The following is a 57,469-nucleotide window of genomic DNA, read 5'->3' as shown; positions in this document are numbered from 1 at the left end:
GCAGAATGGAGGAATGGCGAACGAACGGGAAGGCGAATGGGCCAGGCACTGGCAGTACCCGGGCGTGCCCGGTCTCGACCTGCTCCGCGCCCGGTACGTGCGCCACTCCTTCGCCCGGCACAGCCACGAGGGCTTCGTCCTCGGCGCGGTACGGCGCGGCGTCGAGGACGTGGTCATGCCCGAGGGAACCATCCGCGCCCGCCCCGGCACCGTCGTCATGATCAATCCGGAGGTGCCGCACTCGGCGCACGCCGGGGTTCCCGAAGGCTGGTCCTACGCGACCCTCTACCCCTCGTCGGCACTCGTCGCCTCGATAGCGGAGGAGGAGACGACGCTGCGGGGCACCGCCGCCTTCGCCGAGACCATCGTCGAGGACGAGGACACCGCCCGGCTCATCCGCGCCGTGCACCGGGCGGCGGAGGAGGGCAACGCGCTGGCCGCCGACAGCGTCCTGCGGATCGCCGTCGCCCGGCTGCTGCGCCGCCACGGCCGGGCGCTGCCCCGGCGGGCACCGCTGGCCACCGGCGCCCGCGCGGCCGTCGCCGCCAGGGACCTCCTCCAGCAGCGCATGGCCGAGCCGCCCTCACTGGAGGAGCTGGCACGCGAGCTGGGCACCAGCCCCTTCGCGCTGCTGCGCGCGTTCAAGGCCGCCCACGGGATGCCCCCGCACACCTGGCTGACCAACGCGCGCGTGCGTACCGCCCGCCGCCTGCTGGAGGCCGGCACCCCACCGGCGGCCGTCGCGGTCGCGGTCGGCTTCACCGACCAGCCCCACCTGAACCGGCACTTCACCCGGATCGTCGGCGTGCCCCCGGGCGCCTACCAGCGCGAGCGCGCAAGAACGTACAAGACCGGCGAGCCGCCCGGTCCGTAACGTCGCCGGCGTGGCAGACCAGACAGCACCCGCACCCGCACCCGCATCCGCACCGCCCGCTCCGCCCACCGGCCCGGGGGCCGCCGCCCGGCCCGACCGCGCGGTCGTCCGCGACGCCCTGGGCGTCGGGGTGGCCGTCGGGCTCTCCGGCTTCGCCTTCGGCGTCACCTCGGCCGGGGCGGGACTCGGCCTGCTCCAGACCTGCGCGCTCAGCCTGCTGGTCTTCACCGGCGCCTCCCAGTTCGCCCTCGTCGGCGCGCTCGCGGCGGGCGGCAACCCGTTCACCGCGGCGGCGGGCGCCTTCTTCCTCGGCACCCGCAACGCCTTCTACGGGCTGCGGCTGTCGCAGCTTCTCGCCCTGCCCCGCCCCGTACGGCCGCTGGCGGCCCACTGGGTCATCGACGAGACGGCCGCCGTGTCGCTCGCCCAGCCGGACCGCAGGGCCGCCCGGATCGGCTTCACCGTCACCGGGCTCACCCTGTACGTGCTGTGGAACCTGACCACGCTCCTGGGGGCGCTGGGCGCCGAGGCCATCGGCGACACCGACGCCTGGGGACTGGACGCCGCCGGGCCGGCCGTCTTCCTCGCCCTCCTGGCACCGATGCTGCGGACGACCACCGAACGTGCGGTCGCCGGCCTCGCCGTCGTCCTCGGGCTCGGCTTCCTGCCGGTACTGCCCGCCGGGGTGCCGGTACTGATCGCCGCGCTCGCCGCGCCCGCCGTGCTGTGGCTCCAGGGACGCCGGACCGCCGGCGCGCACGAGAAGGAGACGGACCGTTGACCATCTGGATCGCCATCGGCCTGACCGCCGCCGGCTGCTACCTCGTCAAGCTCATCGGCCTCCTGGTGCCCGCCGGGGCACTGGAGCGGCCGCTCGTCCAGCGGCTGTCGGCGCTGCTGCCCGTCGCCCTGCTCGCGGCGCTGACCGCGCAGCAGACGTTCAGCTCCGGCAGCGCCCTCGTCCTGGACGCCCGGGGCGCCGGTCTCGCCGCGGCGGCGGTCGCGCTGGTGCTGCGCGCCCCGTTCCTGGTCGTGGTCGCCGCGGCCGTCGTCGTGACGGCGGGCGTCCGGGCCATCGGCGGCTGAGCGCGGACGCCCGGCGCGGGAAGCGGGGCCGCCGCCCCGGGACGCGGGCGGGCGGGGCTCAGCCGCCGATCGGGCGGCCGTGCGCCCGCAGGGTGCGCAGCGCCTCGATCGTCACGATCGGACGCCACTCCAGGGCCGTGCCCGGCGCCCACAGGCGCCACCCGATGGGCCAGCCCCCGTCGTCCTCCTGGCAGGCCGCCAAGTGGTCCAGGGAACGGGCCAGCTCCTCGTCGGTGAACCAGCCCCGGGCGAGGGAATCGGGCACGCGCGCGTAGTCGTGCGGGAAGTGGTGCTCGCCCGGGGCGTACCCGGGCGCCACCGGGTACGCGTCGATCCGCTCCGGGTCCAGGACCGCGAGGCCCTGGTCCCGCACCAGGCGGCCGAGCCGGTCGGCGGCGGCCTTGGCCCGGGTGCGGTCCGGAACGCCGTCCAGGAACGCGACGGCGGCCTGGATCTCGTACGGGTGCGACTTCTCCAGCGCGTCGACGGCGGCCCAGCAGAAGTCCGTGGCGCGGAACAGCCACGCGTGCCACACCTGATTGCGGTGCAGCAGCCCGACCACGGGGCCGGTGGCGAGCAGGTCGCTGGGGGGATCGTCCACGACCGGGAGGAACGGGGCCACCGGGTAGCCCCGGACGGAGGGGTGCAGGGCCGGCAGGGCCCCGTCATGGGTGGACACCCCGGTCAGGTAGCGGCAGACGCGCTCCACCCGCAGCCCTCCGCAGCGGCCGATGGAGTCCAGCACCCGCAGCGCGTGCGCGGTGTGCAACGGCTGGCTGACGGGGCCGCGCAGGTCCGGCTCCAGTGCGTGCCCGTACCCCCCGTCCTCATTGAGGTGGGCGTTGAGGGCGGTCTCCACGGGGTCGGCGGCACCGCCCAGGAAGTGGTAAGCGAACCGCCGCTGTTCGAGCACACGGGCCGTCAGCCAGATGAAGTGCCCGGCACGGGAGAGGGGAGTTCCAGCCATGTTCCGACCGTAGGGCGGAAAGGGCTTTCGGCAAGGGGCGCGGGCCGGGCTGCACTCTCAGGAGCTGGATACTCGAGGCATGCGGTTGACGATTTTCTGGGAGCGGATGGCGGACCACTTCGGTGAGGGGTACGCCGAGTCCTTCGCGCGGGACCATGTCATGTCCGAGCTGGGCGGGCGGACGGTGTACCAGGCGCTGGAGGCGGGCTGGGAGGCGAAGGACGTCTGGCGCGCGGTCTGCGCCGCCGTGGACGTCCCGCCGGACAAGCGGTGACGCCGGGCTGGTAGGCCGGTCGCCGTGGCGGTGCGCGAGACTTGCCCCGTGGCCCCGACTGACGAGAACGAGACGACGACCACCGAGCCGGTGACGCGAGGACCCGCGTCACCGGCCACGAACGCGGCCGCCGTGCCGCCCAGCAGGACCGCGGAGCCCGGGGCGGCCCCCACCGGAGGGACGCCCCCCGCGCGCATGCCCCGGTGGCTGCCCAGGGCCATGGTCCTGGCCCTCGCCCTGTACGCCTGCTTCCAGCTGGGCAGCTGGGCGTTCCACCAGCTCATCGGCCTGCTCGTCAACATCCTGATCGCGTTCTTCCTGGCCCTGGCCATGGAGCCGGCCGTGGGCCGGATGGCCGCCCGGGGGATGCGGCGGGGCCTCGCCACCTTCCTGGTCTTCTTCGCCGTGCTGGCGGCGGGCATCGGGTTCGTCGTGCTGCTCGGCTCCATGCTCGCCGGACAGATCATCGAGATGGTCGAGGACTTCCCCCGGTACCTCGACTCGCTCATCAACTGGAGCAACCACACCTTCCATACCGAGCTGTCCAGGGTCGAGGTCCAGGACAGCCTGCTGCGCTCCGACTGGCTGCGCAAGTACGTGCAGAACAGCGCGAGCGGAGTCCTGGACATCTCCGCGACCGTGCTCGGCGGGCTGTTCAGACTGCTGACGATCTTCCTGTTCTCCTTCTACTTCGCGGCCGACGGCCCGCGGCTGCGCCGCGCCCTGTGCTCGGTCCTGCCGCCCGCCAAGCAGGCCGAGGTGCTGCGCGCCTGGGAGATCGCGGTCGACAAGACCGGCGGCTACCTGTACTCGCGCGGGCTCATGGCGCTGGTCTCCGGCGTCGCCCACTACGTCCTGCTGGAGTTCCTGGCGGTGCCGTACGCGCCCGCGCTCGCCGTGTGGGTGGGGCTGGTCTCCCAGTTCCTCCCCACCATCGGCACCTACCTGGCCGGTGCGCTGCCGATGCTGATCGCCTTCACCGAGAACCCCTGGTACGCCCTGTGGGTGCTGGCCTTCGTCGTGGTGTACCAGCAGTTCGAGAACTATGTGCTCCAGCCCAAGCTGACCGCCAGGACCGTCGACATCCACCCGGCGGTCGCCTTCGGCTCGGTCATCGCGGGCACCGCGCTGCTCGGCGCGGTCGGCGCGCTCATCGCCATCCCGGCGGTCGCCACCCTCCAGGCGTTCCTCGGCGCGTACGTGAAGCGGTACGACGTGACCGAGGACCCGCGGATGCACGGCCACCGGCGGCAGGGCGAGGCCGTCCTCGCCCGGGTGCAGCGGGCGCTGCGCGCCAAGCGGGAGAAGGAGCAGGCCGCCTCCCCGGCCACGCCCGCCGACGGCTCCTGAGGCGCGCCGGGCCCGCGTACGAACGGGCCGCCGACCGGCAGCCGGCCCGGCGAACCCGGGCCGCCGGGCCCGCGTGGAACCGGCCCGGCGGGGTACCGGACGGGCGCCGCACGGCGGCGCCGGAACACGAGCCGCGGACCGGTGTGGCTCGCTTGACAGCAAAATCGAACATCCATTCTTATGGGGGTTCCGGCCCGCGGCGACGGGGGCGGCGAGGCGGTGGCCGCCGAGTTATCCACAGGTCGGAGGGACGTCGGGGCCCATTGTCAGTGGCAGGGGTTAGCGTCTTTGACGTGAAGCGATCGACTCAAGCAAATCGGGTGGAACCCATGGCAGGAACCGACCGCGAGAAGGCGCTCGACGCCGCGCTCGCACAGATTGAACGGCAATTCGGCAAGGGCGCAGTGATGCGCATGGGCGAGCGGTCCAGGGAGCCCATCGAGGTCATCCCGACCGGCTCGACCGCGCTCGACGTCGCGCTCGGCGTCGGTGGCCTGCCGCGTGGTCGTGTGGTGGAGATCTACGGGCCGGAGTCCTCCGGCAAGACGACCCTGACCCTGCACGCCGTGGCCAACGCGCAGAAGGCCGGCGGCCAGGTCGCGTTCATCGACGCGGAGCACGCCCTCGACCCGGAGTACGCGCAGAAGCTCGGCGTCGACATCGACAACCTGATCCTGTCCCAGCCCGACAACGGCGAGCAGGCCCTGGAGATCGTGGACATGCTGGTCCGCTCCGGCGCGCTCGACCTGATCGTCATCGACTCCGTGGCCGCGCTCGTCCCGCGTGCGGAGATCGAGGGCGAGATGGGCGACTCCCACGTGGGTCTCCAGGCGCGTCTGATGAGCCAGGCCCTCCGGAAGATCACCAGCGCGCTCAACCAGTCCAAGACCACCGCGATCTTCATCAACCAGCTCCGCGAGAAGATCGGCGTGATGTTCGGCTCCCCCGAGACCACGACCGGTGGCCGGGCGCTGAAGTTCTACGCCTCGGTGCGCATCGACATCCGCCGTATCGAGACGCTCAAGGACGGTACGGACGCGGTCGGCAACCGCACCCGCTGCAAGGTCGTCAAGAACAAGGTCGCGCCGCCGTTCAAGCAGGCCGAGTTCGACATCCTCTACGGCCAGGGCATCAGCCGCGAGGGCGGTCTGATCGACATGGGCGTCGAGCACGGCTTCGTGCGCAAGGCGGGCGCCTGGTACACGTACGAGGGCGACCAGCTGGGCCAGGGCAAGGAGAACGCCCGCAACTTCCTCAAGGACAACCCGGATCTCGCCAACGAGATCGAGAGGAAGATCAAGGAGAAGCTGGGCGTGGGCGTCCGGCCCGAGGCCCCGGCGGCCGAGCCCGCTGCGGACGCGGCGGCCACCCCGGCCGGTGACGAACCGGCCAAGTCGGTCCCGGCTCCGGCGGCCAAGGCCACCAAGGCGACCAAGACCGCGGCCGCCAAGGCCTGACCCCGTGGTCAGGCGCACCGAATGGCCGGGCGACAGCGCCGACTCGTCGAGGGCCGAGAAGGAGCTGTCGCCCCAGGATCCGGCTGAGCGGGCGCGGGCGATCTGCCTGCGCCTGCTCACCGGGACCCCACGCACCCGCAAGCAGCTGGCGGACGCGTTGCGCAAGCGTGAGGTCCCGGACGAGGTGGCCGACGAGGTCCTGTCCCGCTTCGAGGACGTCGGCCTGATCGACGACGCGGCCTTCGCGGGCGCGTGGGTGGAGTCCCGGCACCATGGCCGGGGCCTGGCCCGCCGCGCCCTCGCGAGGGAGCTGCGCACCAAGGGGGTGGACGCCGAGCTGATCGACGAAGCGGTGGGGCGGCTGGACTCCGAACAGGAGGAGGAGACGGCCCGCGAGCTGGTGGCGCGCAAGCTCCGGTCGACGCGCGGCCTCGACCGCGACCGCCGCCTCCGGCGCCTCGCGGGCATGCTCGCCCGCAAGGGCTATCCGGAAGGCATGGCCTTGCGGGTCGTACGGCAGGCGCTGGAGGACGAGGGGGAGGACACCGACGACCTGCACGAAGGCTTCTGAGGCTTCGGAGGCGCGGCGGGCCGCCGGAAGCCGCCCCCGCACCGGCACGGAGGGGTCCGGCGTACGGCCCCCCCCGGGGGCGGGCCGGGGCCGGCCCCACCCGCGAGCCCCCGGAGCCCGCGCCCGCCGTCCCGAACGGGACGACAGGCGCGACACGGCCGGCGCGGCACCGTACGACGGCCCGGGGCGGCGTTCCGCTCCCGGCGGGGGAGACAGGCCCGGATCAGACGGTGGTGACCGGCAGTCCCTCGGCCTTCCAGGCCTGGAAGCCCCCGACCAGGTCGGTCGCCCGGTGCAGCCCGAGCTGGTGCAGGGACGCGGCCGCGAGCGAGGACGCGTACCCCTCGTCGCACACCACCACGACCCGCAGCTCATGGCTCACCGCCTCCGGGGCGCGGTGGCTGCCCAGCGGGTCGAGGCGCCACTCCAGTTCGTTCCGCTCGACGACCAGCGCCCCCGGGATCAGCCCGTCCCGCTCGCGCAGCGCCGCGTACCGGATGTCCACCAGCAGCGCGTCCCCCGACTCGGCCGCCGCGAACGCCTCCCGGGCGGTCACCCGGTCGAGACCCGCCCGGACCCGCTCCAGCAATTCGTCGATGGTCACTGCCAGTCCTCCGGACGCTCGACCTGCTCCAGCCGCAACACCGGGCCGGTCCGGCTGAAGCGCCGGATCAGCGGCAGCGGCGGATAGTACGCGTGCACCGACACGGCGTGCTCGACCGCCGAGCCGTTCAGCACCTCGTGCACATGGTGCCGTCCGAACGCCCGCCCCTCGCCCGCGGCCAGCAGACGCTCGCGGTCGACGTCCTCGTGCAGTTCGAGCGACCGCCAGCCGCCCGACGGGAGCCGCACGGCGAGGGAGTTCTCCCTGAGCGTGCCGCGCGCGGTGGCGAAGGCGCCGAGCGACTCGGCGTGGTCGTGCCAGCCGGTGCCGGTACCGGGCGGCCAGCCGATGAGCCAGGCCTCACTGCCGCCCGGGCCGTCCAGCCGCACCCAGGTGCGGCCCTCCGGGTCGAGCGGAAGGGAGGCGATCAGTTCGGTGTCGGCCGCAGTGCGGCGGACGAAGGCGAGGAGCTGGGCAGCGGTCGGGGCCGCCGCCCCGGCCTCGGGTACGGAGGCGGAGACAGACTGGGACATGGGGAGAACCGTCCTGGGGTCCTGGACTCGACGTCGCGAAGGAGGCGCGCGCGGCACGGGCGCGGGGCCCGGACACCGATCCCGGACACCGGGAACGACGCCGGCGCGCGCCGGGGAAAGGGGGCGAGAGCTCAGCAGGACGGACGACACACGCAGCCCGCGTAGCGGACCAGGTCCATATGGACCCTCCGCCACAGGCGCACATCGGTGCCGTTCATGATCGGGAGTACAGCACGGACCCGCGCCCGCGTCAATCGCCTCGGGCCGGGCCCGCTCGGGGCCCGCCTCGGGCGGGCGGGTCAGATGACGTCGGCGGTCCGGTCGCTGTGCTCGTGCGACGGGGCACCGCCCCGAACGGCGTCGGCCGCCGCGAGCAGGTCCTCCGGTCGCACCCCGTTGAAGGCCGCGGCCAGATGCCCGTCGGGCCGCACCAGCAGGACGGTGTGCGCGGCCGCTCCCGGGTACGCCTCGGTGACCAGCACCTCGCCGTCGACCGGCAGCGCGGTCACCGCCTCCACCAGCCGGGGCATCACGCCCGCGGACATCCAGTGCCGCCGGTCCCACACCCCCGTACCCGGCGCGACCAGCACCGCCAGGAGCCTGCCCCGGTCCAGCCGGTCCCGCAGCCGCACCGTCGTGCCGTCCTCCGGCGCCGTGACCCGCACGTCCTCCACCGGCGCGCCCAGCGGCGTACCGACGCTCGTGTGCGCCTCGGCGTGCGGAGGTGCGAGGGGGGAGTGCGGGTACGCGGGCGGCGCGCCCAGCGGGCCGCGCCCCACGTGCCCGTCCATCAGCAGCGCGTCGTGCCCGCCGCCCCGTAGGTAGGTCCGCAGCCCACCCGCGCCGCGCAGCACCGGCAGCGACTGGTCGGCCGCGCGCAGCCGGGCCGCGACCGCCGTGCGCCGCTCGGCCTGGTAGCTGTCCAGCAGCACCTCCGAGGCGCCGTGGTGCCAGGCCAGCGCGAGCTTCCACGCCAGGTTCTCGACGTCCCGCAGTCCCTCGTCCAGCCCCTGCGTCCCGAGCGCGCCCAGCAGGTGGGCCGCGTCCCCGGCGAGGAAGGCCCGCTCCACGCGCCACCGCTTGGCGAGCCGGTGGTGCAGCGTGTAGACGCCCGTGTCGACCAGGTCGTACGCCGGGGTCGCCTCGCACCAGCCGGCCAGCGTCTCCCGGATCCGCGCCACCAGTGCGTCCGGCGTCACCAGGTCGCCGCGCGGCGGCAACAGCCAGTCCAGCCGCCAGCCCCCGTCCGGCAGCGGCCGGGCCGTGATCTCCTCGCCCACGCCGCGCCACGGCGGCTGACGGTGCAGCAGGGCCTCGTCGGGCCAGGGAAGTTCGACGTGCAGGGTGGCGACGGCGTGCCGTTCGACGGCCGTACGCCCGGGGAAGCGGACGCCCAGGAGCTTGCGCACCGTCGAGCGGGCCCCGTCGCAGCCGACCAGGTGGCTGCCGCGCCAGGAGCGCGCCCCGGGCCCGCGGGTGTGCGCGGTGACTCCGTGTGCGTCCTGCTCGATGCCGTCCACCCGGCTGTGCGTGACCACCCGCACCAGTTCGGGGTCCGGGAGCGCGGCGATGGCCTCCCGCAGCCCGCGCGACAGGGCGTGCTGCGGGATGTGCAGCGGGGACGGGGCCTGGAGCCCGAACGTGAAGTGCCGCATCTGCTGCCGGCGGCGCATCGACCGCCAGCCGGTCCAGCGCGCCCCCTCGTCCCGTACGGTGGCGCAGCCGATGCGCTCGACGAACGCCGCGGTGTCCGGGCGCAGTACGGCGGTGCGCGCGGCGCGCGGCTCGTCCTTCCCGGCGCCCTCGTCCAGGACGACGGAGGGCACGCCCTGCGCGGCGAGGGCGAGGGAGAGCGCCAGCCCGACCGGGCCGGCGCCGACCACGATCACCGGGTCCACGGCGTGACTCCAGGGACCCGCGCGGTCATGCGGTGAGCAGGGGAAACACGGGGAAGTGCGGCTGGAGTCCGACGCGACGCGATCACAGAACGTATGCAACCTACTGCGGGTGCTTGCGTCAAGTGACGGGGGCAGCGGCGCGACCGCCACTGCCCCCGTACAACCCGTAAGACACCCGGATGATGTCACATACCGTCAGTTACCGGCGCCGCCGTCGCCACCACCGGCTCCGCCCGCGGTGCCGTCGGTGCCGCCGAGCAGGATCGCGGTGGCGGCGGCGTTGCCGGCGTCGCCGCCGAGGACGGCCGTGCCGCCGGCGCCCGCCGCCGGGCCGATGCCGGTCTTGGCGCGCCGGCCGCGCTTCTCGATCCAGGTGGCGAGGCCGGACAGCGCCAGGCACATCGCGACGTAGATGGCGCCGACCACCACGATCGTCGACACGTACGGGTACATGCCGTTGACCTGCGTGTTGGAGGCGATCAGCCGGGCGGTCTGGAGCAGCTCGGGGTACAGGATGATGAAGCCGAGCGAGGTGTCCTTGAGGGTCACCACGAGCTGGCTGATGATCGTCGGCAGCATCGCCCGCACGGCCTGCGGGATCAGCACCGACGTCATGACCTGCGTCTTGCTCATGCCGAGCGCGTACGCGGCCTCCCGCTGGCCCTTCGGCACGGAGTTCACGCCCGCGCGCAGCACCTCGGCCTGGACGCAGCCGTTGTAGATCGACAGGCCGACCGCCAGCGCCCACATCGAGTAGTCGGTCAGGAAGCCGACCCACACGGCGTAGATGGTGATGAGCAGCGGGATGGAGCGGAACAGCTCGATGAATCCCGTCGCCAGCCACCGGACCGGCTTGTGGTCGGAGAGCCGGGCGACGGCCAGGAGCACACCGAGCACCAGGGAGCCGACGGCCGCGATCCCGAACGCCTTGAGGGTGGCGAGGACGGCGTCGGCGATGTTCTGCCGGATGCCCGCGTAGTTGAAGATGTCCCACATCTCGGGGGCGAGGTGCCCCTTGTCGCTCAGCCGGACGATCGTGACGGCGAGCAGCCCCAGGATGGCGAGCGTGCCGACGACGGCGTAGATGCGGTTGCGGACGACGGCCTTGGGGCCGGGGGCGTCGAAGAGAACGCTGGCGCTCATCGGGCGACCTCCAGGCGGCGCTCAAGGATGCGGAAGACGCCGCTGATGGAGAACGTGACCACCAGGTAGGCGAGGGACACCCAGACGAAGATCGGGATGATGTCGTAGCCCTCCTCGCTCATCAGCTTCTGCCAGCCGAAGAGTTCGGTGACGCTGAAGGCGCCCGCGATGGCCGAGTTCTTGGTGAGCGCGATGAGGATCGAGCTCAGCGGCGGCAGCACCGTACGGGTGGCCTGCGGCAGCACGATCAGCCGCAGCGTCTGCGAGAAGGTCATGCCGAGGGAGCGGGCGGCCTCGGCCTGGCCCAGCGGCACCGTGTTGATGCCGGAGCGGACCGCCTCGCAGATGAAGGAGGAGGTGTAGAAGCCGAGGGCGATCGAGCCGAGCACGAAGGCGCTCATGCCCGGGAAGAGGATCTCCGGCACCACGAACGTCGTCACCAGGAACAGCAGCGTCAGCGGCGTGTTGCGCAGCAGGGTGACCCACGCGGTGCCGAACCAGCGCAGCGGCGGCACGGGTGACACCCGGAAGCCGGCGATGGCGACGCCGAGGACCAGCGCGATGGCGGTGCTGACGGCGGTGATCGACACGGTTCCTATGAAGCCGTCGCGGAACTCTGAGAAGTGGTCGAGCAGTACGTTCATGGGGTCTCCGCGTCGGCGGTCAGCGGCTGGCGGTCGAAGTGCGTGCGGTCGGGATGCGGGTGGTCGAGGTGCGTGCGGCCGGGGTGCGGGGCGTTCGGGGCGCACTGCGGTCGGGTACGGGCGGGGCGAGCCACCCGGACCGGCCCGCGGCCCCGGCGCCGTACCCGGCCCCGGGGGGCCGGGTACGTGGTGGTACGGCCCGGGTACGACGGGACGGAGCGCCCCGTACCGGCCGGGTACGGGGCGCTTCGCCGTGGTGCGTGAAGCGGCGGTGCGTCAAGCGCGGTGGAGCGGGGAGGCGCGGTGGCCCGGCCGGGTCAGTAGCGCACGAGCGCCGGCGGAGCGGTGTAGGCGGAGCCGGACAGGCCCAGGGTGGCCTCGTAGATCTTCTTGTACGTGCCGTCCTTGATCCGCTTGTCCAGCGCGTTGTTGACCGCGTCGCGGAGGGCCTTGTCTTCCTTGTTCATGCCGATGCCGTACGGCTCCTGCGTGAACGGCTTGCCCACGACCTTCAGCTTGGTCGGGTTCTGCGCGGCGTAACCCTTGAGGATCGCGTCGTCCGTCGTCACCGCGTCGACCTGCTTGGTGAGCAGCTGCTGGACGCAGTCCGAGTACTTGCCGAGCTCGGTGGTCTGGGCGCCGTACTTCGGCTGCTTGATCTCCTGGAGCGGCGTGGAGCCCTTGATGGAGCAGACCTTCTTGCCCTTGACGGCCTCCGGGCCGGTGATCGAGGACTCGTCCTTGCGGACCAGCAGGTCGGCGCCGGCCTTGTAGTACGGACCCGCGAAGCCGACCTGCGCCTTGCGCTTGTCGTTGATCGTGTACGTACCGACGTAGTAGTCGACCTGGCCCTTGGAGATGGCGGTCTCACGGGTGCTGGAGTCCACCGTCTTCCACTCGATCTGGGACTCGGTGAAGCCCAGCTCGGCGGCGATCATCTTGGCGATCTCGACGTCGAAGCCGGAGCGCTTCTTGGTCGCCTGGTCCTCGAAGCCGAGGTACGGCTGGTCGGCCTTGGAGCCGATGATCAGCTTGCCGCGCTCCTTGGCCTTCTTGAAGGTCGCCGAGTCCTTCAGGTCGACGTCCGTCGCGACGACGTACTTCGGCAGCGCCGGAGCGTTCGAGGAGCCGGGCTGGACGCCGGCCGGCTTGTCGCCCGCCGACCCCTCCTTGCCACCACAGGCGGTCGCGGACAGCGCGAGCACAGCAACGGCCAGCGCGGCCGTCTTGCGGAGCTTCATGGTGAACATCCCTTATGTCGTGGTTCGTTGGTCGTCGTCACCGCTGGCGTCCAGCGGGATCCCTCAGTGGTGAAGGATCTTCGACAGGAAGTCCTTGGCCCGGTCGCTGCGCGGGTTGCTGAAGAACTGGTCCGGCGTCGCCTCTTCGACGATCCGGCCGTCCGCCATGAAGACGACGCGGTTGGCGGCGGACCGGGCGAAGCCCATCTCGTGGGTGACGACGATCATCGTCATCCCGTCCCGCGCCAGCTGCTGCATGACCTCGAGGACCTCGTTGATCATCTCGGGGTCGAGCGCCGAGGTGGGCTCGTCGAAGAGCATCACCTTCGGGTCCATCGCCAGGGCTCGGGCGATCGCGACGCGCTGCTGCTGTCCACCGGACAGCTGCGCCGGGTACTTGTCGGCCTGGGAGCCGACGCCCACCCGGTCGAGCAGCGTCCGGGCCTTCTGCTCCGCGGCCTTCTTGTCCGCCTTGCGGACCTTGACCTGGCCCAGCATGACGTTCTCCAGCACCGTCTTGTGCGCGAAGAGGTTGAACGACTGGAAGACCATGCCGACGTCGGCGCGCAGCCGGGCGAGCTCCTTGCCCTCCTGGGGCAGCGGCTTGCCGTCGATGGTGATGCTGCCCGAGTCGATCGTCTCCAGGCGGTTGATGGTGCGGCACAGCGTGGACTTGCCGGACCCGGACGGTCCGATGACGACCACGACCTCGCCACGGGCGATGGTCAGGTCGATGTCCTGGAGCACATGCAGCGCGCCGAAGTGCTTGTTGACGTTGCTCAGCACGACCAGGTCGCCCGCCGTCGGTACGGCGTCCTCCGCGCCCTTGGTCACTGACACTCCGCTCATCGGCTTCTTGCTCCGTCCTCCTCGGTTGAGGAGGACACTAAGCACGTGGTGCGACCAGCGTCATTACATCTGAGCGGAAATTGAGGATAACGATCCGGCTTCAACCGGACACTATGCGTGAACGGGACGGCCCCGCTACGGCCTTGTGGAGAACGGGTGCATAACGGAACCCCCGTCGCCGCCGGAACCCTCTTGACTGTCGGGGCACGCATCAGCGTTCATGCCGAAGTGGCCATAGGGTCACTCAAGCGATCGCACCTTTCGGAGGGGGGCCATGAGACTGCTGCTCGTCGAGGACGACGACCACGTCGCCGCGGCCCTGTCCGCGATCCTCAAGAAGCACGGGTTCGACGTCACCCACGCCCGCAACGGCGAAGAGGCCCTCCAGGCCGTGCTGCCCGCCGCCAACGCCGGACGGCCCCCCTTCGGGGTGGTCCTCCTGGACCTCGGCCTGCCCGACCAGGACGGCTACCAGGTCTGCGGCAAGATCCGGAAGCTCACCACCACCCCAGTGATCATGGTGACCGCGCGGGCCGACGTCCGCTCCCGGATCCACGGGCTCAACCTCGGGGCCGACGACTACGTCACCAAGCCGTACGACACCGGTGAGCTGCTCGCCCGCATCCACGCCGTCAGCCGGCGCTCCGGCGCCACCGACCCCGACGACACCGGCGGTGGCACCGGAGGGACGGGCGGTACGGACGAGGCGGGACCCCTGCGCCTCGGCCCCGTGACCATCGAGCTGCCCACCCGCAGGGTCAGCGTGGCGGGCGCGGAGGTCCAGCTCACCCGCAAGGAGTTCGACCTGCTGGCCCTGCTGGCGCAGCGGCCCGGCGTCGTGTTCCGGAGGGAGCAGATCATCAGCGAGGTATGGCGCACGAGCTGGGAGGGCACCGGCCGCACCCTGGAGGTGCATGTGGCCTCCCTGCGCGCCAAGCTCCGCATGCCCGCCCTCATCGAGACCGTGCGCGGCGTCGGCTACCGCCTGGTCGCGCCCGCCGCGTAACGCCCTGAAGCCCCCGTGCGCACCCGGCTGCTCCCCCTCCTCCTCGTCCTCATGGCGGGCGTGCTGCTCGCGCTCGGCTTCCCGCTCGCGGCCAGCCTCGCCGCCGCCCAGCAGCAGACCGTCGTCGTCGACCGGATCGACGACACCGCGCGGTTCGCGGCGCTCGCCCAGTTCGTCACCGAGCGCGGGCGCGGCATCGACGAGCGCCAGTCCACCCTGAACGGCGAACTCGTCCGCTACCACGAGGTGTACGGGATCGAGGTGGGCGTCTTCTACCGCGACACCACCGCCATGGCCCGCGCCCCCAAGTACTGGGACGTCCCCGAGCGCGGCGAACCCCGCCGTGCCTTCCGCGAGGCCCTGCTGGGGCGCCGCAGTCACGACCCGCCGCAGGTCTGGCCCTGGCAGCCGAACGCCCGGCTCGCGGTCGCCTCACCGGTCGTACGGGACGGGGACGTCGTCGCCGTCGTGCTCACCGACTCGCCCACCGGCCAGCTCCGTTCGCGCATCCTGAACGGCTGGCTGCTGATCGCGGCCGGCGAGGTGGCCGCCATGCTGCTGGCGGTCGGCGCGGCGTTCCGGCTCACCGGGTGGGTCCTCAAGCCCGTCAAGGTCCTGGACGCCGCCACCCACGACATCGCCACCGGCCGGCTGAACTCACGGGTCGCCGCGGCCGGCGGACCGCCGGAACTGCGCCGCCTCGCACGGTCGTTCAATGAGATGGCCGACAACGTCGAGGAGGTCCTGGAACAGCAGCGGGCCTTCGTCGCCGACGCCTCGCACCAGCTGCGCAACCCGCTCGCCGCGCTGCTGCTGCGGATCGAGCTGCTCGCGCTGGAGCTGCCCCCCGGCAACGACGAGATCGCCTCCGTACGCACCGAGGGCAAGCGCCTCGCCCAGGTCCTCGACGACCTGCTCGACCTCGCCCTCGCCGAGCACGCCCCGGCCGACCTGCGGCTCACCGACATCGGGGAGCTGGCCGCCGAGCGCGTGGCCGCCTGGCGGCCGCTCGCCGACGAGAAGCGCGTCCGCCTGACCGGCTGCGGATCGGCCGTCACCGCCTGGGCCGACCCCGTGGCGCTGTCCAGCGCGCTCGACGCCGTGATCGACAACGCGCTGAAGTTCACGCCCGCCGGGGAGGAGGTCGCCGTGACCGTCACCGCCGACGGGGACACCTCCACGATCGTGGTCACGGACGGCGGCCCCGGCCTCACCGACGACGAGCTGGCCCGTATCGGCGACCGCTTCTGGCGCAGCGGCCGCCACCAGAACGTCAAGGGGTCCGGCCTCGGGCTGTCCATCTCCCGCGCGCTGCTGGCCGCGGGCGGCGGCTCGATCACGTACTCCCACCACGAGCCGCACGGCCTGCGCGTCACCGTCACCGTCCCGCGCACCGCCCCGGACGACGCCTCGGGCTGACGCCGCGGGCACCGCGAGCCGGGCGACTTCGGGGACGCGACCTACGGCTTGACCGAGCGGTAGTAGCGCCGGGCGCCCTCGTGCAGGGGCAGCGGGTCGGTGTACACCGCCGTCCGCAGGTCCACGAGCTGGGCCGGGTGCACCTCACGGCCGATCCGGTCACGGCTCTGGATCACCGTGCGCGTGAACGCCTCGGCCAGCGCCGGGTCCGTACGGTCGGTGGTGACGAGCAGGTTGGCCACGGCCACCGTCTCCACCGGCCGGCCCTCCTGGGCGAGGGCGTAGGCGTCGGCGGGCACCACCGCCGAGCGGTAGTAACGGCCGCTGCCGCCGCCCTCGTGCACCCGGTTCACCAGGTCGCCCTCCAGCGGGACGAGCCGGATCGGGAAGCGCTCGGAGAGCTTCTGCACCGCGCTGGTGGGCAGGCCGCCCGACCAGAAGAAGGCGTCCAGCCGGTCCTGCTCCAGCAGCGTCGGCATCGTGTCGATCCCGGCCGAGACGGGCTCGATGTCCGTCGCCGGGTCGATCTTGGCCGCCTGGAGCAGCCGGTCCGCGATCAGCCGTACGCCCGACCCGTCCTGCCCGACGCCGACCCGCAGGCCCCGCAGGTCCCGGGTGGAACGCACCTTCGAACCCTTGGGGACGATGAGCTGGACGTAGTCGTCGTACAGCCGGGCACAGCCGCGCAGGTCGTACGCGCCCGGCCTGCTGTCCCGGATGTACGTCGCGACCGCGTCCGCCGTGGCGACGGTGAAGTCCGCCTCCCCGGACGCCAGCCGGGCCAGGTTCTGCCGGGAGCCCTCACTGTTCCGGAGCGTTATCGCGACGTCCGGCACGGTGCGCCCGAGCGCCTCCTCCAGCAGCTCGCCGTACCGCTGGTACACCCCGGTCGGTACGCCCGTGCTGAAGGTGACCTTGCCGCGCGGTGACGGCTCCCCGGCGGGAACGAACCACCACAGGAGCACACCCAGCACCACGAGGGCGGCCGCCGACCCCCGGAGGGCACGACGGCGGCTGACGCGGGACAGGGCCTGGAGCATGGCGCGATCCTGCCAGCTCACGCCCGGTGGAGACCAGGCCCGCCCGGCAACGGTTCGGTACCTGTACGTGACGACCGGCGCTCCGTGCCGTCCGTGTAGTCTCCTCCCAAAGTTTCCCGGGATGTCAGAGGTGTGCCATGACCAGCGAGGAGCTTCTGGCTTTTCTCGCCGCCGTGGGTCACGCGCAGCGCCTCCGAGTGATCGCCGAACTCGCCGGTGGCCGGATGTACGTCAGTGAGCTCGCCCGCCGCCTCGGGATGTCCCGTCCCCTGCTCTACATGCACTTGGAACGGCTGGAAAAGGCCGGACTGGTCGTGGGCAACCTGGAGCTGTCCGAGGACGGCAAGGCGCTGAAGTACTTCGAGCTGGGCGCGTTCGACCTCCGTCTGAATGTCGATACGATCCTCGCGGCCGTACGCGCGGACGAGTCCGCGGCGACGGACGCCGGTGCCGCGCCGGAGCGGGGGGACGCGGCGGGCCCGAAGGACCGGAAGGGCCTGGCAGACGTGAAGGGGAAACGCACATGACCGGGGCTGTCATCGCCATCGCCGTCGTTCTGATCGTCGTCGGCGGCATCACGGCCGGGGTGGTCGCCTACTTCAGACTCCAGCGCCACCGCGCCGACGCCCTGGCGATGGTCTCGTACCGCAAGCTCGCCGAGGAGGCGGTCGCCCAGCAGGAGGCGCTGCGGGGACAGCTCGCCGAGCTGGGGGACCGCGTCAAGGCCGTCGAGACGCTGCTCCGCAGCGTCGACTGACCGCCCGGCCCCCCGGCGGGGCCCGCGCTCTCGCCCGCGCGCCCGGGCCGTCGCTTCGCCGCGCACGGCGGCGACCGGGCTCGTGCCGCCGCGCGCTCCGACGCCGTCGCCGGGCAGCGGCGGCCCCGGGCATCCGCGCCCCCGTCGCCGTGGCCGTCGTCGCCGGGTCGCGCCGCGCGCCCCCGCCCCGCGCTCCCGCCCCGCACCGGCCCCGTCGCGCCCCCCGCGTCGCATCACCTCGCGGGCCCTCTCGCGTTAGGCGTGTCGAGCACCGCCGCCGCTCGTACCGCCGCTCGCGCGCCCGCGCGGGTTCGACCGCTGGAGAGCATCCGTGACCACGTGCAGCGTCCCCCTGAATCTCGTCCCCGGACCCCGCGGCCTGCCCGTGCTGGGCAACGTGCCCGAGTTCGGCAAGGATCCCCTGGCGTTCCTGACCCGGCTGCGCGACGAGTTCGGGGACGCCGTGCGCTGGTCGCTGGGGCCCCGGCCCGGCCTGTTCCTGTCCCATCCCGAGCACATCGGCGAGATGCTGGCCGCCCGTGACCACGCGTACGACATCCTCGACATCGGCTGGGCGTTCAAGCAGGTCGTCGGCCGGAGCGTGATCATGAGCCGGGGCGACGACTGGCGCCGCAAGCGCTCGCTGGTCCAGCCGGTCGTCCGGCCCCGTCAGGTCAGGACGTACGCCGCCACCATGGTCGACTGCGCCGGGTCGGCCGCCGACGGGTGGCGGGACGGCGAGCGGATCGACGTACGGCGCGAGATGGCGCTCATCACCCAGCGGATCGTGCTGCGCTGCCTGTTCGGCAACGACCTCGGCGACCGGACGCGGGCGCTGGCCGAGGCGATGCGGGTGGCCGAGGAGGTGATCGGCGGGGAGGTGCGGAGCATGGGCCTCTTCCTGCCCGGCTGGGTCACCACCCCGGCGCGGCGGCGGCTGCGGGCGGCCGTGGCCATGATCGACGCCGAGGTGCACCGGCTCATCCGCGCCCGGCTGCGGGACGCGCCGGAGGCCGGTGGCCCCACCGGCGGGGGGCACGGCGAGGGCCGGGACGACCTGGGCCGGGACGGCGCGGGCGGCGGGGACGGCGCGGGCCGGGACGATCTGCTGAGCCGCCTCCTCGCGGCCCGGGACGAGGAGGGCCGGCCCCTGTCGTCCCGGGAGGTGCGCGACGAGGCGGTCACGCTGTGGGCGGCCGGGCACGAGACGACGTCGACCGCCCTGACCTGGACCTGGTACCTGCTGTCGGGGTCCCCGTCGGCCCGGGAGCGCCTCGACGACGAACTCGACCGTGTCCTGGCCGGACGCCCGCCCACCGTCGAGGACGTCGACCGGCTCACCTGGACGCGGCGGATCGTCAAGGAGTCGCTGCGGCTCTACCCGCCCGCCTGGCTCCTCGCCGGCGTGGCCCGGGACGGCGCCACCCTCGGTGGTACGCCCGTCCCGCCCCGGACCATCGTCTGGTGCAGCCCCTGGACCACCCACCGCGATCCGCGCTGGTTCCCCGGCCCCACCGAGTTCCGCCCCGAACGCTGGGACGACGCCGCCCCGGAGGCCGTACCCGACCACGCCTGGTTCCCGTTCGGCGGAGGGCAGCGCACCTGTCTGGGCGCCCGGTTCGCGCAGGTCGAGGCCGTCCTGGTGCTCGCCGCGCTCGCGCAGCGCTTCCGCCTGGACCTCCCCGGTGAGGAGGTGACGGCCAGGGCCGCCCTGCTGGTCCAGCCGTCGGCGCCCCTGCTCGCGACCCTCCGCGCCCGTTCCTGACCGCACGCGGCAGCGGGGCGGACCGCTCGGGAGGAGCGGCGTCCGTCCCGCTCGACGGCCTGGCTGCCCGGACGCAGGAGGGTGGGCCGACGGGACCCCTTACCCTTGACGGGTGAGCGGTAACGACGTGGCTGGCGGAGTAGTGGACGGTTTGAAGACGTACGAGGTTCGCACCTACGGGTGCCAGATGAACGTTCACGACTCCGAGCGCCTCTCCGGCCTGCTGGAGGACGCCGGTTACGTCCGCGCTCCCGAGGGCTCGGACGGCGACGCCGACGTCGTGGTCTTCAACACCTGCGCGGTCCGCGAGAACGCCGACAACAAGCTCTACGGCAACCTCGGCCGGCTCGCCCCCATGAAGACCAGGCGGCCCGGCATGCAGATCGCGGTGGGCGGCTGCCTCGCCCAGAAGGACCGCGACACCATCGTCGAGCGGGCGCCCTGGGTCGACGTCGTCTTCGGTACGCACAACATCGGCAAGCTGCCGGTGCTCCTGGAGCGCGCCCGCGTCCAGGAGGAGGCCCAGGTCGAGATCGCCGAGTCGCTGGAGGCGTTCCCCTCCACGCTTCCGACCCGGCGTGAGTCCGCCTACGCCGCGTGGGTGTCCATCTCCGTCGGCTGCAACAACACCTGCACCTTCTGCATCGTCCCGGCGCTGCGCGGCAAGGAGAAGGACCGCCGTCCCGGCGACATCCTCGCCGAGATCGAGGCGCTGGTCTCCGAGGGCGTCTCCGAGATCACCCTGCTCGGCCAGAACGTCAACGCGTACGGCTCCGACATCGGCGACCGCGAGGCCTTCAGCAAGCTGCTGCGCGCCTGCGGGAAGATCGAGGGCCTGGAGCGCGTCCGCTTCACCTCCCCGCACCCGCGCGACTTCACCGACGACGTGATCGCCGCGATGGCCGAGACGCCCAACGTGATGCCGCAGCTCCACATGCCGCTCCAGTCCGGCTCGGACACCGTCCTGAAGGCGATGCGCCGCTCGTACCGCCAGGACCGCTTCCTCGGGATCATCGGCAAGGTGCGGGAGGCCATTCCGCACGCCGCCATCTCCACCGACATCATCGTCGGGTTCCCCGGCGAGACGGAGGAGGACTTCGAGCAGACCCTGCACGTGGTGCGCGAGGCGCGGTTCGCGCAGGCCTTCACCTTCCAGTACTCCAAGCGCCCCGGCACCCCGGCGGCCACCATGGACGGGCAGATCCCCAAGGAGGTCGTGCAGGACCGCTACATGCGCCTGGTCGCCCTCCAGGAGGAGATCTCCTGGGAGGAGAACAAGAAGCAGGTCGGCCGCACCCTGGAGGTCATGGTCGCCGAGGGCGAGGGCCGCAAGGACGGCGCCACCCACCGTCTCTCCGGCCGCGCCCCCGACAACCGCCTGGTCCACTTCACCAAGCCGGAGCAGGACGTGCGCCCGGGTGACGTGGTGACCGTCGAGATCACCTACGCCGCCCCGCACCACCTCCTCGCCGAGGGCCCCACCCAGGACGTGCGCCGCACCCGCGCGGGCGACGCCTGGGAGAAGCGCAACGCCGCCGCGGCCGCCAAGCCCGCGGGCGTCATGCTCGGCCTGCCGCAGATCGGTGCCCCGGCCCCCCTGCCGCCGGTCACGGGCGGCTGCGCCGTCGGCTGACCCCAGGCGCGGGCACGGCGGGGCCCGGCGCGGGCGCGTCGCGGTCACGGCCGGGCGCCTCGGGGAGCGCCGCTCGCACGGCTAGTACGCTGCGGATCATGCTTGTCGCCGCCGCCGTGTGCCCCTGCCCGCCGCTCCTCGTCCCCGACGTGGCCGCCGGTGCCGCGCCCGAGCTGGACGGCGCGCGCACGGCTTGCTCCGACGCCCTCGCGGTGCTCGCGGCCTCCCGCCCGGACCGGCTCGTCGTGGTCGGTCCGGGGGCGGCCGAGGGCCTGGAGCGGTACCCGGCCGGGTCGGCGGGCGACTTCCGGGGCTTCGGCGTCGACGTCCGCGTACGGCTCGGGAGCGGGAGCGCGGCGGGGGAGGGGCGCGTGGAGCGGGACGGGGCCGGTGATCGGCTGCTGCCCGTGCCGCTGACCGTGGGCGCCTGGCTGCTGGAGCGCGTTCGCTGGGCCGACGCCCCCGTCGAGGGCCTCGCCGTGGCCGAGCGGCTCGCGCCCGCCCGGTGCGCCGAGGCCGGCCGCGAGCTGGCCGCAGGGGAGGGGCGCCTCGCCCTGCTGGTGCTGGGGGACGGCAGCGCGTGCCGCGATCTCAAGGCGCCGGGGTACCTCGACGAGCGTGCCGCTCCGTTCGACGAGCGGGCCGCCCGGGCGCTGGGCTCGGCGGACACCCGTGCCCTGGCCGAGCTGGACGAGCACCTCGCGTACGAACTGAAGGTGGCCGGTCGCGCTCCCTGGCAGGTCCTCGCGGGCGCCGCCGAGGGAGCCGGTCTGGAGGGCCGCCTGCTCCACGAGGAGGCGCCCTACGGCGTCGGATACTTCGTCGCGGCCTGGTCCTGACCGCCTGTCCGCCTGACCGCCCGACCGCCGCACCGCCCTCCAGCCCCGCTCAGCCGCTCAGCCGCCCTACCGTCGCGCTGCCGCCCAACCGCTCAGCCGCCGCGCCGCCGAGCCGACGTTCCGGCACCCGGCCGCGCACACGACGGACGGCCGCGCAGCACGGCACCGTGCTGCGCGGCCGTCCGTCGCGCCGAGGCGCGTGAACGAGGTCAGGGGGCCGGCGGGGCCGGCGGCGTCGGCTGCGTACCGCCGCCGCCGTCCTTGTGGGCGATCCGGCCCACGGCGTTCCTGGCCTTTCCCGTACCCGACTGGATCTTGTCGCTGTACTTGCCCTTGGTCTTCTGGTCGACCATCCTGGCGGCCTTTTCCAGCCCGTGGTCGATCTTGCTCTCGTGCTGCTGCGCGAGGTCGGAAACCTTCTCCTTGGCAGGACCGAGCTTGGCCTTCAATGAATCCAGGAAGCCCATGGGGCACCTTCCCTCGGAGTAACCGTCGTCAAGCGATGCTACTTACGGGCGCTCTCACCGGCCTCGTTGTCCGCCGCCTCTTCGGCCGACTGCTGCTTGGGGATCTCCACGCCCTCGGCGGCCGCGGCCTCCTCCTGGTGGTCCGCCTCCGCCGTGGCGGGCGCTCCCTCGGCCTGCTCGTCGGGATCCGCCGTCCCGTCCGACGACACCTCGGCCTGCGTCACCGCCGCGGTCTCCTGGGACGAGGCCTCGGCGGTTTCCGTCTCCTTACGCCGACGAAACCGTGCAAAAACGCCCATATCCACTCCATAGCGTACTCGTGCGGGCGAAATTCCGCGCCATCCGGAGCGCCCCATTGCGTCGCCCGGTGGCGCCGGTCCGTAAACCGGCGGTCGGAACCTCGCAACAGGCAACGACCCCGCTCTCGTGCCGTCACGTAACTCGTTCGAGGACCCCTCCCGGGGTTTGCGAGACTGTGACGGTGAGAAGTACAGCTCCCGCCCCGCGGGTCATCGCCGTCGTCGGCCCCACCGCGGCCGGAAAGTCCGATCTGGGCGTCCACCTCGCCCAGCGGCTGGGCGGCGAAGTCGTCAACGCCGACTCCATGCAGCTCTACCGTGGGATGGACATCGGTACCGCCAAGCTGACGCCCGAAGAGCGCGGCGGCGTCCCGCACCACCTCCTCGACGTCTGGGACGTCACCGAGGCGGCCAGCGTCGCCGAGTACCAGCGGCTGGCCCGCGCGGAGATCGACCGGCTGCTCGCCGAGGGCCGGACGCCCGTCCTCGTCGGCGGTTCGGGGCTGTACGTACGCGGCGCCATCGACGCCCTGGAGTTCCCCGGCACCGACCCGGCCGTCCGGGCCCGTCTGGAGGCCGAGCTCGACGAGAGCGGCTCCGGCGTCCTGCACGCCCGGCTCGCCGCCGCCGACCCCGAGGCCGCCCGCGCCATCCTGCCCGGCAACGGCCGGCGGATCGTGCGGGCCCTGGAGGTCATCGAGATCACCGGCCGGCCCTTCACGGCCAACCTGCCCGGCCACGACTCGGTGTACGACACCATCCAGATCGGCGTCGACGTCGCACGCCCCGAACTGGACGAACGGATCACCACGCGCGTGGACCGGATGTGGGAGGCGGGCCTCGTCGAGGAGGTCCGCGTCCTGGAGGCCCGGGGGCTGCGTGAGGGCCGCACCGCGTCCCGCGCGCTCGGCTACCAGCAGGTGCTGGCAGCGCTCGCGGGCGAGTGCAGCGAGGAGGAGGCGCGCGCCGAGACCGTACGCGCCACCAAGCGCTTCGCGCGCCGCCAGGACTCCTGGTTCCGCCGCGACCCGCGCGTCCACTGGCTGAGCGGGGCCGCCGACCAGCGCGCGGAACTTCCGCGGCTGGCGCTGGCGTTGGTCGAACGAGCGGTTACAGCCTGATCACGTGATGGCATCGGGACGCCCTGCCCGTCATTCCGGCGGCCGGCGGCGTGCCATCATCGAGCATCGATCGACCAGTGGAACCCGAGTTGGGAGGGCGCGTGGCGATGGAGGCCGGCCCTCGCGACAGAGAACACCAGGAAGTACCGGACGACACCCAGGTGGCCAGTGACGCACCGGGCCTGAGCCCGGACGGTCCCGACCTCAACGAGGACGGGACCCCGGACATCCCCATCGACGAGGTCGAGGTCGAACTGCGCCCGCAGCGCAAGCTGCGCATCTGGCAGCTCGCGCCGATCGTCGGCCTCGGCGTGATCGGCTCGCTGATGTTCGGCTTCCCCCTCGCCTTCGGCTCGGGCGACGGCGGCGCGGTCCTCGCGATGCTGGGCCTGCTGCTGTGCGGCTGCGCCGCCGGCTGGGGCATGATGGCCGCCCGCCGCGTCGGCTACACCTGGCCGGGCCTGCCCGCGCGCGGCTCCGGCGAGCGCCCCGACTGGCGCGTGATCGCCCTGTACGCGGTCGGCGTCGCCGTCCCCGTCGTCCTGGCCGTCTGGCGGGTCGCCCGCCTCCGCTGACCCCGCGCGGCCCCCGGGCCGTGACGGACGGACAGGCGGACGGGTGGCCGGACCGGGGCGGGGCGGGCACCCGTACGATTGATCGGGTGACCACCGAATCCGTGACCAGCGCGCCCATCGCCTTCCTCAAGGGGCACGGCACCGAGAACGACTTCGTGATCCTGCCGGACCCGGAGAACGCCATCGACCTGCCCCCCGCCCTCGTGGCCCGCCTCTGCGACCGCCGGGCCGGGATCGGCGGCGACGGGGTGCTGCACGCCGTCCGGTCCGCCGCCCACCCCGAGGCCCGGGGCATGGCGGACGAGGCCGAGTGGTTCATGGACTACCGCAACGCCGACGGATCGGTCGCCGAGATGTGCGGCAACGGCGTCCGGGTCTTCGCCCGCTACCTCCAGCACGCGGGGCACGTCGCCGCCGGGGACGTGGCGGTCGCCACCCGCGGCGGCGTCAAGCGCGTCCACCTCGCCAAGAACGGCGACGTCACCGTCTCGATGGGCCGCGCACGGCTCCCCGAGGACGGCGTCACCGTCACCGTCGGCGACCGCCGCTGGCCCGCGCGGAACGTGAACATGGGCAACCCGCACGCGGTGGCCTTCGTCGAGGACCTCGACCACGCCGGTGAGCTGCGGACGGAGCCCCCGTACGAGCCCGCCGCCGTGTACCCGGACGGTGTCAACATCGAGTTCGTCGTGGACCGGGGCCCCCGCCACGTGGCCATGCGCGTCCATGAGCGCGGCGCCGCCGAGACCCGCTCGTGCGGCACCGGCGCGTGCGCCGTCGCCGTCGCCACCGCCCGCCGCGACGGTGCCGACCCGGCCCGGACGGGCACGCCGGTCACGTACACCGTCGACGTCCTCGGCGGCACGCTCGTCATCACCGAGCACCCCGACGGGGAGATCGAGATGACCGGGCCCGCCGTCATCGTGGCCGAGGGTCACGTCGACCCGGCCTGGCTGTCCTCCCCTCGCGCCTGAGCGCCGAACGGCGTCCGGGTCACCTTCGCTCGAATGGGTGATCCGGTTCATGCTGAGCGAGAGCGGGTCAGCGCTACGTGGTGGGCTCGGTAGCATCAAGCACCGGCCCGGCGGGCACGCCTTGCCCGCCCCACCGCCGGTCGATGCCGTCGGAGGTGCCCATGAGCGCAGAGGCCACCAATCTGAGTGCCGAGGCCACGAACCCCACGCCCGGCCGCCGGCGCGGCCGCCCGAGGATCGACCTCCGGAGGCTCGGCCGCGCCGCACTGCTCGGTCCCGGCACCCGCGACCGGCTGCCCGACGCGATCGGCCACGTCGCCGACGCGCACCGCGCCCACCACCCGGACGCCGACCTCGCCGTCCTGCACCGGGCCTACGTCCTGGCCGAGTCCTCGCACCGGGGCCAGTTCCGCAAGAGCGGCGAGCCGTACATCACCCACCCGCTCGCCGTCACCCTCATCCTCGCCGAACTCGGCGCGGAGACCACCACCTTGACCGCCTCGCTCCTCCACGACACCGTCGAGGACACCGACGTGACCCTCGATCAGGTGAGGGAGGAGTTCGGCGAGGAGGTCTGCTACCTCGTCGACGGCGTCACCAAACTGGAGAAGGTCGACTACGGGGCCGCCGCCGAGCCCGAGACCTTCCGCAAAATGCTCGTCGCCACCGGCAACGACGTACGCGTCATGTCCATCAAGCTCGCCGACCGGCTGCACAACATGCGCACCCTCGGCGTGATGCGCCACGAGAAACAGGTCCGCATCGCCAAGGTGACCCGCGACGTCCTCATCCCGCTGGCCGAACGGCTCGGCGTCCAGGCCCTGAAGACCGAGCTCGAGGACCTGGTCTTCGCCATCCTCCACCCCGCCGAGTACGAGAACACCCGCGCGCTGATCGCCGGCAACGCCACCGCCGGGGACGCGCTGGCCGCCATCGCCGACGACGTCAGGGCGGTGCTCCGGGACGCCCGCATCCCGGCCGACGTGCTCGTGCGGCCCCGCCACTTCGTGTCCGTGCACCGCGTCCGGCTCAAGCGCGGCGAACTGCGCGGCACCGACTTCGGCCGGCTGCTCGTGCTGGTCGGCGACGACGCCGACTGCTACGGGGTGCTGGGCGAGCTGCACACCTGCTTCACCCCGGTGATCTCCGAGTTCAAGGACTTCATCGCCGCCCCCAAGTTCAACCTGTACCAGTCGCTCCACACCGCCGTCGCCGCGCCCGACGGGGCCGTCGCCGAAGTCCTCATCCGTACGCACCAGATGCACAAGGTCGCCGAAGCAGGCGTCGTCGCCCTCGGCAACCCCTACGCGGCACCGGCCGAGGGCGCCGAGCCGGCGGGCGAGGACGGTGAGCGCACCGACCCGACCCGGCCCGGCTGGCTCTCCCGGCTGCTCGCCTGGCAGCGGGCCACCCCCGACCCCGACACCTTCTGGACCTCGCTCCGCGACGACCTGGCCCAGGACGGCGAGATCACCGTCTTCCGGCCGGACGGCGGCACCCTCGCGCTGCCGGCCGGCGCGACCTGCGTGGACGCCGCGTACGCGCAGTACGGCGAGGCCGCCCACACCTGTGTCGGCGCCCGCGTCAACGGCCGCCTGGCGGCACTGGGCACGGTCCTCAACGACGGGGACACGGTGCAGCCCCTGCTCGCCCGGGACGACTCGGCGCCGGAGAACGCGCCGGCGGGGGGCTCCGGCGGCGGGAGCGGGGCGGCCGGTCCGGCCGTGGCCCCCGGGAGCGCCGAGGGACCCGGGAGCCCCGCCGGCCCCGGGGACCCCGCGTGCCCCGCCGGCCCCGTCCCCGTTGGCGTGGACGACGGCACCGGGCCCTCCCCGGACTGGCTGGAGCACGCCCGCACCCCGGCCGCCCGGATCGCCATCACCGGCTGGCTGGCCGCCCACCCCGGGGGCGTGAAGGTCCCCGCGGCCGCCCCCCGCCCGCCGTCCGCCGCCGTGAGCGCCGAGACCCCGGCCCCCCGGGACGCCGCCGCGAACGCCGTGGTGGCCGACCTGCCGGACGCCACCGTGCGGCTGGCCGGCTGCTGCACCCCCGTACCGCCCGACGCGGTCACCGGCTTCCCCGTGCGCGGCGGGAACGTCACGGTCCATCGCGCCGGCTGTCCGGCCGTACGGCGGATGGAGGCGGCCGGGCGGGTGCCGGTCGACGTGCGGTGGGGGGAGACCGCGGAGTGCCGGGTCACCCTGGTCGCCGAGTCGTTCGGGCGGCCCCGGCTGCTCGCCGACCTCACCGAGGCCATCGCCACGGCGGGCGCGGCGATCGTCTCGGCCACCGTGGAACCCCCCAGCGAGCAGCGCGTCCGCCACACGTACACGCTCCAGCTCGACGACGCGGCCGAGCTTCCCGCCCTCATGCGGGCCATGCGCGACGTCCCCGGGGTGTACGACGTCAGCCGCGCCCAGCAGCCGGCGCCGGCCGCCGGCTGAGCCCGCGGTCACGGCCCCCTGCTCCACCCCCGAGCCCGTTCGGGTGCGCGGGGCGCGCGCCGTCGCGTTCCCGGCGCGGCGCGCTGGTAGCGGTTGCTCCATGTCCCTCACATCGCGTGCACCCCGCACGGCCCGCACGTCCAGACGCCTCCGGGTGGCCCTGGTGGCGGCGGCCTCGGCCGGCCTGATCGGCGCGACGCTGCCCGCCCCCCAGCCGCTGGGCATCGGCGACCCGCTCTTCCCCCGGCTCGGCAACCCCGGCTACGACGTCCTCACGTACGACATCGCCCTCACCTACGGGGGCGACAACAGCAAGCCGCTGGACGCCCTCACCAAGATCGACGCCCGGGCCACCGACCGGCTCGAACGGGTCAACCTGGACTTCACCCACGGCACCGTCCGCTCGGTCGAGGTCGACGGCCGGCCCGCCGCCTTCACGCTGACCGGCGAGGACCTGGTCATCGAGCCGTCACGACCGGTCGCGGCCGGCGAGCGGATGCACATCGCCGTCGCCCACACCAGCGACCCCGCCGGCCCCAAGGACGCCGGGGGCTGGGTGCGGACCGCCGACGGGCTGGCGATGGCCAACCAGGCGGACGCCGCCCACCGGGTCTTCCCCGGCAACGACCACCCCTCCGACAAGGCGTACTTCACGTTCCGCGTCACCGCGCCCGAGGACCTGACCGTGGTGGCCAACGGGCGGCCCGCCGCCCGGTCGCTCGCCGGCGGCCTCCGCACCTGGCTCTACCGCGGGACCCACCCCATGGCCACCGAGCTGGCCCAGGTGTCCATCGGCCGCTCCACCGTCGTGCGTCGCACCGGACCCCACGGCCTGCCCGTGCGCGACGTGGTGCCGTCCGCCGACGCCGAGCGGATGGAGACCTGGCTCAAGCGCACCCCCGCCCACCTGGAGTGGATGGAGGAGAAGGTCGGCCGCTACCCCTTCGAGACGTACGGGGTCCTCGTCGCCGACGCCGACACCGGCTTCGAGCTGGAGACCCAGACGCTGTCCCTCTTCGAGCGCTCGCTGTTCACCCGGGGCGCGCTGCCGTCCTGGTACATCGAGTCGATCATGGTGCACGAACTGGCCCACCACTGGTTCGGCAACAGCGTCTCCCCGCACCGGTGGGCCGACCTGTGGCTCAACGAGGGACACGCCACCTGGTACGAGGCGCTGTACGCCGAGGAGACCGCCGGACAGCCCCTGGAGCGGCGCATGCGCCAGGCCTACGTCGACTCCGACCGCTGGCGCGCGGCGGGCGGACCGCCGGCCGCCCCCCGCCCCCCTGCCGCCGGCCAGAAGATCAGCCTCTTCCGCCCCGTCGTCTACGACGGCAGCGCCCTGGTCCTGTACGCGCTGCGCCAGGAGATCGGCGGACGCGCCTTCGAGCGGCTGGAGCGCCGCTGGGTGACGGAGAACGCGCACGTCACGGCGAGCACCGCGGACTTCGTCCGGCTCGCCTCGCAGGAGGCGGGGCGGGACATGTCGGCCTTCCTGAAGGGCTGGCTGTACGGCGAGCACACCCCGAGGATGCCGGGCCACCCGGACTGGCGCAGCAAGGCACCGGCCAAGGGCTCCACCAAGGCCCCGGCCCCCGCGGCCAAGCGCTGACCGGAGTTCTCCACAGGCGTGACGCCCGGGTTTCCACAGCCGGGAAACCCGGGTGACGGGCCCGGCGGTGCCGTGCGACCATCGACGGGTCGGCGGCGCTGCCGGGCCCCTGGAATGCCGAGGGCCCGCCCCGGGAATGATCCGGGGGAGTCACGCGTTGTGACTGACGAGCCGCTCGGGCTGCATCGGCCGCCCGAGTCACCCACGACGTAAGGATCCAATGACCTCCTCTTCATCCCCTTCCCAGGACGCGCAGAGCTTCGCGGACAAGAACCGCACCGAGAGCCTTCGGGCCGATGCCCTGATGGAAGAGGACGTCGCCTGGAGCCATGAGATCGACGGGGACCGGGACGGCGACCAGTTCGACCGCTCCGAGCGTGCGGCGCTGCGCCGCGTCGCGGGCCTCTCCACCGAGCTCGAGGACGTCACCGAGGTCGAGTACCGGCAGCTGCGCCTGGAGCGCGTGGTGCTGGTCGGTGTCTGGACCTCGGGGACCGTGCAGGACGCGGAGAACAGCCTCGCCGAGCTGGCGGCCCTCGCCGAGACGGCGGGCGCGCTGGTGCTCGACGGAGTGATCCAGCGCCGCGACAAGCCGGACCCGGCCACCTACATCGGCTCGGGCAAGGCCAACGAACTCCGGGACATCGTGCTCGAGACCGGGGCGGACACCGTCGTGTGCGACGGTGAGCTCAGCCCCGGCCAGCTCATCCACCTCGAGGACGTCGTCAAGGTCAAGGTGGTCGACCGGACCGCCCTGATCCTCGACATCTTCGCCCAGCACGCCAAGTCCCGCGAGGGCAAGGCGCAGGTGGCGCTCGCGCAGATGCAGTACATGCTGCCGAGGCTGCGCGGCTGGGGCCAGTCGCTGTCCCGGCAGATGGGTGGCGGCGGCGGTGGCGGCATGGCCACCCGTGGCCCCGGTGAGACCAAGATCGAGACGGACCGGCGCCGGATCCGCGAGAAGATGGCGAAGATGCGCCGTGAGATCGCGGAGATGAAGACCGGCCGTGACATCAAGCGGCAGGAGCGCCGGCGCAACAAGGTGCCGTCGGTCGCCATCGCCGGGTACACCAACGCCGGCAAGTCGTCCCTGCTCAACCGTCTGACGGGCGCGGGCGTGCTGGTGGAGAACGCGCTGTTCGCCACCCTCGACCCGACCGTGCGCCGGGCCGAGACGCCCAGCGGCCGGCTGTACACCCTGGCCGACACCGTCGGGTTCGTACGGCACCTGCCGCACCACCTCGTCGAGGCGTTCCGCTCCACCATGGAGGAGGTCGGTGACTCCGACCTGATCCTCCACGTGGTGGACGGTTCGCACCCGGCGCCGGAGGAGCAGCTCGCCGCCGTGCGCGAGGTGATCCGCGACGTGGGCGCGGTGGACGTGCCCGAGATCGTGGTGATCAACAAGGCGGACGCCGCCGACCCGCTCGTCCTCCAGCGGCTGCTGCGGATCGAGCGGCACTCGATCGCGGTGTCGGCGCGGACCGGCGCGGGCATCGCGGAGCTGCTCGCGCTGATCGACGCGGAACTGCCGCGCCCGCAGGTGGAGATCGAGGCGCTGCTGCCGTACACGCAGGGCGCGCTGGTCTCGCGGGCGCACGCCGAGGGCGAGGTGCTCTCCGAGGAGCACACGCCGGAGGGCACGCTGATCAAGGCGCGGGTGCACGAGGAACTGGCCGCGTTCCTGGCGCCGTACGTCCCCGCGGCCCACTGACGGCCGGGTGAACGCCGGAAGGCCCGCCCCCTCCGCACGAGGGGGCGGGCCTTTCCGCTTGTCACCGGGCGTACGGGCCGGTCACCGGCCCGCGAACTTGTCGCTCATCGTGGTGTAGATCCGCTCGGCGCCCCGGTCGAGGCGCGGGCCGGCCAGCCAGCCGGCGGTCACCGGGCCGATGGAGGTGTTGGACACCAGGGCCAGCTTGTTGCCGGGCTTCTGGATGAACCAGCCGCCACCGGAGGACCCGCCGGTCATGGTGCAGCCGATCCGCCACATGGTCGGCGTGCCGGGCGCGAGGGTGAGCCGGCCGGGCCGGTCGACGCACTTGTGCATCAGGGCGCCGTCGTAGGGCGGGGCGGCCGGGTAACCCCAGGCGCCCATGGCGGGGACGGCCGACGCCTCGGGGGCGCCGAAGTCGACATCGAGGGCCACGCCCACCGTCTCCTCCAGGGACCTGGTGCCGTTCTCCGGCTTCACGTGCATCACGGCGTAGTCGTACGGGGCGCCCTCGCCGCCGGTGGGGCCGCCCTGGGAGATCCACTCGCCGGAGGTCGAGACCCAGTCCGCCCAGTAGACGCCGTAGGGAGCGACCTCCTCGGGGCGGGCGTTCTCCAGCTCGGCCGGGGACTTGCCCAGGTCGTTGTACGCGGGGACGAAGGCGATGTTGCGGTACCAGCCACCGTTCTTGCCGGCGTGCACGCAGTGGCCGGCCGTCCAGACGAGGTTGGACCTGCCGGGGTTCGCGGGATCCTTCACCACGGTCGCCGAGCAGACCATCGAGCCTTCGGGGGAGTCGAAGAAGACCTTGCCCACCGGGGCGGCGTTGCGGTGGTACGGCTTCTCCTCCGCCACCGCCCGGACGGGCCGGGGCTCCGGATCCGTGGCGCCCTGGTCGGCCGAGCCGGTGCCGGCGGCCATCGTCTTCCGCGGCGACTCGGCGGACCGCATCCGCTCGGGCTTCCACAGCCCCTCGATCACCGGGTTGACGAAGTCCTTGGCCTCACGCAGCCAGGTGTCCTTGTCCCAGTTCTTCCACTCGCCGTTCTTCCACTTCTCCGGGTCGACCCCGTGCTCCCTGAGCTTGTCGGCGAGGTCGGCCGGCAGGTCCGCGCCGCCGGCTCCGGATCCGGCGGGGCTGGAGGAGGCTGGCCGGCCGGCTGCCTCGTCCTCGGTGGGGCCGCAGCCGGTGGCCGTCAGTGTGAGCACCGCCGCCAGGCCGGTGACGGCCAGCAACGGACGTATGGATCGCATGGTGACGATTCCCCCTGAAAACGCGTGCGTGGAACGGCGTGCCATGAACCTGACACACAAACGGGCGGTCTTCCCGGACCGCCCGTCAGGACATGCGCCCTCACTCTATGCCGGTGCGCCCGGCGGCCGTTGCCACCCCGGGTGACCTGCACGGAGTCTCCACGAGGCGCGCGGAGCCGGCCCGGCGGGGCCGGTCGCGGCGGTCGCGCCCGCCCGGCCCGGCGGGGCGCCCGGTCCGCACCGGGCGCCCCGCCCCGAGCCCCGGGGGCTACCGCCCCGCGAACTTCTTGCTGACCTCTTCGTACACGCCCTTCGCCTCGGCACCCAGGCGCGGACCGGCCAGCCACCCCGCCGTCACCGGGCCGATCGAGGTGTTGGACACCAGCGCCGGCTTGCCGTCGTCGCCCCGGGCGACCCAGCCACCACCGGAGGAACCGCCCGTCATGGTGCAGCCGATGCGGTACATCGTCGGCTGGTCCGCCTCCAGGGACAGCCGGCCCGGCTTGTCCGCGCACTGGAACATCTGCTGGCCGTCGAACGGCGGCGCCGCCGGGTAACCGGTCGCCTCCATGCTCGCGATCTGCGGCACCGCCGGGGCGTCGAAGTCGACCGGGAGCGCCGAACCGACCGTCTCCTCCAGCGACTTGCCGTTGCCGCCCTTCTCCGGCGTCACGTGGATCACCGCGAAGTCGTACGGAGCGCCCTTGCCGCCGGTGGCGGCACCCTGGGAGATCCACTGCTCGGAGGTCTGCGCCCAGTCGCCCCACCACACGCCGTACGGCGCCATGTCCTCCCGGGTGGCGCTCTCCAGCGCCGCACCGGTCCGGCCGCCGTCGTTGTACGAGGGGACGAAGGCGATGTTGCGGTACCACCCGCCGTCCTTGCCGGCGTGCACGCAGTGGCCCGCCGTCCAGACGAGGTTGGACTTGCCCGGGTGCGCCGGGTCCTTCACCACGGTCGCCGAGCAGACCATCGAGCCCTCGGGGCCGTCGAACAGGACCTTGCCGGCCTCCGGGACGCCCGAGTGGTACGGGGTCTTCACCGGCGTCGCGTCGACCGGCTCGGGCGTCGGGTCCGTGACGCCCTCGTCACCGTCGATGTCCCCGTCCTCGACCGGCCGTTCGGGCTGCTCCGCGTCCCGCATCCGGTCCGGGTCCCACAGGTCCTCGATGATCGGGTTGACGAAGTCCTTGGCCTCACGCAGCCAGGTGTCCTTGTCCCAGTTCTTCCACTCCCCGTTCCTCCACTTGTCCAGGTCGATCCCGTGCTCCTTGAGCCGGTCCTTCAGGTCGTCCGGGATCGTGATCTTCCCGTCGGACGGCCGTTCGGCTGAAGCGGTCGGCTCACCGCCCGCGTTGTCCTCGCTCGGGCCACAGGCCGTGGCCGTCAGCGCCAGCGCCGCGGCGACGGAGGCTGCGGCGAGCAGCGGACGAATGGGTCGCATGTCGTTGATCCCCCTGGGACTTCGTGACGGAGCACGTCTGAACTCGGCTGGACTTCGGCACCGGAGTGCGGCCCCCACTATGCCGGTGCCGATGGGGACGGCGTACGGCAGGGCCGTGGTTCCCCGACCGGAAGGATCTTCCCGCAGCCCGTGATCCGGAACGGTCACGCTCGTTGGTACGTACGGGGGACATCAGGCCGGTAAGCACCACGGGCCCCGGACGGATGAGCTACACACCGACGGACTACGCAACACGACCGGGAGGACCCGAAGCAGTGGCCGTGACCGAATCCCCACCGGTGGCACCGACGTCCGCGCACGAAGGGATCCTGCGCCGCCAGTCGCTGCGCGAATCGGCCGCCCGCACCTACGCGCGCTCCCTGCCCATCGTCCCGGTCCGGGCCCGGGGGCTGACGATCGAGGGGGCCGACGGCCGGCGCTACCTCGACTGCCTCTCCGGAGCGGGGACCCTGGCGCTCGGCCACAACCACCCGGTGGTCCTGGAGGCGATCAGGAAGGTCCTCGACTCCGGAGCGCCGCTGCACGTCCTCGACCTGGCCACTCCGGTCAAGGACGCCTTCACCACCGAGCTGTTCGCCACGCTGCCCCGCCCGCTCGCCGACGACGCGCGCGTCCAGTTCTGCGGACCGGCCGGCACCGACGCGGTCGAGGCGGCGCTCAAACTGGTGCGCAACGCCACCGGCCGCCAGGGCCTGCTCGCGTTCACCGGGGCCTACCACGGCATGACGGCCGGCGCCCTGGCCGCCTCCGGCGGCGCCACCGACGTGACGGTCACCCGCCTGCCCTACCCGTACGACTACCGCTGTCCCTTCGGTGTCGGGGGCGAGCGCGGCGCCGACATCGCGGCCCGCTGGACCGAGAGCCTCCTCGACGACCCCAAGTCCGGTGTCCCCGCGCCCGCCGGGATGATCCTCGAACCCGTCCAGGGCGAGGGCGGGGTCATCCCCGCCCCCGACGGCTGGACGCGCCGGATGCGGGCACTCACCGCCGACCGCGGCATCCCGCTGATCGCCGACGAGGTGCAGACCGGCGTCGGCCGCACCGGCGCGTTCTGGGCCGTCGAGCACAGCGGTGTCGTCCCCGACGTGATGGTGATGTCCAAGGCCATCGGCGGCTCCCTCCCCCTGGCCGTCATCGTCTACCGGTCCGCCCTCGACGTCTGGCGGCCCGGCGCCCACGCGGGCACCTTCCGCGGCAACCAGCTCGCCATGGCGGCCGGCGCCGCCACCCTCGCCTTCGTACGCGAGAACCGCCTCGCCGAGCGGGCGGCCATCCTCGGGGGGCGCATGCTGGGGCAGCTCCAGGGCCTGGCCGCCGCCGATCCCCGCATCGGTGACGTGCGCGGCCGGGGACTCATGATCGGCGTCGAGCTCGTCGACCCCGACACCACCGCCGACGTTCCGCCCCCCGACGCCGCCCTCGCCGCCGCCGTCCAGCGCGAGTGCCTCCGGCGCGGCCTGATCGTCGAACTCGGCGGCCGGTGCGACGCCGTCGTACGCCTCCTGCCCCCGCTCACGCTCACCGACGGCCAGGCCGTCGCCGTCCTCGACCGCTTCGCCGACGCCCTGGCCGCCGCCGAGCGCACCCCGCCGCACACCGGCGACCCGGGTCCGTCCCGCTGAACCCGCACCTCCTCACCAGAAAGTCCCACGCCGTGAACCCCACTCCCGTCCCCGCAGCACCCGGCGCCGACGGCCCTCCCACCGCCCCCGGCGTCCTCCCGGGCGAGTCGACGACCGTGCCGCGCCAGCACTCCGGGGGGTACGAAGACCTGCCCGGCCCCGCTCCGGCGGCCACGGGCACCGCACCCGGCAGCGGAACGCACGACGACCCCCTCGACCCCCTGGACCATCCGGACGCCCACCACGCCGCGGACGCCGCCGCCACCGAGAACCTGCTGCGCTGCTGGGTACGGGAGAAGAACCCGCCCCCGCCGGCGGGCACGACCCTCCGCGTGCCGCTCGGCGCCTCCGGGACCGCCCTCCTCGTCCCCGTCCACCACTGGTCACCCACCGGCTGGCACCGCTTCGGACCGCCCGCCCTCGAAGGCGCCCCACCGGGCGCCCCGCCCGTGGACGCCGTCACCCTCGCCGCCCTCATCAGCCGCGAGTCCGGCCCCGCCGGCGACCGCCGGGAAGGCGCCGACCTGGTAAGCCGGGTCGCCGACTCCGTACGCCGCACCGCCGGATTCATCGCCCACCGCCGCCGGCACCCCGGACCCACCGCCGACGCCGACCTCTTCCTGACCGCCGAGCAGTCCCTCCTCCTCGGCCACCCCCTCCACCCCACCCCGAAGAGCCGCGAAGGCCTCTCCGACGCCGAGGCCGCGCTCTACTCGCCCGAGGTGAACGGCTCCTTCCCGCTGCACTGGATGGCCGTCGACCGGTCCGTGCTGGCCACCGACTCCGCCTGGACCGAACAGGGCCGCCCCCGTACCGCCGAGCACCTCACCGCCCGCCTCGCCGGCGACCTCCCCCTGCCCGCCGGCACCGCCGCCCTCCCGCTGCACCCCTGGCAGGCCCGCGACCTGCGCCACCGCCCCGCCGTCGCCGAACTCCTCTCCGCCGGCCTGCTCCACGACCTCGGCGCCCACGGCGAGCACTGGCACCCCACCTCCTCCGTCCGCACCGTCCACCGGCCCGGCGCCCCGGCCATGCTCAAGCTGTCCCTCGGCGTCCGCATCACCAACTCCCGCCGTGAGAACCTCCGCAAGGAACTGCACCGCGGCGTCGAGGTGCACCGGCTGCTGCGCACCGGCCTCGCCGAGGAGTGGCAGGCCGCCCACCCGCACTTCGACATCGTGCGCGACCCGGCCTGGCTCGCCGTCGACACCCCGGCCGGCGAACCCGTCCCCGGACTCGACGTCATCCTCCGCCACAACCCCTTCGGCATCGGGGACGACGCCGTCTGCATCGCGGGCCTCACCGCCCCGCGCCCCTGGCCCGGCAGCACCGGAATGCGTTCCCGGCTGGCCCTCACCGTCTCCCGGCTCGCCGCCCGCACCGGCCGGCCCACCGGAGCCGTCGCCGCCGAGTGGTTCCTCCGCTACCTCGACCAGGTCGTCCGCCCCGTCCTCTGGCTCGACGGCACGGCCGGCGTGGCCCTGGAGGCCCACCAGCAGAACACCCTGGTCATCCTCGACCCGGACGGGTGGCCCCGCGGCGGCCGCTACCGCGACAACCAGGGCTACTACTTCCGCGAGTCGCACCGTGCCGCACTGGAACGCCGGCTCCCCGGCATCGGCACCCGCAGCGACACCTTCGTCTCCGACGACGTCACCGACGAGCGGTTCGCCTACTACCTCGCCATCAACAACGTCTTCGGCCTGATCGGCGCCTTCGGCGCCCAGCGCCTCGCCGACGAACGGCTCCTCCTGGCCGCCTTCCGCCGGTTCCTCACCACCACCACCGGCCTCGGCTCACCGCTGCCGGCCCGGCTCCTGGAGAGCCCGACCCTGCGCTGCAAGGCCAACCTGCTGACCCGGCTGCACGGCCTCGACGAGCTCGTCGGGCCCGTCGACACCCAGTCCGTGTACGTCACCATCGCCAACCCCCTCCGCCGCTGACGCGACGCCCCCACCCGAACGCCGAGAGGACAGCGCCCCGTGCCTCCCACCGACGCGAGCTCCGCCACCGGATCCGGTTCCCCCGCCACGGCCGGCGTGGGCACGGAGGACACCCTGGACCTACGGCTGCCCGACGAGCTGATCACCCTGCTCGGCGGGCCGGACGGGCCGGATCCCGGACCGCGGTCCCCGGCCGGCGGCGACGGCGAACTGCTGGACGCCGTCGCCGACTGGGGCCCCACCACCACCCCGTTCGGTGAGTTCCGGCTCGTCCCCGTACGCATCGAGCGCGACCTGACCCTGATCAGCCGGTGGATGAACGACCCCGCGGTCGCCGCCTTCTGGGAGCTCGCCGGAGCCGAGTCGGTCACGGAGGCCCACGTACGGGCCCAACTCCACGGCGACGGGCGCAGCGTGCCGTGCCTGGGCGTGCTCGGCGCCACGCCCATGAGCTACTTCGAGATCTACCGCGCCGACCTCGACCCGCTGGCCCGCCACTACCCGGCCCGCCCCCACGACACCGGTGTCCACCTGCTCGTCGGGGGCGTCGGCGACCGCGGCCGGGGCGTGGGCACCGCCCTGCTCCGGGCGGTCTCCGACCTGGTCCTCGACCACCGCCCGCGCTGCGCCCGGGTGATCGCCGAACCGGACATCCGCAACACGCCGTCCGTGTCGGCCTTCCTGAGCGCGGGCTTCCGCTTCTCCGCCGAACTCGACCTCCCCGACAAGCGAGCCGCCCTGGTGATCCGCGACCGCCGTCTGCGACACCTGCTGTGAACCACCCGCCGCGTTCCATACCCGCTCGACCCGCATCGGTTCCCACCCGAGGAGTCCCCGTGCCGAAACCGCCTGCCACCCATGACTCCGCCGAGCCGCCCATGCCGCCGACCAGCACCACCGCGCCCGCCCCGCCCGCCACCACGGCCCCGCCCGCCGCGCCTGCCACCACGGCCCCGCCCGCCGCGCCCGCACGGCCCGTGCCGCCGTCCCGCCGCGCGCCGCAACCCTCCACCGCACCGCCGTCCCCGCCGGCCCCGCCCGAGCTGAACCCGGAGGCGTGGGCGCGCGCCTCGCGCCATCTCCTGGCCAAGATGCTGGGCGAGTTCGCGTATGAGGAGATCATCGAGCCCGCCCGGCCGGCCACCACGCCCGACGCCGCCCCCGCCGGCGGGCGGCCGCCCACGAACCCGTCCGACCGCGCCGACCCGTCCGAGCCGGAGGCGCCGTACACGCTCCGCCTCGACGACGGGACCGAGCTGGCCTTCCACGCGCGCCGCACCGCCTACGGGAGCTGGCGGGTCGACCCCGGGTCGATCACCCGGGACGGGCAGCCGTTCACCGACCCCCTGGACTTCCTCGTCCGGGCCCGCCGGCTCCTCCGCCTGGACGGCGCCACGCTCGGGCACCTCCTCCGCGAGCTGACCACCACGCTCGCCGCCGACACCCGGCTGGACCGGACGGCGCTCACCGCCGACCGGCTCGCCGACCTCGGCTACGCGGAACTCGAAGGCCACCAGACCGGCCACCCGTGGATCGTCTTCAACAAGGGCCGCATCGGCTTCTCCGCCGGCGACGCCGCCCGGTGGGCGCCGGAAGCACGCCGCGCCGCCCCGCTTCCCTGGATCGCCGTCAGCACGTCCCTCGCCTCCTACCGCGGTGTCCCCGCGCTGCCCACCCCCGGGCACCTCTACGACCGGGAACTCGACCCCGGGCCGCGCGACGCGTTCGCCGCCGAGCTCCGGGCCCGCGGCCTCGACCCGGCGGCGTACCTCTACCTCCCCGTGCACCCCTGGCAGTGGGACGAGGTGCTGCTGCCGCTCTACGCGCCCGCCATCGCCGAGGGCACCATCGTGCCGCTCCCGGCCGACGGCGACCTCCGCCTGCCCCAGCAGTCCATCCGTACGTTCCTCAACGTCAGCCGGCCCGACCGGTTCAGCGTGAAACTGCCGCTGTCCGTCCTGAACACCCTCGTCTGGCGCGGACTGCCCACCGAGCGCACCCTCGCCGCCCCCGCCGTCACCTCCTGGGTGCACGCCCTGCGCGACGCGGACCCGTTCCTGCGCGACGACTGCGGGGTCGTCCTCCTGGGCGAGGTCGCCTCCGTCACGGTCGAGCACCCCCTGTACGACCACCTGCCGGAGGCCCCGTACCAGTACAAGGAACTGCTCGGGGCGATCTGGCGGGAGCCCCTGCGCCTTCCTCCCGGCGAGCGCGCCCGCACCCTGGCGGCCCTGCTCCACACCGACCCCGCCGGCCGCTCCTTCACCGCCGAGCTGGTGGCCCGGTCGGGTCTCGACCCCGTGGACTGGCTGCGGCACCTCTTCGCCGCCCTGCTGCCCCCCTTGCTGCACTTCCTCTACCGCTACGGCACCGTGTTCTCCCCGCACGGCGAGAACACCATCGTGGTCTTCGACGGCCGGGACGTGCCGGTACGGCTGGCGATCAAGGACTTCGTCGACGACATCAACGTCAGCGCCCGTCCCGTCCCCGAGCTCGACTCGATGCCGGAGGACGTACGGGCGGTGCTCCTCACCGAGGAGCCGGCGTTCCTGACCCAGTTCATCCACTCGGGGCTCTTCGTGGGCGTCTTCCGCTACCTGGCGCCGCTGTGCGAGGAGCAACTGGACGTGCCCGAGCGGGACTTCTGGTCACTCGTCCGGGCGGAGATCCTGGGGCACCAGGCGCGCTTCCCGGAGCTCAAGGACCGCTACGAGCTGTTCGACCTGCTCACGCCCCGTATCGAGCGGCTGTGCCTCAACCGGAACCGACTGCACCTGGACGGCTACCGCGACCGGGCCGAGCGGCCGCACGCGGCCATCCACGGCACCGTCCCCAACCCGCTCGCGTGACCCGGTTGTCAGTGGCGCGCCGTAGGGTGGACGGGCTATGACGAAGCCATCCCTCCCCGAGCTCCTCCACGCCGCCGTGTCCGCCGTCGGCGGCGTGGAACGGCCAGGCCAGGTCACCATGGCCGAGGCCGTGGCGCAGGCCATCGACGACGGTTCCCACCTGCTGGTCCAGGCCGGCACCGGCACCGGAAAGTCGCTGGGCTACCTGGTGCCCGCGCTGGCGCACGGGGACCGGGTGGTGGTCGCGACGGCGACGCTGGCCCTCCAGCGCCAGCTCGTCGAGCGCGACCTGCCGCGCACGGTGGACGCCCTGCATCCGCAGCTCCGGCGCCGCCCGGAGTTCGCGATGCTCAAGGGGCGGTCGAACTACCTGTGCCTGCACCGGCTGCACGAGGGCGTTCCGCAGGAAGAGGAGGACGGCCTCTTCGACCCCTTCGAGGCGGCCGCGCCGACCAGCAAGCTCGGCCAGGACCTGCTGCGCCTGCGCGACTGGTCCGACGACACCGAGACCGGGGACCGGGACGACCTGACGCCCGGTGTGTCCGACCGCGCCTGGTCGCAGGTGTCGGTCACGTCCCGGGAGTGCCTGGGCGCGTCGAAGTGCGCGTACGGGGCGGAGTGCTTCGCCGAGGCCGCGCGCGAGCGCGCCAAGCTCGCCGACGTCGTGGTCACCAACCACGCCCTGCTCGCGATCGACGCGATCGAGGGCGCCCCGGTGCTGCCGCAGCACGAGGTCCTGATCGTGGACGAGGCGCACGAGCTGGTCTCCCGGGTCACCGGCGTCGCGACCGGTGAGCTCACCCCCGGCCAGGTCAACCGCGCGGTGCGCCGGGCGGCCAAGCTGGTCGACGAGAAGGTCGCCGACCAGCTCCAGACGGCGGCCGAGGGCTTCGAGCGGCTGATGGAGCTGGCCCTGCCCGGCCGGCTGGAGGAGATCCCCGAGGACCTGGGGTACGCGCTGATGGCGCTGCGGGACGCGGCGCGCGCGGTCGTCTCGGCGCTGGGCACCACCCGCGACAAGTCCGTGCAGGACGAGGACGCCGTCCGCAAGCAGGCCAGGGCCTCCGTGGAGACCGTGCACGACGTGGCGGAGCGCATCACCCAGGGCTCCGAGTACGACGTCGTCTGGTACGAGAGGCACGACCGCTTCGGGGCGTCGCTGCGGGTGGCGCCGCTGTCGGTCTCGGGTCTGCTGCGGGAGAAGCTCTTCGCCGAGCGCTCGGTCGTCCTCACGTCGGCCACGCTCAAGCTGGGCGGTGACTTCAACGGAGTGGGCGCCTCGCTGGGGCTGCCCCCGGAGGGCACGGTGGGCACGGAGGACGAGGACGTGCCGGTGTGGAAGGGCATCGACGTCGGTTCGCCCTTCGACTACCCGAAGCAGGGGATCCTGTACGTGGCGAAGCACCTGGCCACACCGGGCAGGGAGGGCAGCCGCGGCGACATGATGGACGAGCTGGCCGAGCTGGTCGAGGCGGCCGGCGGGCGGACCCTCGGCCTCTTCTCGTCCATGCGGGCGGCCCAGGCCGCCGCCGAGGAGCTTCGCGGCAGGCTCGACAAGCCGATCCTCCTCCAGGGCGAGGACACCCTGGGCGAGCTGATCAAGAACTTCGCCGCCGACGCGGAGACCTGCCTGTTCGGCACGCTGTCGCTGTGGCAGGGCGTGGACGTGCCCGGACCGAACTGCCAGCTTGTGGTGATGGACCGCATTCCGTTCCCCCGGCCCGACGACCCGCTGATGAGCGCCCGGCAGAAGGCCGTGGAGGAGGCGGGCGGCAACGGCTTCATGGCCGTCGCCGCGACGCACGCGGCGCTGCTGATGGCGCAGGGCGCGGGCCGGCTGGTGCGGGCGACGGGCGACCGGGGGGTGGTGGCGGTGCTGGATCCGCGCCTGGCCACCGCCCGGTACGGCAGCTATCTGCGGGCCTCGCTGCCCGACTTCTGGTACACGACCGACCGCAACCAGGTGCGGCGCTCGCTCGCCGCCATCGACGCCGCCGCCAAGTCCACCCCCTAGGGAGAGGCGGGGGAGCGGGAGAGGCGGAGGACCGGCGGGGGAGCGGCGAGGCCCTCGGCAGACAGGTAGGGCCCCGGGACCGGCGCAGTGGGTCCCGGGGCCCGGTCGGAGCCGGCGCGGTGTGTCACACGCGCCGCAGTACGGCCACCACCTTGCCGAGGATCGTGGCCTCGTCGCCGGGGATGGGCTGGTACGCCGCGTTGTGCGGGAGCAGCCAGACATGGCCGTCCTCGCGCTTGAAGCGCTTGACCGTGGCCTCGCCGTCGAGCATGGCCGCCACGATGTCGCCGTTCTCCGCGACGGGCTGGCGGCGGACGGTCACCCAGTCGCCGTCACAGATGGCGGCCTCGATCATCGAGTCGCCGACGACCTTCAGCACGAACAGCTCTCCGTCACCGACGAGCTGGCGGGGGAGGGGGAACACGTCCTCCACCGACTCCTCGGCGAGGATCGGTCCGCCGGCCGCGATACGGCCGACGAGCGGGACGTACGACGCGGCGGGCTTGCCCGTGGTGTCGGTCGGCTGGCTGCTCGGCTGGTCGGACCCGCGGACCTCGTAGGCCCTGGGCCGGTGCGGGTCCCGGCGCAGGAAGCCCTTGCGCTCCAGGGCCATCAGCTGGTGGGCGACCGACGAGGTGCTGGACAGTCCCACCGCCTGGCCGATCTCCCGCATCGACGGCGGGTAACCGCGCCGCTGGACCGAGTCCCGGATGACCTCGATGACCCGCCGCTGCCGGTCCGTGAGCCCGGAGCTGTCCGCCCGGATGCCTGGAGGTCGGCCGGGCAGCGAGCGAGTGGGCTTGGGCCCCTCCGCGTTCGTGTTCGTCTCGTTCATGGCATGCACCGGCTCGAGTCGGCTCTGGGAGCGGTCCTGGGCAGTGATGGTGGCGGTGTCTGCGGTGGTGGTCACGTCGGCGGCCCCTCTCGAATGGTCTCCCTAGCTGGACAACGGTAGTTGCTTTCGAAAGGTTGCGCCAAACACACGTTCGAGTGAAAAATCGCAGATTGGCTTACGTGTGCGTGTGTCGAGGTGTATGTGCGATCACTTTCCGGCCGCGCGAGGCCGGGGTGATCCGGTCATCACCGTAACGCCCGCCCGGGAGGACGCGGGAACCGGGGCGCCGACGGAACGGTTCCGAGCGTTCGCTCCTGCGAATTCGGACCCTCATGGCCCGCCCTGCGGAGCCCCCGTGGCGACGCCGCCGCCCGAGGCGGGCCCGCCGGAGGCCCCCGCTGCCGCTCCAGGCCGCCGAGGAGGGGGAGGAGGGCCCGCGGGCGGGGCCCGGGCCACCGGCGGGCGCCCGGCCCGGGTCCGGACCCGGTGGGTTCGCGGGCGGCCTTCCATGACCCGTACGGCGACCTCCGCCCCCAGTGCGCCGGTGTGTGCGGGCGACTACGCGCCGTCACGACGGCCCGCGTTGGGCGTGTGCGCCGCGTTCCGGGGCAGAGGGCCCCGGAGCGGCCGGCCCCGGGCCTCCGGCCGTCCCCGTGTGGCGCCGGGCGGTGCCCTTCCGGTGCCTGGGCGGCCTTTCGTGGACCTCGGCCCGGGCGGGCGTGCCGCCCCCCGCGATCCGGGGCGCCGCGCGCTTCCCGTAGGCTCTGGGGCTGTCCCCGAGGCCATGGCGCGCGACACGCGTCAGGTCCCGAAAAGACGACTCGACCCCAGATCTAGTGGTTGGATTGCACCGGCCACCCACAAGTTGTGGTCCCCCGGTCTGTCGGGGGCGTGGTCATCGCCTATGCTTGTGGCTGCTTCGAGGGGCTCTCACGGCCCTGACGAGGCTATTCAGTCGTGCTGTGAAGGAGGGTTGGGAGATGCACTGCCCCTTCTGCAGGCACCCCGACAGCCGTGTCGTCGACAGTCGCACCACCGACGACGGAACGGCCATCCGCCGCCGCCGGCAGTGTCCCGACTGCTCCCGCCGTTTCACCACGGTGGAGACCGCGTCGCTCATGGTGATCAAGCGCAGCGGGGTCACCGAGCCCTTCAGTCGCAGCAAGGTCATCTCGGGAGTGCGCAAGGCGTGCCAGGGGCGGCCGGTCACCGAGGACGCCCTCGCCAAGCTCGGCCAGCGGGTCGAGGAGGCGGTGCGCGCCACCGGCAGTGCGGAGCTGACCACTCATGACGTCGGACTCGCCATACTGGGCCCGTTGCAGGAACTCGACCTCGTCGCGTACCTGCGCTTCGCGTCCGTGTACAGGGCGTTCGACTCACTCGAAGACTTCGAGGCCGCCATCGCGGAACTCCGCGAGCAGCGGCCCCCCGTGGAGGACGGCGGAACCGGAGCGACCCCCGGGGTCCCGGTTCCCGCCACCGCCGCCGACTGATCCGGCCCGGCGAGGGGCCGGCGGCAGGCGGCTGAGCGGACATCGACGTGTCACGGGCGCTGTGCGTGGCGTCCGGGACAGCAGACAGAAAATGTGCCTTGGGAAGATCTGGGCACTTCAGGGTGTTTTTGCCCGTATATGGGAGGCGGCATGACAGAGACGGCGAGCGGCCCGGCACGAGGGTCCCGTACCAAGGGCTCCAAGGTGAACAAGGGACTGCGCATCGAGCGCATCCACACCACCCCCGGCGTGCATCCGTACGACGAGGTCGTGTGGGAGCGTCGTGACGTCGTCATGACCAACTGGCGCGACGGCTCGGTCAATTTCGAGCAGCGTGGCGTCGAGTTCCCCGACTTCTGGTCGGTGAACGCGGTCAACATCGTCACCAGCAAGTACTTCCGCGGGGCCGTCGGCACCCCGCAGCGCGAGACCGGTCTCAAGCAGCTCATCGACCGGATTGTGAAGACCTACCGCAAGGCCGGCGAGGACCACCAGTACTTCGCCACCCCCGCGGACGCCGAGATCTTCGAGCACGAACTGGCGTACGCCCTCCTGCACCAGATCTTCAGCTTCAACTCGCCGGTGTGGTTCAACGTCGGGACGCCGCAGCCCCAGCAGGTCTCCGCCTGCTTCATCCTGTCCGTCGACGACTCCATGGAGTCGATCCTCGACTGGTACAAGGAAGAGGGCATGATCTTCAAGGGCGGCTCCGGCGCCGGCCTGAACCTCTCCCGCATCCGCTCCTCCAAGGAGCTGCTCTCCTCCGGCGGCAACGCCTCCGGCCCGGTCTCCTTCATGCGCGGCGCCGACGCCTCCGCCGGAACGATCAAGTCCGGTGGCGCCACCCGCCGCGCCGCCAAGATGGTCATCCTGGACGTCGACCACCCCGACATCGAGGACTTCATCGAGACCAAGGTCAAGGAGGAGGAGAAGATCCGCGCCCTGCGTGACGCGGGCTTCGACATGGACCTGGGCGGCGACGACATCACGTCCGTCCAGTACCAGAACGCCAACAACTCGGTCCGTGTGAACGACACGTTCATGAAGGCCGTCGAGCAGGGCGGCACGTTCGGCCTGACGTCCCGCATGACCGGCGAGGTCATCGAGGAGGTCGACGCCAAGTCGCTCTTCCGCAAGATGGCCGAGGCCGCCTGGGCCTGCGCCGACCCCGGCATCCAGTACGACGACACCATCAACCACTGGCACACGTGCCCGGAGTCCGGCCGGATCAACGGCTCGAACCCGTGCAGCGAGTACATGCACCTGGACAACACCTCGTGCAACCTGGCCTCGCTGAACCTGATGAAGTTCCTCAAGGACGACGGCAAGGGCAACCAGTCGTTCGACTCCGAGCGCTTCGCCAAGGTCGTCGAGCTGGTCATCACCGCGATGGACATCTCCATCTGCTTCGCCGACTTCCCGACCCAGAAGATCGGCGAGAACACCCGCGCCTTCCGCCAGCTCGGCATCGGCTACGCCAACCTCGGCGCCCTGCTGATGGCCACCGGCCACGCGTACGACTCGGACGGCGGCCGCGCCCTCGCCGGCGCCATCACCTCGCTGATGACCGGTACCTCCTACCGGCGCTCCGCCGAGCTGGCCGCGGTCGTCGGCCCGTACGACGGCTACGCCCTCAACGCCGAGCCGCACAAGCGCGTCATGCGCCAGCACGCCGACGCCAACGCCAAGGCCGTCCGCATGGACGACCTGGACACCCCGATCTGGGCCGCCGCCACGGAGGCCTGGCAGGACGTGATCCGCCTCGGCGAGAAGAACGGCTTCCGCAACGCCCAGGCCTCCGTCATCGCCCCGACCGGCACCATCGGCCTGGCGATGTCCTGCGACACCACCGGCCTGGAGCCGGACCTCGCGCTGGTCAAGTTCAAGAAGCTGGTCGGCGGCGGCTCGATGCAGATCGTCAACGGCACCGTGCCGCAGGCGCTGCGCCGCCTCGGCTACCACGAGGAGCAGATCGAGGCGATCGTCGCCCACATCGCCGAGCACGGCAACGTGATCGACGCGCCCGGTCTGAAGCCGGAGCACTACGAGGTCTTCGACTGCGCCATGGGCGAGCGTTCCATCTCCGCGATGGGGCACGTCCGCATGATGGCCGCGATCCAGCCGTGGATCTCCGGCGCGCTGTCCAAGACGGTCAACCTCCCCGAGACGGCCACCGTCGAGGACGTCGAGGAGGTCTACTTCGAGGCGTGGAAGATGGGCGTCAAGGCGCTCGCCATCTACCGCGACAACTGCAAGGTCGGCCAGCCCCTCTCCGCCAAGAAGAAGGAGCAGGAGAAGGCCGAGGTCACGGAGAAGGCCGAGGAGACGATCCGCGCGGCGGTCGAGAAGGTCGTCGAGTACCGCCCCGTCCGCAAGCGCCTCCCCAAGGGCCGCCCCGGCATCACCACCTCCTTCACGGTGGGCGGCGCCGAGGGGTACATGACCGCCAACTCCTACCCGGACGACGGTCTCGGCGAGGTCTTCCTGAAGATGTCGAAGCAGGGCTCCACCCTCGCGGGCATGATGGACGCCTTCTCCATCGCCGTCTCGGTCGGTCTCCAGTACGGCGTGCCCCTGGAGACCTACGTCTCCAAGTTCACGAACATGCGCTTCGAGCCGGCCGGTATGACGGACGACCCGGACGTGCGGATGGCGCAGTCGATCGTCGACTACATCTTCCGCCGCCTGGCGCTCGACTTCCTGCCGTTCGAGACGCGCTCCGCGCTCGGCATCCACTCGGCCGAGGAGCGCCAGCGCCACCTGGAGACCGGCTCGTACGAGCAGTCCGACGACGTCGAGGTGGACGTCGAGGGCCTGGCCCAGTCCGCCCCGCGCCAGCAGGAGGCCCCCAAGGCCGTCGCGGCCGCCGCCGCGCCGGCGAAGGCGGAGGCTCCCGCCCCGAAGCAGGCGCACACCTCGGCGGAGCTCGTCGAGATGCAGCTCGGCATCAGCGCGGACGCCCCGCTCTGCTTCTCGTGCGGTACGAAGATGCAGCGCGCCGGTTCCTGCTACATCTGCGAGGGCTGCGGCTCGACCAGCGGTTGCAGCTGACGCCCGGGCGCTGAGCGCTCGACGGGGACGGGAGGGCCGGATCGTTCCGGCCCTCCCGTCCCCGCTCCCGTTCCGTGCTGTCCCCGTCCCCGTGCCCGTGCTGTCCCCGTTCCCGCGCCGTCCGGGTGCGCCGGGCGCCGGGGTGGACACGACCTAGGCCTGCTCGGCGCCCATCAGCTCGGTGAACGCCTGCGGGTCGGCGTCGAATCCGCGGACCGCACGGCGCCAGGCCCAGCCTCCGCCGGCGTCGCGGAAGAACTCCACGACGGTCACGGCCGTGGCCTCGCCGAGGTCGGCGAAGCCGTAGCCGTCCAGCTCCCGGTACCCCTCCTTCACGAGCACCAGGGCGTTGGCGATGTCGCCGAACGTGGTGCGTCCGCCGCCCTGCTGTATGGCCACACCCACCACCACGCGCGCGTACTCCGGTGACAGCCGGTTCAGCTCCAGCGTCATGGCCTCGTCGAAACCGAAGCCCTGCCCGGTGCGGCTCTCCCTCTGGAGGGTGATCGTCCCGTCCGGGGAACGGCTGCCGAAGTGCACCAGATAAGCGGGTGCGCCGTGCGGCTCCTCGGCCCGGTAGACGGCGGCGATGATGTCGAGATCACGGTCGGGGGCACCGGCGGGGCTCGGGTCCCACTTGAGTGTCACCTCGACCTTGCCGACCCCCTTGTTGGCACTGCTCACGGGATTCCCCTCTCTCCTGCTCTCCCACGGGCCGGGCCAACCGCCCGTGACGGAACGCTCCTTGCCCGTGCCATGGTGTCACGCGCTCACTGCGGGATCCGGCGTGCCGGACGCTGCCGGGGCAGCTCGTCGCGCCATTGTGCGGGCCGTTCGACCCCCGTCGGACGTGTGTGCCGGGGCGGGTGGCCGATCGGACGGGGTGGGCGGGACGGGGGCCGGGGCCCGGCCCGGCGCCGTACGATGGCGCGGTGCTGGTCAAGTGGATTCGCTGCACCGTGGTGGACCGTCGTGGGTTCGAGCGGGGGCAGCGGAAGTGGGCGGGGCTGCTGGGTGAGCCGGGTTTCCGTGGCCAAGGGGGCGGCTGGAGCCGTAGCCGGCCGGGTGTCGCCCATGTCTTCTCCTTCTGGGAGAGCCGGCCCTTCTACGACTCGTTCATGGCGCGCTCGCACGACCGGCTGGCGGCCGCGCAGTCGGGCACGTTCAAGGACGCCCAGGTCAAACTGTTCGAGCACCGCTTCGACGTGAAGACCGGCTTCGAGCCCCGCTTCACCGACGCCGACGTCGTCCGCGTCGCGCACAGCAGGATCCACGAGGAGCGGGTCGAGCACTACGCGCTGATGCAGGAGAAGGTGTGGAACCCCGCGATGGCCGGTTCGCCCGGGATGCTGCGCGGGCTGTTCGGGGAAGCGCCGGGCAACGAGTTCCTCGTCCTGTCGATGTGGCGCTCGGCCGCCGAGCACGGCAAGTACCGCACCGAGCGCGTGGAACGGCTGGCCCTGCGCGCGCAGATCGAGGCGGACGTGGCGGCCCTGTCGGGGGACGTGGTGGACCTGGAAGCGGCCTGGACGGTCTGAGCGGCTTGGGCGCGCCGCCGGCCGGGCGGTGGCGGTGGCGGGCCGGCGGTGGCGGTGGGCTGTGGCGGGATGCCGCCTCGGTGGTACGCCGGACGGAGGGCGGGCGCCGGTCCCGGCCGAGCCGCCCCGGAGCGGGCGTTCTAGGGTCGTGGCATGGCACGACCGCGGCGCATCGTTCTCGTACGGCACGGCGAATCGGAGGGCAACGCCGATGACACCGTGTACGAACGCGAGCCCGACCACGCCCTGGGGCTCACCGAGCGGGGGAGGCGGCAGGCCGAGGCGGCCGGGGAGCGGCTGCGGGCCGTTTTCGGGGACGAGCGCGTGAGCGTCTACATCTCCCCGTACCGCCGCACCCACGAGACCTTCCGGGCGCTGCGGCTGGACCCGGCGCTGGTACGGGTCCGGGAGGAGCCCCGGCTGCGGGAGCAGGACTGGGGGAACTGGCAGGACCGGGAGGACGTCCGGCGCCAGAAGGCGTACCGGGACGCCTACGGCCACTTCTTCTACCGGTTCGCCCAGGGCGAGTCGGGGGCCGACGTGTACGACCGGGTCGGCGCCTTCCTGGAGAGCCTCCACCGCAGCTTCGAGGCGCCCGACCACCCGCCGAACGTCCTGCTCGTGACGCACGGGCTCACCATGCGGCTGTTCTGCATGCGCTGGTTCCACTGGACGGTCGCGGAATTCGAGTCGCTGTCCAACCCGCGCAACGGCGACGTCCGGATGCTCCTGCTGGGAGAGGACGGGCGTTACGCGCTGGACCGGCCGTTCGAGCGCTGGCGTGCCCCCGAGCCGTACGGCACCCGGATAGAGTGGCAGGGCGATGACCGCTGACTCCTCTTCCGACCGGCGCTTCGAACGCGCCCTGGCCAGCCTGCGCGGCCTGTCCGTGGGAGACGCCCTGGGCTCCCAGTTCTTCGTACCCGCCCACTATCCCCTGCTCAAGCGGCGCGAGCTGCCGCCCGGTACCTGGCAGTGGACCGACGACACCGAGATGGCGTGCTCCGTGCTGGCCGTTCTCGCCGAGCACGACCGCGTCGACCAGGACGCGCTCGCCCGCTCGTTCGCCGAGCACCACGACTTCGACCGCGGGTACGGGCCCGCCGTCAACCGGATGCTCCGGCTGATCCGCGAGGGCGGCGACTGGCGGGAACTGGCCGCCGGGCTGTTCAAGGGGCAGGGCTCCTGGGGCAACGGCGCGGCCATGCGCATCGCCCCCCTCGGCGCCTGGTATGCCGACGACCCGGAGCAGGCGACCCACCAGGCCGAGATCTCCTCGTACACCACCCACCAGCACCGGGAGGCCGTCGTCGGGTGCATGGCGGTCGCCGCCGCCGCGGCCCTCGCGGCCGACCCGGCGGGACCGCCCACGCCGGAGACGCTGCTCGACGGCGTCGTCGCGCTCGTGCCGCGCAGCGCGGTCGGGGCGGGACTGCGCCGCGCCCGGGACATGCTCGACTACGGCGACGCGGCGACCGTCGCGGCGGTGCTCGGCAGCGGCCGGCGCACCAGCGCCCACGACACGGTGCCCTTCGCCCTCTGGTCGGCCGCCCGCGCCCTGGGCGACTACGAGCGGGCCTTCTGGACCACGGCGCAGGTCGGCGGGGACGTCGACACGACGTGCGCCATCGCCGGGGGAGTGGTGGCCGCCACGGCCGCCGGTGCGCCCCCGGCGGAGTGGCTGGACCGGACGGAAGCGCTGCCCGGCTGGGTGCCCACGGGACCGCTCGCCCGCTGACCCGAGTGTCACGGTCCTGCCACAGCCCGGCGGCCGGACGGGAACCCGCCCGCTTCCGGGCTACCCTTTCGGCCACGCCGCCGCCTTGATCATGACAAGTGCGCGCTGACCAGAGGCCGGGCCCGTACGACACCGCCGCCGTGCGGCCAGGGCCCCGGTCGGGAGGGGGTCCCGTGCCAGACACGCCGTCCGCATCGCCATCATCGTCACCTCCCCCGGAGGAGCCGTCGGGAAGTGCGCCGAACGGTGCGCCGAACGGTGCGCCGGAAGGGGCACCGGAAGGGGCGCCGGAAGGGCCGCTGCCGGAGGACGCGCGGGGTCCGGCGCCCTCGGATGTACCGGGAGCCCCGGAGGCCCCGGCAGCCACAGAAGACCCAAAGGCCCCGGCAGCCCCGAAGGTCTCCCCGGCCCCGGGTTCCGCGGACAAGGCTGCGGCTCAGGGCCTCCTCGACAAGGCCCCGGCCCCCGGCGCCGCTTCCCGTACGGCCACTCCGGGTGCCGGTCACGCGACCGCTGCGGGCCAGGGGCACGGGCAGAGCCAGGCACCGGGTCACGGGCATGGCCAGGCACAGCCACCGGCACCGGGTCACGGGCCCGGACACGGACACGGACCTGGATCCGGTCCCTGGCGGGGTCACGGGCACGCGCCGTCCCGCGCGGGCGCGGCACCCGGGTGGCCGGCGGCCGCACCGCCGGGGTACCGGCCGCCCCCACCGCAGGTTCCGCCTCTGCTGACGCGCATACGCCCGCGCCCGCCCGCGCCGATGACGGCACCGGCCCTGTGGTCGGCCCTGGCGACCGCCGTCCTGAGCGCACTCCTGCTCGGTGAGGGCATGGGCCTGAACCTGCTGATCGTCGCCGTACCGGCCGCCCTCGCCGCCTACTTCGCCGCCGCGGCGGCCGGCCGGCGGTTCCGCCCCTGGACCGTGGTCTGGGGCGTGGGCGGACTGGCCCTGCTGGCGGTGCCCGCGCTGCGGGACGCGGGCTGGCCCACCTTCCTCGCCGTCGTCGCCGCGCTGAACCTCGCGGCGCTCGCCCTGCACGGCGGCCGCACCTGGCGGGGCATCCTCTTCAGCCCCATCGGCCTCTTCCACTCCACCGGTCCGGGCCTGGTCTGGGCCTGGCACGGGCTGCGGGAGCGGGCGGGCGGCGCCCAGGGGCGGATGGGCCCGGTGCTGCGTACGACCGCGGTGGCGGTGGGCCTGCTGGTCGTGTTCGGCGCGCTCTTCGCGGGCGCCGACGCCGCCTTCGCCGACCTGCTCGGCTCCCTCATGCCGGACGTGTCCGTCACCGAGGGGCCCTGGCGCACCATCCTGTTCGCGTTCGGCCTGGTGGGCGCGATCGCCGCCGCCCGTACGGCCGCCGCACCGCTGCGGTGGGACCGCCTCCACGTACCCCCGGGCCGCCCGCGCGCCCGCCTCGAATGGGCGCTGCCGCTCATCGTCCTCAACGTGCTCTTCGCGGTGTTCAACGCCGTCCAGCTCGCCGTCCTCTTCGGCGGGTACGAGAAGGTGCTGAGCCAGACCGGCCTCACCTACGCCGAGTACGCGCGCCAGGGCTTCTGGCAGCTCCTGTGGGCCACCCTGCTCACGCTCGTCGTCATCGGCCTGGCCCTCCGCTGGGCGCCCCGGGACGGTGCCCGCGACCGCACCCTGGTCCGGTCGGTCCTCGGCACCCTGTGCGTGCTCACCCTGGTGGTGGTGGCCTCCGCGCTGCGGCGGATGGACCTGTACGTCGACGCGTACGGGCTCACCCGGCTGCGGGTCTCGGTGGCCGCCATGGAGCTGTGGCTCGGCGTCGTCCTCGTACTGATCATGGCGGCCGGCCTGCTCGGCGCCCGTCGGCTGCCGCTGCCGCGCGCCGTCGCGGCGAGCGCGGCGGCCGGTGTCCTCGCCTTCGGGCTGCTGTCACCGGACGGGCTCGTCGCCGAGCGGAACGTACAGCGCTACGAGAGGACCGGGAAGATCGACATCGGCTATCTGGACGGCCTGTCGGCCGATGCCGTGCCCGCTCTCGACCGGCTGCCCGAGCCGCTGCGGTCCTGTGCCCTGCGGCACATCGCACGGGACCTGGACGCCGACGAGACGCCCTGGTACGCGGTCAGCCGGGGCGAGGCACGCGCCCAGGACATCATCGACACGCGCGGCGTCTCGGTCACCGGCTATGTCTGCGCACCGGGGCGCGACGAGGGCGACGACCCGTTCGGCGACTACTACTACGACGAGAACCACGGCTCGGACGACGACCACGGTTCCGAAGGGGAGCACGGTTCGGACGACGACCGCTAGGTCGTGTCCGCATCGTCTTGCCCGGCCGCCCGTCCTCCCCCTCGCGGCGGGGGAGGACGGACCGCCACCGCGGCTACACCCCGGGCCCCGCCGGCCCGGCCGCTTCCGCCGTGCCGTTGAGCGCCTCCAGGTCGCTCTTGCGGACCCGCACCACGACCAGCGCGGCGATCAGCGCCACCGCGACCATGCCCACGGCAGCCGTGAAGGCGCTGGAGATGCCGGCCGTCAGCACGTCGTGGCCCCAGGGCGCGGGCAGTTCGCGGGTCGCGGCGAACTGCTCCCGCTGCTGCGGGGTGGCCTGCGCCAGGAAGGCGGGCACCTGCTTCTCCGCCTCTTCCCGGCTCGCCGTGCCGAACACGGTGACCAGGATGGACAGGCCCAGGGAACCGCCCACCTGCTGGGTGGCGTTGAGCAGTCCGGAGGCGGCGCCCGCCTCGTGCTGTGCGACGCCCGAGACGGCCGTCAGCGTCAGCGTCACGAAGTTCAGCCCCATGCCGAAGCCGAACAGCACCATCGGACCGAGGACCCCGCCCACGTACGAACTGTCCGGCGAGATGAGCGTCAGCCAGAAGAGGCCCACGCCCGTGATCGCCGAGCCCGTCACCATGAACGGCTTCGGCCCCAGGACCGGGAGCAGCCGCTGCGAGAGCCCCGCTCCCGTGATGATCGCGACCGTCACCGGCAGGAAGGCGAGCCCGGACTCGATGGGGCTGTAGGCCAGGACGTTCTGGACGAACAGAACGATGAAGAAGAACATCCCGAACATGGCGGCGGCCAGGCTCAGCATGATGAGGTACGTGCCGGAGCGGTTGCGGTCGGCGAACATCCGCAGCGGAGTGATCGGTTCGCGGGCCCGCGACTCGATGACCGCGAAGGCGGTCAGCAGGACGACGGCCGCCGCGAAGGACCCGATGGTGAGCGAGTCGCGCCAGCCCTCCTCGGAGGCGCGGATGAATCCGTACACCAGGGAGGCCATGCCGAGCGTCGACGTCAGGGCGCCCGCGACGTCGAACCGGCCCGGGTGCCGTTCCGACTCGTTGATGTAGAGCGGCGCCAGTACGGCGATGAGCACACCGATCGGTACGTTGACGAAGAGCACCCAGCGCCAGTCGAGCCACTCGGTGAGCATCCCGCCGGCCAGCAGGCCGATCGCGCCGCCTCCCGCCGAGACCGCGGCGAAGACCCCGAACGCCCGGTTCCGCTCGGGCCCTTCGGGGAACGTCGTGGTGATGAGGGCGAGGGAGGTCGGCGAGGCTATCGCCCCGCCCACGCCCTGGAGCGCGCGTGCGGCGAGCAACTGCCAGGGCTCCTGGGCGAACCCTCCCAGCAGGGAGGCGAAGGTGAAGACCAGGATCCCGGTCATGAAGACCCGGCGGCGCCCCAGGATGTCGCCCGCCCTGCCGCCGAGCAGCAGCAGACCGCCGAAGGTGAGGGTGTACGCGCTGAGCACCCACGAGAGGTCGGTGGTCGAGAAGGACAGCGCGTCCTGGATGTGGGGAAGCGCGATGTTCACGATCGTGGCGTCCAGCACGACCATCAACTGGCAGGCGGCGATGACGGTGAGGGCGACGCCGGGCCGCCCCTCCCGGCGGGCCGCGCCCGGCTTGGTCTGTGTTACGGGTGGAGAGGTTGTCACTATGGTTCCCCCATGAGCGAGTTAGTGAACGTGCCCGTTCACTGCTCGGCAACGGTAGTGAGTCCCCATCAGTGAACGCAACCGTTCACTGATCACTTCCGGAAGTCAACCGGGTTTCAACTGAGTTCCCCTGATGGAGAGTTGTTGATGGCTACTACGCCTTCGCCGGCCGCCGCCCGGCCGCGTCCGGTGTCCCTGCGGCGCCGGGGTGCCGTGCTGGAGCGGGCGATCCTCGATGCCGCGCTGGACCAGCTCAGCACGGTCGGCTGGAACGGGCTGACCATGGAGGGCGTCGCGGCCGGGGCTCGGACCGGCAAGGCCGCCGTCTACCGGCGCTGGCCCTCGAAGGAGGACCTGGTCGCGGACGCCCTCCGGGCCGGACTTCCGACGTTCGACGAGGCGGCCGATCTCGGCGGCATCCGTGCGGATCTCTCCGCCGTCTGCCTCCGGATGCGGGACGCGATGTACTCCAAGCCCGGCCAGGCGCTCCGTGCGGTCATTCACGAATGCGACACCGTGACCGCCCGGCGGTTCCAGGGGCTGATCGTGGACGGAGTGATCGAACCGTTCACCCGCCTCCTTCAGGAGGTCGTACGCCGCGGAATCGAGCGCGGTGACGTCCGGGCCGACGCGACCGACCGCATGGTTGGCGATGTGGTGCCCGCCCTGATGATGTACCGGTCAAAAATGTGCGCCAGCGAATGGACCGACGCCGATGTGGCGGAGATGATCGATCGGGTCATGATTCCGCTCCTGCGCCCCCCGGCCCGGTGAGCGGGAGTCGGCCGCCGGGTCGCCCGGCGGGCGGAACACAATCCGGGTATCGCGGGCGGCCCCGGGCGGCGTAACCTGTCTGGCGCCATGCCGTACGAACCACCCACCCACACCGTCGAGCGCTCGATCAGGGCGACCACCGGCGCCAAGATCATCGCCGGAGTCGACGAGGTCGGACGCGGGGCGTGGGCCGGTCCCGTCACGGTCTGTGCCGCTGTCACCGGACTGCGCCGGCCCCCGGCCGGACTGACCGACTCCAAGCTCATCAGCCCCAAGCGCCGTGCCGAACTGGCCGAGGAGCTCGAGAAGTGGGTCACCTCCCACGCCCTCGGGCACGCCTCCCCGGAGGAGATCGACGAGCTCGGGATGACCGCGGCACTGCGGCTCGCCGCCGTGCGCGCCCTGGACGCCCTTCCGGTGCGGCCCGACGCGGTGATCCTGGACGGCAAGCACGACTACCTGGGGGACCCCTGGCGGGTCCGTACGGTGATCAAGGGCGACCAGTCCTGTGTGGCGGTCGCCGCCGCCTCGGTGATCGCCAAGGTGCGGAGGGACGCGATGATGGCGGAGCTGGAGGCGGAGTCCGCCCAGTGCGCTGTCTTCGGGTTCGGGGACAACGCCGGGTACCCGTCGCCGGTGCACAAGGCGGCGCTCCGGGAATGGGGTCCCACGCCGTACCACCGGCTGAGCTGGGCTTACCTGGACGCGCTGCCCCGGTGGCGGCACCTCAAGAAGGTCCGCGTCTCCGCCGAGGCGGCCGCACTGGAAAGCGGGGGCCAACTCGGCTTCGACTTCTGAACGCCCGGCAGCGCCCAGCCCAACAGCAGGCCGCGTCCACGCGTCGCACGGATGAGACTTCCGTTCCGCGGCGCATGAATGCGCCACCCGCCGGTGCCACTCGCACCGGTGTTTGATAGACATCCAGTCATGCCTCTCACCCCCGAGGAGCCTCAGATTCACGAGAGTGCCCAGGGTCCCCGCGCCACTCCGGCCACCGGCCGCCCCGCGCCGACCCCCCGACCCGTACCCGGTCCGCGTTCCGCGGCCTCGCCGCGCCCCGGCCGTCCGGGCCCCGGCCCGGTCAGGCCCGCGCCCCCGGCGTCCCCGCGCCAGCACGCCGGCCCGGTGCAGCCCCCGACGCCCCGGCCGGAGAATCGTTCCGCGCCGCGGTCCCCGTCGTCCTCACAGCCGCAGGTCCAGCTGGTCCCCGCCCCCGCGGACGGCGCGCTCGACGCCGCCGAAGAGGCGGTCGACCTGCTGCTCGAGACCGGCCGGGCCCCGGGCGACATCCTGGTCCTGACCACCGGCGACCCGCACCCGTGGGCGACCCACGAGCTGTCCTTCGGCGACGCGTCCTACTGGGCCCAGCACGACGCCCGCGACGACGTGTTCTTCGCCGACGCCGCTGCCGTGGAACGCGCCTCGGCCCGTCCCGTGGTCGTCGTCGCGGTCAACGGCGGCGATGACGACGCGGCCGCCCGGGCCCTCCCGGCGGCGATGACCCGGGCGAGCGCCCTGCTGATCGTGTGCGGTGACCCGCAGCGCATCAACTCCGTGCTCGGCGCGGGCGTCTGACCCGTACGCACGGCCACCCCTGGCACCGCGTCCCGCCCGGGACGCCGGTGCCGGGCCCCCGGGCCCACCGCGGCCCGTCGCACGGCACCGTGCCGTCCCCGCTCCACGGCGGACCGGCCCGCGGAGCCGGGCCACGGCCCTGACCACGGCCCTGACCACGGCCCTGACCACGGCCCTGACCACGGCCCTGACCACGGCCCTGACCACGGCCCTGACCACGGCCCTGACCACGGCCCTG

Annotated in this window: 51 protein-coding genes; 34 read left to right on the top strand and 17 right to left on the bottom strand. The window is 73.1% G+C overall.

Features of this window, described 5'->3' with window-relative positions; all coding sequences use genetic code 11:
- Positions 1-13: 13 nt before the first annotated feature.
- From ACF068_RS27545 to ACF068_RS27535, 3 genes are read left to right on the top strand one after another with little or no spacing between them, the layout of a single operon-like run.
- On the top strand, positions 14-874 hold the full coding sequence (locus ACF068_RS27545) for an AraC family ligand binding domain-containing protein (protein WP_392276986.1): 861 nt from the start codon (positions 14-16) through the stop codon (positions 872-874).
- 10 nt (positions 875-884) lie between these two features.
- The gene (locus ACF068_RS27540; protein ID WP_392276985.1) at positions 885-1,655 is read left to right on the top strand and encodes an AzlC family ABC transporter permease; all 771 of its coding nucleotides are present in this window, start codon (positions 885-887) and stop codon (positions 1,653-1,655) included.
- A complete protein-coding gene (locus ACF068_RS27535) occupies positions 1,652-1,960 on the top strand; it encodes an AzlD domain-containing protein (RefSeq protein WP_392276984.1) in 309 nt (102 codons plus the stop codon). The genes ACF068_RS27540 and ACF068_RS27535 overlap by 4 nt, the downstream gene beginning before the upstream one ends.
- Positions 1,961-2,018: 58 nt before the next feature.
- Here the strand turns inward: ACF068_RS27535 and ACF068_RS27530 are convergent, their stop codons facing one another.
- Positions 2,019-2,927, bottom strand: a complete 909-nt coding sequence (locus tag ACF068_RS27530) for a hypothetical protein (RefSeq protein WP_392276983.1) — start codon at positions 2,925-2,927, stop codon at positions 2,019-2,021.
- A 79-nt stretch (positions 2,928-3,006) separates the two neighbouring features.
- On the opposite strand from ACF068_RS27530, the gene ACF068_RS27525 reads away from it, so the two are divergent.
- The 4 genes from ACF068_RS27525 to recX all read left to right on the top strand — a co-directional run bounded on the left by ACF068_RS27525 (position 3,007) and on the right by recX (position 6,579).
- Positions 3,007-3,201 carry a DUF3046 domain-containing protein gene (locus tag ACF068_RS27525; RefSeq protein WP_392276982.1) on the top strand — a complete coding sequence of 65 codons (195 nt, stop codon included), beginning with the start codon at positions 3,007-3,009 and terminating at the stop codon, positions 3,199-3,201.
- Between the two features lie 195 nt (positions 3,202-3,396).
- On the top strand, positions 3,397-4,551 hold the full coding sequence (locus ACF068_RS27520; protein ID WP_392277007.1) for an AI-2E family transporter: 1,155 nt from the start codon (positions 3,397-3,399) through the stop codon (positions 4,549-4,551).
- Positions 4,552-4,880: 329 nt separating this feature from the next.
- The gene (gene recA, locus ACF068_RS27515; protein WP_392276981.1) at positions 4,881-6,008 is read left to right on the top strand and encodes a recombinase RecA; all 1,128 of its coding nucleotides are present in this window, start codon (positions 4,881-4,883) and stop codon (positions 6,006-6,008) included.
- Between the two features lie 4 nt (positions 6,009-6,012).
- Positions 6,013-6,579, top strand: coding sequence for a recombination regulator RecX (gene recX / locus ACF068_RS27510; protein WP_392276980.1), 567 nt, complete (start codon positions 6,013-6,015; stop codon positions 6,577-6,579).
- 223 nt (positions 6,580-6,802) lie between these two features.
- Here the strand turns inward: recX and ACF068_RS27505 are convergent, their stop codons facing one another.
- From ACF068_RS27505 to ACF068_RS27470, 8 genes are all read right to left on the bottom strand, one after another.
- Positions 6,803-7,183: a rhodanese-like domain-containing protein gene (locus ACF068_RS27505; RefSeq protein WP_392276979.1), complete on the bottom strand. Its 381-nt coding sequence runs from the start codon at positions 7,181-7,183 to the stop codon at positions 6,803-6,805.
- Positions 7,180-7,716 (bottom strand): cysteine dioxygenase, encoded by a 537-nt coding sequence (locus ACF068_RS27500; protein WP_392276978.1) that lies wholly within the window; start codon positions 7,714-7,716, stop codon positions 7,180-7,182. Before ACF068_RS27500 ends, ACF068_RS27505 begins: the two co-directional genes overlap by 4 nt.
- Before the next feature lie 131 nt (positions 7,717-7,847).
- The gene (locus ACF068_RS27495) at positions 7,848-7,934 is read right to left on the bottom strand and encodes a putative leader peptide (RefSeq protein WP_344429281.1); all 87 of its coding nucleotides are present in this window, start codon (positions 7,932-7,934) and stop codon (positions 7,848-7,850) included.
- Positions 7,935-8,015: 81 nt separating this feature from the next.
- Complete coding sequence (locus tag ACF068_RS27490) at positions 8,016-9,614, bottom strand: FAD-dependent monooxygenase (RefSeq protein WP_392276977.1); 1,599 nt, start codon at positions 9,612-9,614, stop codon at positions 8,016-8,018.
- A 195-nt stretch (positions 9,615-9,809) separates the two neighbouring features.
- Positions 9,810-10,757 carry an amino acid ABC transporter permease gene (locus ACF068_RS27485; RefSeq protein WP_392276976.1) on the bottom strand — a complete coding sequence of 316 codons (948 nt, stop codon included), beginning with the start codon at positions 10,755-10,757 and terminating at the stop codon, positions 9,810-9,812.
- Positions 10,754-11,401: an amino acid ABC transporter permease gene (locus tag ACF068_RS27480; RefSeq protein ID WP_392276975.1), complete on the bottom strand. Its 648-nt coding sequence runs from the start codon at positions 11,399-11,401 to the stop codon at positions 10,754-10,756. The genes ACF068_RS27485 and ACF068_RS27480 overlap by 4 nt, the downstream gene beginning before the upstream one ends.
- Positions 11,402-11,718: 317 nt before the next feature.
- Positions 11,719-12,642, bottom strand: coding sequence for a glutamate ABC transporter substrate-binding protein (locus ACF068_RS27475; RefSeq protein ID WP_392276974.1), 924 nt, complete (start codon positions 12,640-12,642; stop codon positions 11,719-11,721).
- A gap of 63 nt (positions 12,643-12,705) precedes the next feature.
- Positions 12,706-13,491, bottom strand: coding sequence for an amino acid ABC transporter ATP-binding protein (locus ACF068_RS27470; protein WP_392276973.1), 786 nt, complete (start codon positions 13,489-13,491; stop codon positions 12,706-12,708).
- A gap of 274 nt (positions 13,492-13,765) precedes the next feature.
- Here ACF068_RS27470 and ACF068_RS27465 point away from each other — a divergent pair, with 274 nt between their 5' ends.
- Positions 13,766-14,497, top strand: coding sequence for a response regulator transcription factor (locus tag ACF068_RS27465; protein ID WP_392276972.1), 732 nt, complete (start codon positions 13,766-13,768; stop codon positions 14,495-14,497).
- 15 nt (positions 14,498-14,512) lie between these two features.
- The gene (locus tag ACF068_RS27460; RefSeq protein WP_392276971.1) at positions 14,513-15,916 is read left to right on the top strand and encodes an ATP-binding protein; all 1,404 of its coding nucleotides are present in this window, start codon (positions 14,513-14,515) and stop codon (positions 15,914-15,916) included.
- A gap of 41 nt (positions 15,917-15,957) precedes the next feature.
- On the opposite strand, the gene ACF068_RS27455 is transcribed toward ACF068_RS27460, so the two are convergent.
- On the bottom strand, positions 15,958-16,956 hold the full coding sequence (locus tag ACF068_RS27455) for a TAXI family TRAP transporter solute-binding subunit (protein ID WP_392277006.1): 999 nt from the start codon (positions 16,954-16,956) through the stop codon (positions 15,958-15,960).
- A 137-nt stretch (positions 16,957-17,093) separates the two neighbouring features.
- On the opposite strand from ACF068_RS27455, the gene ACF068_RS27450 reads away from it, so the two are divergent.
- The 5 genes from ACF068_RS27450 (at position 17,094) to ACF068_RS27430 (ending at position 21,950) form a co-directional block, all read left to right on the top strand.
- Complete coding sequence (locus tag ACF068_RS27450; RefSeq protein WP_392276970.1) at positions 17,094-17,483, top strand: ArsR/SmtB family transcription factor; 390 nt, start codon at positions 17,094-17,096, stop codon at positions 17,481-17,483.
- Positions 17,480-17,713 carry a hypothetical protein gene (locus tag ACF068_RS27445; protein ID WP_392276969.1) on the top strand — a complete coding sequence of 78 codons (234 nt, stop codon included), beginning with the start codon at positions 17,480-17,482 and terminating at the stop codon, positions 17,711-17,713. Before ACF068_RS27450 ends, ACF068_RS27445 begins: the two co-directional genes overlap by 4 nt.
- Before the next feature lie 331 nt (positions 17,714-18,044).
- Complete coding sequence (locus tag ACF068_RS27440) at positions 18,045-19,478, top strand: cytochrome P450 (RefSeq protein ID WP_392276968.1); 1,434 nt, start codon at positions 18,045-18,047, stop codon at positions 19,476-19,478.
- Positions 19,479-19,620: 142 nt separating this feature from the next.
- The gene (gene miaB, locus ACF068_RS27435) at positions 19,621-21,111 is read left to right on the top strand and encodes a tRNA (N6-isopentenyl adenosine(37)-C2)-methylthiotransferase MiaB (protein ID WP_392277005.1); all 1,491 of its coding nucleotides are present in this window, start codon (positions 19,621-19,623) and stop codon (positions 21,109-21,111) included.
- 98 nt (positions 21,112-21,209) lie between these two features.
- Complete coding sequence (locus ACF068_RS27430; RefSeq protein ID WP_392276967.1) at positions 21,210-21,950, top strand: class III extradiol dioxygenase subunit B-like domain-containing protein; 741 nt, start codon at positions 21,210-21,212, stop codon at positions 21,948-21,950.
- Between the two features lie 209 nt (positions 21,951-22,159).
- On the opposite strand, the gene ACF068_RS27425 is transcribed toward ACF068_RS27430, so the two are convergent.
- Positions 22,160-22,417, bottom strand: a complete 258-nt coding sequence (locus tag ACF068_RS27425) for an antitoxin (protein ID WP_392276966.1) — start codon at positions 22,415-22,417, stop codon at positions 22,160-22,162.
- Positions 22,418-22,455: 38 nt separating this feature from the next.
- The gene (locus tag ACF068_RS27420) at positions 22,456-22,641 is read right to left on the bottom strand and encodes a gliding motility protein (protein ID WP_392276965.1); all 186 of its coding nucleotides are present in this window, start codon (positions 22,639-22,641) and stop codon (positions 22,456-22,458) included.
- A 257-nt stretch (positions 22,642-22,898) separates the two neighbouring features.
- Between ACF068_RS27420 and miaA the strand changes: the two genes are divergently transcribed.
- The 6 genes from miaA (at position 22,899) to hflX (ending at position 31,156) form a co-directional block, all read left to right on the top strand.
- On the top strand, positions 22,899-23,837 hold the full coding sequence (gene miaA / locus ACF068_RS27415; RefSeq protein ID WP_392276964.1) for a tRNA (adenosine(37)-N6)-dimethylallyltransferase MiaA: 939 nt from the start codon (positions 22,899-22,901) through the stop codon (positions 23,835-23,837).
- Between the two features lie 107 nt (positions 23,838-23,944).
- On the top strand, positions 23,945-24,412 hold the full coding sequence (locus ACF068_RS27410) for a hypothetical protein (protein WP_392277004.1): 468 nt from the start codon (positions 23,945-23,947) through the stop codon (positions 24,410-24,412).
- Positions 24,413-24,513: 101 nt separating this feature from the next.
- Complete coding sequence (gene dapF, locus ACF068_RS27405; protein WP_392277003.1) at positions 24,514-25,386, top strand: diaminopimelate epimerase; 873 nt, start codon at positions 24,514-24,516, stop codon at positions 25,384-25,386.
- 182 nt (positions 25,387-25,568) lie between these two features.
- A complete protein-coding gene (locus ACF068_RS27400) occupies positions 25,569-27,830 on the top strand; it encodes a RelA/SpoT family protein (RefSeq protein WP_392277002.1) in 2,262 nt (753 codons plus the stop codon).
- A 100-nt stretch (positions 27,831-27,930) separates the two neighbouring features.
- The gene (locus ACF068_RS27395; RefSeq protein WP_392276963.1) at positions 27,931-29,442 is read left to right on the top strand and encodes a M1 family metallopeptidase; all 1,512 of its coding nucleotides are present in this window, start codon (positions 27,931-27,933) and stop codon (positions 29,440-29,442) included.
- 220 nt (positions 29,443-29,662) lie between these two features.
- Complete coding sequence (gene hflX / locus ACF068_RS27390; RefSeq protein ID WP_392276962.1) at positions 29,663-31,156, top strand: GTPase HflX; 1,494 nt, start codon at positions 29,663-29,665, stop codon at positions 31,154-31,156.
- Positions 31,157-31,237: 81 nt separating this feature from the next.
- Here the strand turns inward: hflX and ACF068_RS27385 are convergent, their stop codons facing one another.
- Complete coding sequence (locus tag ACF068_RS27385; protein WP_392276961.1) at positions 31,238-32,410, bottom strand: trypsin-like serine peptidase; 1,173 nt, start codon at positions 32,408-32,410, stop codon at positions 31,238-31,240.
- A gap of 268 nt (positions 32,411-32,678) precedes the next feature.
- Positions 32,679-33,854, bottom strand: coding sequence for a trypsin-like serine peptidase (locus tag ACF068_RS27380; protein WP_392276960.1), 1,176 nt, complete (start codon positions 33,852-33,854; stop codon positions 32,679-32,681).
- A 275-nt stretch (positions 33,855-34,129) separates the two neighbouring features.
- Here ACF068_RS27380 and ACF068_RS27375 point away from each other — a divergent pair, with 275 nt between their 5' ends.
- From ACF068_RS27375 to ACF068_RS27355, 5 genes are read left to right on the top strand one after another with little or no spacing between them, the layout of a single operon-like run.
- Entirely contained in the window at positions 34,130-35,497 is a 1,368-nt protein-coding gene (locus ACF068_RS27375) for a diaminobutyrate--2-oxoglutarate transaminase family protein (protein WP_392276959.1), read from the top strand.
- 32 nt (positions 35,498-35,529) lie between these two features.
- The gene (locus ACF068_RS27370) at positions 35,530-37,440 is read left to right on the top strand and encodes an IucA/IucC family protein (RefSeq protein WP_392276958.1); all 1,911 of its coding nucleotides are present in this window, start codon (positions 35,530-35,532) and stop codon (positions 37,438-37,440) included.
- Between the two features lie 39 nt (positions 37,441-37,479).
- Positions 37,480-38,217: a GNAT family N-acetyltransferase gene (locus tag ACF068_RS27365; protein ID WP_392276957.1), complete on the top strand. Its 738-nt coding sequence runs from the start codon at positions 37,480-37,482 to the stop codon at positions 38,215-38,217.
- 59 nt (positions 38,218-38,276) lie between these two features.
- Positions 38,277-40,289 carry an IucA/IucC family protein gene (locus ACF068_RS27360; protein WP_392276956.1) on the top strand — a complete coding sequence of 671 codons (2,013 nt, stop codon included), beginning with the start codon at positions 38,277-38,279 and terminating at the stop codon, positions 40,287-40,289.
- A gap of 37 nt (positions 40,290-40,326) precedes the next feature.
- Positions 40,327-42,303: an ATP-dependent DNA helicase gene (locus tag ACF068_RS27355; RefSeq protein ID WP_392276955.1), complete on the top strand. Its 1,977-nt coding sequence runs from the start codon at positions 40,327-40,329 to the stop codon at positions 42,301-42,303.
- Positions 42,304-42,427: 124 nt separating this feature from the next.
- Here the strand turns inward: ACF068_RS27355 and lexA are convergent, their stop codons facing one another.
- Positions 42,428-43,213 carry a transcriptional repressor LexA gene (lexA, locus tag ACF068_RS27350; protein ID WP_392276954.1) on the bottom strand — a complete coding sequence of 262 codons (786 nt, stop codon included), beginning with the start codon at positions 43,211-43,213 and terminating at the stop codon, positions 42,428-42,430.
- Positions 43,214-44,118: 905 nt separating this feature from the next.
- On the opposite strand from lexA, the gene nrdR reads away from it, so the two are divergent.
- Together nrdR and ACF068_RS27340 are read left to right on the top strand one after the other, a co-directional pair.
- Positions 44,119-44,631, top strand: coding sequence for a transcriptional regulator NrdR (gene nrdR, locus ACF068_RS27345; protein WP_392276953.1), 513 nt, complete (start codon positions 44,119-44,121; stop codon positions 44,629-44,631).
- Positions 44,632-44,781: 150 nt separating this feature from the next.
- The gene (locus ACF068_RS27340) at positions 44,782-47,682 is read left to right on the top strand and encodes a vitamin B12-dependent ribonucleotide reductase (protein ID WP_392276952.1); all 2,901 of its coding nucleotides are present in this window, start codon (positions 44,782-44,784) and stop codon (positions 47,680-47,682) included.
- 153 nt (positions 47,683-47,835) lie between these two features.
- Here ACF068_RS27340 and ACF068_RS27335 read toward each other — a convergent pair whose 3' ends face one another.
- Positions 47,836-48,366, bottom strand: a complete 531-nt coding sequence (locus ACF068_RS27335; protein ID WP_392276951.1) for a TerD family protein — start codon at positions 48,364-48,366, stop codon at positions 47,836-47,838.
- A 248-nt stretch (positions 48,367-48,614) separates the two neighbouring features.
- On the opposite strand from ACF068_RS27335, the gene ACF068_RS27330 reads away from it, so the two are divergent.
- The 4 genes from ACF068_RS27330 (at position 48,615) to ACF068_RS27315 (ending at position 53,246) form a co-directional block, all read left to right on the top strand.
- The gene (locus ACF068_RS27330) at positions 48,615-49,220 is read left to right on the top strand and encodes a YdbC family protein (protein ID WP_392276950.1); all 606 of its coding nucleotides are present in this window, start codon (positions 48,615-48,617) and stop codon (positions 49,218-49,220) included.
- A gap of 153 nt (positions 49,221-49,373) precedes the next feature.
- On the top strand, positions 49,374-50,054 hold the full coding sequence (locus tag ACF068_RS27325; protein WP_392276949.1) for a histidine phosphatase family protein: 681 nt from the start codon (positions 49,374-49,376) through the stop codon (positions 50,052-50,054).
- Positions 50,044-50,958 (top strand): ADP-ribosylglycohydrolase family protein, encoded by a 915-nt coding sequence (locus ACF068_RS27320; protein ID WP_392276948.1) that lies wholly within the window; start codon positions 50,044-50,046, stop codon positions 50,956-50,958. Before ACF068_RS27325 ends, ACF068_RS27320 begins: the two co-directional genes overlap by 11 nt.
- Before the next feature lie 299 nt (positions 50,959-51,257).
- Positions 51,258-53,246, top strand: coding sequence for a DUF4153 domain-containing protein (locus tag ACF068_RS27315; RefSeq protein ID WP_392277001.1), 1,989 nt, complete (start codon positions 51,258-51,260; stop codon positions 53,244-53,246).
- Positions 53,247-53,319: 73 nt separating this feature from the next.
- On the opposite strand, the gene ACF068_RS27310 is transcribed toward ACF068_RS27315, so the two are convergent.
- The gene (locus tag ACF068_RS27310) at positions 53,320-54,882 is read right to left on the bottom strand and encodes an MFS transporter (protein WP_392276947.1); all 1,563 of its coding nucleotides are present in this window, start codon (positions 54,880-54,882) and stop codon (positions 53,320-53,322) included.
- A 147-nt stretch (positions 54,883-55,029) separates the two neighbouring features.
- On the opposite strand from ACF068_RS27310, the gene ACF068_RS27305 reads away from it, so the two are divergent.
- From ACF068_RS27305 to ACF068_RS27295, 3 genes are all read left to right on the top strand, one after another.
- Complete coding sequence (locus ACF068_RS27305) at positions 55,030-55,656, top strand: TetR/AcrR family transcriptional regulator (protein ID WP_392276946.1); 627 nt, start codon at positions 55,030-55,032, stop codon at positions 55,654-55,656.
- A gap of 87 nt (positions 55,657-55,743) precedes the next feature.
- Positions 55,744-56,454, top strand: a complete 711-nt coding sequence (locus ACF068_RS27300) for a ribonuclease HII (protein ID WP_392276945.1) — start codon at positions 55,744-55,746, stop codon at positions 56,452-56,454.
- Positions 56,455-56,583: 129 nt separating this feature from the next.
- Positions 56,584-57,231, top strand: a complete 648-nt coding sequence (locus ACF068_RS27295) for a hypothetical protein (protein ID WP_392276944.1) — start codon at positions 56,584-56,586, stop codon at positions 57,229-57,231.
- Positions 57,232-57,469 lie beyond the last annotated feature (238 nt).

Origin of the sequence: Streptomyces sp. NPDC016309 (genome assembly GCF_043077235.1) — a bacterium.
GTDB lineage: Bacteria > Actinomycetota > Actinomycetes > Streptomycetales > Streptomycetaceae > Streptomyces.
Note: the sequence above shows the minus strand (reverse complement) of the source record. Positions and strands in the feature narration are given on the sequence as shown.

Excerpts from the sequence above, each read along its gene's own strand:
- ACF068_RS27545 (WP_392276986.1), top strand. The coding sequence starts at position 14 with ATGGCGAACGAACGGGAAGGCGAATGGGCCAGGCACTGGCAGTACCCG.
- ACF068_RS27530 (WP_392276983.1), bottom strand. The coding sequence starts at position 2,927 with ATGGCTGGAACTCCCCTCTCCCGTGCCGGGCACTTCATCTGGCTGACG.
- ACF068_RS27525 (WP_392276982.1), top strand. The coding sequence starts at position 3,007 with ATGCGGTTGACGATTTTCTGGGAGCGGATGGCGGACCACTTCGGTGAG.
- ACF068_RS27520 (WP_392277007.1), top strand. The coding sequence starts at position 3,397 with ATGCCCCGGTGGCTGCCCAGGGCCATGGTCCTGGCCCTCGCCCTGTAC.
- recA (WP_392276981.1), top strand. The coding sequence starts at position 4,881 with ATGGCAGGAACCGACCGCGAGAAGGCGCTCGACGCCGCGCTCGCACAG.
- ACF068_RS27500 (WP_392276978.1), bottom strand. The coding sequence starts at position 7,716 with ATGTCCCAGTCTGTCTCCGCCTCCGTACCCGAGGCCGGGGCGGCGGCC.
- ACF068_RS27495 (WP_344429281.1), bottom strand. The coding sequence starts at position 7,934 with ATGAACGGCACCGATGTGCGCCTGTGGCGGAGGGTCCATATGGACCTG.
- ACF068_RS27485 (WP_392276976.1), bottom strand. The coding sequence starts at position 10,757 with ATGAGCGCCAGCGTTCTCTTCGACGCCCCCGGCCCCAAGGCCGTCGTC.
- ACF068_RS27480 (WP_392276975.1), bottom strand. The coding sequence starts at position 11,401 with ATGAACGTACTGCTCGACCACTTCTCAGAGTTCCGCGACGGCTTCATA.
- ACF068_RS27475 (WP_392276974.1), bottom strand. The coding sequence starts at position 12,642 with ATGAAGCTCCGCAAGACGGCCGCGCTGGCCGTTGCTGTGCTCGCGCTG.
- ACF068_RS27470 (WP_392276973.1), bottom strand. The coding sequence starts at position 13,491 with ATGAGCGGAGTGTCAGTGACCAAGGGCGCGGAGGACGCCGTACCGACG.
- ACF068_RS27465 (WP_392276972.1), top strand. The coding sequence starts at position 13,766 with ATGAGACTGCTGCTCGTCGAGGACGACGACCACGTCGCCGCGGCCCTG.
- ACF068_RS27455 (WP_392277006.1), bottom strand. The coding sequence starts at position 16,956 with ATGCTCCAGGCCCTGTCCCGCGTCAGCCGCCGTCGTGCCCTCCGGGGG.
- ACF068_RS27450 (WP_392276970.1), top strand. The coding sequence starts at position 17,094 with ATGACCAGCGAGGAGCTTCTGGCTTTTCTCGCCGCCGTGGGTCACGCG.
- ACF068_RS27445 (WP_392276969.1), top strand. The coding sequence starts at position 17,480 with ATGACCGGGGCTGTCATCGCCATCGCCGTCGTTCTGATCGTCGTCGGC.
- ACF068_RS27430 (WP_392276967.1), top strand. The coding sequence starts at position 21,210 with ATGCTTGTCGCCGCCGCCGTGTGCCCCTGCCCGCCGCTCCTCGTCCCC.
- ACF068_RS27425 (WP_392276966.1), bottom strand. The coding sequence starts at position 22,417 with ATGGGCTTCCTGGATTCATTGAAGGCCAAGCTCGGTCCTGCCAAGGAG.
- ACF068_RS27410 (WP_392277004.1), top strand. The coding sequence starts at position 23,945 with ATGGAGGCCGGCCCTCGCGACAGAGAACACCAGGAAGTACCGGACGAC.
- ACF068_RS27395 (WP_392276963.1), top strand. The coding sequence starts at position 27,931 with ATGTCCCTCACATCGCGTGCACCCCGCACGGCCCGCACGTCCAGACGC.
- hflX (WP_392276962.1), top strand. The coding sequence starts at position 29,663 with ATGACCTCCTCTTCATCCCCTTCCCAGGACGCGCAGAGCTTCGCGGAC.
- ACF068_RS27385 (WP_392276961.1), bottom strand. The coding sequence starts at position 32,410 with ATGCGATCCATACGTCCGTTGCTGGCCGTCACCGGCCTGGCGGCGGTG.
- ACF068_RS27380 (WP_392276960.1), bottom strand. The coding sequence starts at position 33,854 with ATGCGACCCATTCGTCCGCTGCTCGCCGCAGCCTCCGTCGCCGCGGCG.
- ACF068_RS27355 (WP_392276955.1), top strand. The coding sequence starts at position 40,327 with ATGACGAAGCCATCCCTCCCCGAGCTCCTCCACGCCGCCGTGTCCGCC.
- nrdR (WP_392276953.1), top strand. The coding sequence starts at position 44,119 with ATGCACTGCCCCTTCTGCAGGCACCCCGACAGCCGTGTCGTCGACAGT.
- ACF068_RS27340 (WP_392276952.1), top strand. The coding sequence starts at position 44,782 with ATGACAGAGACGGCGAGCGGCCCGGCACGAGGGTCCCGTACCAAGGGC.
- ACF068_RS27325 (WP_392276949.1), top strand. The coding sequence starts at position 49,374 with ATGGCACGACCGCGGCGCATCGTTCTCGTACGGCACGGCGAATCGGAG.
- ACF068_RS27320 (WP_392276948.1), top strand. The coding sequence starts at position 50,044 with ATGACCGCTGACTCCTCTTCCGACCGGCGCTTCGAACGCGCCCTGGCC.
- ACF068_RS27305 (WP_392276946.1), top strand. The coding sequence starts at position 55,030 with ATGGCTACTACGCCTTCGCCGGCCGCCGCCCGGCCGCGTCCGGTGTCC.
- ACF068_RS27300 (WP_392276945.1), top strand. The coding sequence starts at position 55,744 with ATGCCGTACGAACCACCCACCCACACCGTCGAGCGCTCGATCAGGGCG.
- ACF068_RS27295 (WP_392276944.1), top strand. The coding sequence starts at position 56,584 with ATGCCTCTCACCCCCGAGGAGCCTCAGATTCACGAGAGTGCCCAGGGT.